The sequence below is a fragment of the Lampropedia hyalina DSM 16112 genome, assembly GCF_900129055.1.
GTDB lineage: Bacteria > Pseudomonadota > Gammaproteobacteria > Burkholderiales > Burkholderiaceae_C > Lampropedia > Lampropedia hyalina.
Genome location: NZ_FQUZ01000001.1, coordinates 115,343 through 171,332 on the forward strand (window position 1 = coordinate 115,343; position 55,990 = coordinate 171,332).

Genomic DNA, 55,990 nt, shown 5'->3' on the forward strand with positions numbered 1-55,990 from the left:
TTTGTGCTGGCGGTACTGGCTGTAGTTGCCGGGGTAGCTGCGCAAGATGCCGCGATCGAGTTCCACCACGCGGGTGGCAATGCTGTCGAGAAAGGCGCGGTCGTGGGTAATGACGACGATGCTGCCCGCAAACTCGCGCAGAATGCCTTCCAGCCAGGCAATCGAATCCAGGTCCAGATGGTTGGTGGGTTCGTCCAGCAGCAACAGGTCTGGCTGTGTCACCAGGGCCTGAGCCAGGGCCACGCGCTTCTTGTTGCCGCCCGACAGCGTGCCCACCGTGGCAGCGCGCTCCAGGTGCAGGCGTTGCAGGGTTTCTTCCACGCGCTGCTCCCAGTTCCAGCCGTCCACGGCCTCGATGCGGGTTTGCAGCGCGTCCAGATCGGTGCCTTCGTGCGCGTTCAGATAGGCTTCGCGCAGTTGCATGACTTCCTGCAAGCCCGCCGCCACCGCATCGAAGATGCTGGCATCGGGGTCGAGGTCTGGCTCCTGCGGCACATAGGCCATGCGCACGCCATTCTGGAGGTGCACGGTGCCATCGTCGGCGTATTGCAGCCCCGCCATGATTTTCAGCAGGGAACTCTTGCCCGCGCCGTTGCGGCCAATCAGGGCAATGCGTTCGTTGGCCTCGACGGAGAAATCCGCGTGGTCGAGCAGGGCAGCATCGCCAAAGGCAAGCTGCATATTGAGCAGGGTAATCAGAGCCATGCCCGCGATTATGCGCATTTGCCACTGCCATGCGGCTTTGGCGAGCAACCATCCATGGCGGTCATCCCCTGTTTTTTTGCAAAACCTATGGAAAACCCCTAGATAAAAACCCTAATGGTTTTCAGGCACTGCTGCTACCATTTCACCCGCACAAAAAAGTGAAACAGGGTGTTGCCTTGCCACCCGCTTCGGCGGTCGGCATGGATGCGTCCTGATTTCCCAGTATCCAAGGACGACAATCAAAAGGACGACTCCATGCCCACCTTCGACCGCATCCAGTACCCTGGCTTCCAGGACAAGATCATGACGGCAGAACAGGCCGCCGCACTCATCCCCGAACACGCCAACGTCGGCATGAGTGGCTTCACCGGCTCCGGCGCGCCCAAGGAAGTGCCGCTGGCACTGGCCAAACGCATCGAAGAGCTGCACGCACAGGGCAAGGAATTCAAGATCGGCCTGTGGACGGGCGCATCCACCGCCCCGGAAATCGATGGCGCGCTGGCCAAGGTCAATGGCATAAACATGCGCATGCCCTACCAGTCCGACCCGATTGCCCGCCAGCGCATCAACGAAGGCAGCATGCAGTATTGCGACATCCACCTGTCGCACGTCGCACAGTTCGTCTGGTTTGGCTTCTACGGCAAGCTGAACGTGGCCGTGGTGGAAGTGACCGGTGTCCTGCCCGATGGCCGCCTCATCCCCTCGACCTCGGTGGGCAACAACAAGACCTGGCTGGAGCAGGCCGACATGATTATTCTGGAAGTCAATGACCGCCAGAGCATGGGTCTGGCCGGCATGCACGACATCTACTACGGCACCGACCTGCCCCCCAGACGCAAACCCATCCCGATGGTCAAGCCCAGCGACCGCATCGGCGAACCCTACCTGCGCTGCGACCCGAACAAGGTGATTGCCGTCGTGCCCACGCACAAGTCCGACCGCAACTCCCCGTTCAAGCCAGCCGATGCCGAATTCGTGCAGATCGCCGGACACCTGATCGAATTCTTCGAGCACGAGGTGAAAAAAGGCCGCCTGCCCGCCAACCTGCTGCCGCTGCAATCGGGCGTGGGCAACATTGCCAACGCCGTGCTGGCCGGTCTGAACAAGGGGCCATTCGAGAACCTCACCGCCTACACCGAAGTGTTGCAGGACGGCATGCTGGAGATGCTGCGCACCGGCAAGCTGGCCAGCGCATCGGCCACCGCCTTCTCGCTCAGCCCCGAGGCGGAAAAGGAATTCACCGAAAACATCGACTTCTACCGCGACAAGGTCGTGCTGCGCCCGCAGGAAATCAGCAACCACCCGGAACTCATCCGCCGCCTGGGGCTGATCGCCATGAACGCCATGATCGAGGCCGACATCTACGGCAACGTCAATTCCACCCACGTCATGGGTTCGTCCATCATGAACGGCATCGGCGGCTCGGGTGACTTTGCGCGCAACGCCTACCTGTCGATCTTCATGGCCAAGTCCAGTGCCAAGAAAGGCGACATCTCCTGCATCGTGCCGATGGTCTCGCACACCGACCACACCGAACACGACGTGCAGATTCTGGTGACGGAACAGGGCCTGGCCGACCTGCGTGGCCTCTCGCCCAAGCAGCGCGCCAAGGTCGTCATCGAAAACTGCGCCCACCCCGACTACCGCCCCATGCTCAAGGACTACTACGAGCGCGCCCTGAAGACCGCTCCCGGCAAGCACACCCCGATGCTGCTGGACGAAGCCCTGTCGTGGCACCAACGCTTCAACGACACCGGCAGCATGAAGCCCTGAACGGGCGGCAAGATGCCTGCATCGCTTGATTGAGAAAAAGCCACCTGCGTTACCACAGGTGGCTTTTTTGCATCATCTCAAGACGATTCTGGCGATGCTTTCTTTTTCATCCTCACGATAGCCCCGGCTTCCCTGGGCAGGCATTTTCAGCGAAACAAAAAGCAAGTTGCCATCGGGACTGATGTCCAGGCTGTTGGGGATGCCACCGAGTGGAACCTCTTTTTTCAACGTGTAATCGTTTCCATCGAAAATGGACACCGTGCCGGATGATCGATTGCTGGTATAGATTTCATTGCGCAATGGGTTATAGGCCACATCCAGGGTATTCTTGCCGGAAGGCACGACTTTCAGCAACTGACCCGTTTCAGTGCTGAAGACCAGCAAATCGCCGTATTTGTAATCGGCGGCAAAAAGCCTTTGCCCCTTGCTGTCCACCGCCAGATTGATGAGGAATCGCTCGGACTTATCCTTGATATGGAATCGGTCGATCCATTTCCCTTTAGAGGCATCAATCACATTCCATGCACCGTTGCCACCCGTGTAGACGCGCTTCTTTTCTGCGTCGTACGCCAACCCGATGCTGTTGCGCACATGAATGACATCCCGAATGGCAAGTGTCTTGCCATCAATCGCCCAAACAATTCCGCTGGGCGACACCCCGCCGACATAAACAGTATTGGTGTCCTCTGCCACCACGATCTGCCTTGGACGCACCAGACCACCGCGCTCATCCTCACGCACCAGTTGCACGCTGCCCTGTATCTGACCCGTGTGCGTATCGAATGCGCTGATCATGTTATCCACCGTGTGGCCGATGTAAACGATGCCGGTTTTGCGGTTGATGGCCAGCCCAAAGGCCTGCTTGGGGGTGGCAATGGGCTGGGTCTGCTGCAACCGGATGGGATCTATCTCCAGAAGCTTGCCAGCGTCGTCGCGCTCCTTGCCTGCTGCACTGACGTAGATAGGGCCACGGTAGGTGGAGACGATTTCATACAGCCCGGCTTCCAGCACGGTTTCAATGACTGTGGGCAAAGCCTCGGTTGATTCAGGGCTTGCTGACGGCTGGGCATGGTGAAAATCGCCTGCACATCCGACCAGCCATGCCGACAGAATGCCAAAAGCCATAAAGTGTTTGATGGTGTTCATGATTTTTCCTTGATCTTGTATATTCAATGGAATACTCCACGCAGGGAGAACCGGACATTGCGCGGCTCGCCATAGACATTGCCGTAGCTGACGGAACCGACAGATGTGAAATACTGTTTGTCAAACAGGTTGTCGATGTTCAGTGCCGCAGTCCATTGCTTGTTGATGCGGTATTCGACGAATGAACTCCAGACGGCACGCCCGGGCTCCATGAACTGGTAAGGCACGGTCGGGCCATCGAAACCACCCTTGCCATCTTCCCCACCCGTGGGATTCCAGGTATTGACGGAACCACTGCGGTAGAAGCTGCTTTGCAGCCGGACACCACCGCCCAGCGTCCATCGGGACAGGGTGGATGGCAACTGGTATTTCGTCCACCCGGTCAGAATGTGACGTGGGGTGTAGCTGGAGAAAATCTCACCGTTGTCATCACCGAATTCAACCTGGTTGCTGTTGTAGGTGTAGCCCAGGTTGATGTGCCAATTGCGGGTCAGTTGGCCAGCCACATCGAATTCGACTCCCTTGGACTGGTACTTGCCCGATTCGTTGTAGCAGCATTCCTTGCCGGGCACATAGTAGCCCCAGTCGTATCCGGTTCTGACGGCATCGTTGTCGCGTGTCGTATGGAAGAAGGTGATATTGGTGTTGAGCCTCCTGTCCAGCCATTCGCCCTTGACCCCCAGCTCAAAACTCTGTCCCGTGCTGGGATCCAGCTCCCGGAAGCTCGACGACGCAACGTAGTTGCTCTGGTCCACATAGCTGTCGGCCATCGTGTAGTAGGCCGTCCAGCGGTCCGAAATGTCGTACATCAACGCCCAGTATGGCGTGAAGATGCTGCGGTTCCTGTTGGGGGTGATCGGGTCGCTCTGGTTTCGATTGGTGTAGCGGTTATCGCGTTCGGACTCGTAGCTGGCATACCGTCCCCCCAACGCAATCTTGAATGGGCCATAGACCTGGAACCGCCCGTAGGCGTACAGGCCATATTGAGTGGTAGAGCCATCGTAGATGAACCAAGGCTCATAAATTTGCGTCAGCGGATAATCGTCGGGGTTGAAGGCCCGCCAGTCCGTGATGTTGGGAGCGTTGCTGTCGGTCGCATAAACCTGCCCGTCATGCTCCGTCTTCAGGTAATCGGCTCCAGCGACGATGCGATGCTCCCTGTCCAACAAGCGGAAATTTCCCTGGAGATTGAGATCCAGCGCACTGGCCTGGATTTCCTGGTCAAAACCAGTGCCGGAATCCAGTGTGACGCGGGCTTCCTCCCAGGGCGTGGCCGCATAGCTCACATACCAAGGGTGAATGCCATGCGACTCGGACTCTGTCCTGGAAACGGAAAGTTTGGCCTTCCAGTCCACATCGAACTGGTGTTCGAGGGTCGAGAAATAGTTTTTCGATTGGTGGTTGTTGTAGGCATACGAAGGCAGGCCCATGCTGGTGGGAATGGGCAGCGGCGCGCCATTGAATTCGCGTGGGAAACCGGGTGCCCAGCCGGCACCGGCACCATTCGTCCAGTCGCGGCTGAAGCCCGCTGTCAGAAGGGTAGCTGGCCCAAGATTGGCATCAATCACGCCATACAGCATGGACTTTTTCTGATGCGCGTTATCCCAGAACTTCTCGGTATCGTTGCGCGATGCCACCAAACGCCCACGGATAGTCTGGCTCTGGTTGAGTGGAGTGCTGATATCCACCTCCGCCAGATGGTTGCTCCATGAACCTGTGGAAAGATTCGTCTTGAGCTGGAAGTCCTGCAACGGCTTCTTGCGCACCAGATTGACCGTACCGGAAGGTTCGCCACTGCCGGCAAACAGCCCATCCGGCCCCCTGAGAAGCTGGATATTGTCGTATTTCGACATACTGGTGTTGGTCGATTGGTCATACTGGTTCCGATCCTTGGCCAGATTGCCATCGACCAGAATATTGCTCAGCCGGTGCCCGCGCAAATAGTAAGAATCGGCCAATTCACTCTGCCCCGGCACACTGGTGATACCTGGGAGCATCAGCAGGGCATCGTTGAAATGCAATATCTGCTGGTCGTCGAGCTGTTGGCGGGTCAGCACGGAAATCGACCGGGCCACATCGCGCAAAGGCTGTTCGATCTTCGATCCAACCGAAACAGCCTGCACCGTGTAGCTGCCACTGTTCTCGGTTCGCGGGTTCGCGAGAGGGCTTGCCGTCACCCATACTTCCGGCAAGGCACTGGCCACAGCGGCGGCAGGGCTTGTCGGGCTGGCGATCACGCTCACTTCCGGCAACGCCTGCCGTCTGTGCAGCAGATAGCTGCCATCCAACTGCCGCACGGCTTCCAGCCCGGTGCCTGCCAGCGCAGCATCGAGTGCGCTGGCAATACTGTGGCGACCTTGCACACCCAGGCTCTGGGTATCTTGCGCTTCGGCGGATGCACCTGCCAGACGAATGCCCGTTTCCACCGACAGACGGGTCAGCACCGCACTCAACGGCCCGGCGGGTATCTGGTATAGACGGCGGCTCTGCACACTGCCGTCGCTGTGGGACGGCTCCGATATACCTTGTGCCGTGGCATGTGGCATCCAGGCAGTCATACCTGCAACGCCGGCCACGACAAGCATGTGCGAGACCGCGGCAAGATACCGCTTTCGGGCAGTGGCAGGAACAGCCGCACAGACCCTCTGGCGGGCCAAGGTCAGGGTGGGTGGATGAAGCGGCAGGCACTTCAGACGATGGAGAAATGGCATGGTCGGGATTCCTTCTGTGGCAATCAAAAGCAAACAAACCGGGGCCAGAAAACAGCCCCCTCACCATCAGAAACAGCCTGGCCATGCCAACCCGGCAATGGTTTTCTCAGAAAGATGCGGAAAATAGCTTAAAAATCATTTAAACCAATTGATTTTCAACATTAAAAATAAATGTAAAAAATACTTCTTCCAATGTTCAGCTTGGTTCCACACTGACACGCCAAGGCAAGCGGCGACGCAGGTGCAACTTCAGCACCTGGGCAATCATGGCAAGAGCGCGGTCGGTATCGTCCAATGGGAAACTGCCATAAACCCGCAATGTCTCCAACCCTGGGGCCAGCACGATCTGGCCGTGGCGATAGCGGCGCAGTTCGGCAATGACCTCGCCCAATGGCATATCGTGTGCCACCAGTACACCTTGCGTCCATGCCTGGGCACTGGCATCGGTGGTCTGCGTCGCCTCGATGCGTTCGGCGGTAAAGCGCGTGTACTGGCCTGCTCCCAGCATGGCCGTCTGGTGGCCAACCGTATGAATGGCCACGCGGCCATCCAACACGGTCAGTTCGGTGGCTCGCTCATGCAGATGCACACCAAAGCGGGTACCAACGGCCCGCAAGCGGCCATGCGGACTGTCAATCACAAAAGGACGGTTCTGTGCATCGGCAGCGGTTTCCACCAGAATTTCCCCCCGGTACAACACGATGCGCCGCAGCCCGGCACGGTAATCCACATCGATGGCAGTATCGGTGTTCAACCACAGAGTACCTCCGTCGGCAAGGGTAATGCTGCGTCGTTCGCCAATGCCCGTACGCTGCTCCGCCTGCCATGCCATGACGACGGCTGGCACGCGCTCATCCCCCCACACGACCCAGCCCACAGAGCCGACTCCCACCACCGTGGCCATGCCCAGCAACAGGCGGCGGCGCGTGATGGCACGGATACGCTGGCTGGTGGTCTCCAGTTGCTCGGCAGTGTTTTCGGCATTGGGCAGTTGGCGAATCGGCATGAAGCTGCCGGAAATGGCTTGCACCTGTTGCCACGCATGGCGGTGCTGGGGCTGGGCCTGCAACCACTCCTGCCAACGCTGCTGCTGCTGGGCACTGGCGCGGCCATCGCGCAGTTGCGCATACCAGTTTGCGGCCTCAGCCAGTACCGCATCAGTGGAAGCCTCTGCCGATGTGGCAGGGGGCGGAATCGTGCGCCGGGAGCGAATCATGCGAACCAACGCCCTTCAGGTCGGCATACGTGAGAGTTGCTGCACAGTATCGCGTGCTTGCAGCTTCAGGCATGCCAGCATGGCTTGCGCAACATAGTTGCGCACGGTGCGTTCCGAGATTTTCAACCGGGCCGCCACTTCCGCGTCGGTCATCTGGCTGACTTCAGCCAGCAGAAAAGCCTTGGCTACTCTGGGCGGCAAGGAGCGCAACATGGCAGCGACTTCTTCCAATGCCTGAAGGATGATGGCCTGCCGCTCCGCAGACGGGTAATGGTCTGGCGGCAGAGCAGCCAGCGTCTCCTGCCAGGAGCGTTCGACCTCCTGCCGCTGCCACAGATTGATGCACAGACGGCTGGCCGTGGTGCGCAAATAGGCCCGAGCCTCGCCGGTGCTGTGAAAAACCGGCATCGTGTGCACTTTGAGCAGGCGCAGAAAAGTATCATGTGCGAGGTCGGCAGCATCGCACTCATTGTCCAGCCGCCGCAGCAACCACGCATGGAGCCAACGATGGTGGTCACGGTACAGACTGGCAATCGGAGCGTGGGCAGCAGTGGTCATGAAGAAGTGTGATTACGCACCACATCAAATACAAATAATTTTCATTTTATATAAAACCCTGCATACCGGCAGCAAAACACCGCCTCGGCCTCATCGCCAGCCCAGAGGCACACTGGCGCACACAGACTGTCCCAGATACCGCGCGAAAACCCTGACTGCATTGCGGCACAATGACTGCGTACCCGGTCGTTTCCGCATCCCTCGCCCACAATGACCGTTTTTCGCTTTCACCTGAACCAAGGACTGTCACCATGAGCAACGCCGCTATCGCCTCCCTGACCCGCCGCCGCACCCAGTATGCCCTGGGCAAGAACCTGCCGATTTCCGAAACCGAAGTGGAAAAACTGGTGCACGAAGCCGTGCGCCTGGCCCCTTCCTCTTTCAACTCGCAGACCTCCCGCGCCGTGATTCTGTTCGGTGCCGCCAGCGAGAAACTCTGGAACATCGCCCGCGAAACCCTGCGCGCCATCGTGCCCGCCGAGAGCTTCGCTTCCACCGATGCAAAAATGGATTCCTTTGCCGCCGGTGCCGGAACCGTGCTGTTCTTTGAAGACCAGCAGGCCGTGGCCGATCTGCAACAGCAATTCCCGCTGTACGCCGACAACTTCCCGATCTTCTCCGAACAATCGGGCGGCATGGCACAACTGGCTGTCTGGACGGTGCTGGCAGACGCTGGCATCGGTGCCAGTCTGCAACACTACAACCCGCTGATCGATGCAGAAGTCGCCAAGACCTGGGAACTGCCCGAAAGCTGGAAGCTGCGCGCACAACTGCCCTTCGGCTCCAACGAGCAGCCTTTCGGCGAGAAGACTTACATCGACGACGCTGTGCGCTTCAAGACCTTCCGTTGAAGCAAGCATTCGCTGTCACCTGCCTGAGCACCAATCGGGTGGCAGCTCCCACAAGGCACTGCCCCGCTCCATACATTCATGGAAGCGGGGCAGTGCTTTTTTGCACCTGCGGTTTCTCAGCCGGGCTATATTCACAGGCCCGGCTGGTCAGTCCATTTAAGAAAGTGTTTCCGATTTCAGGACAATACTGTTCAATACAGAAAATCCCCCGTCATTCCCGCGAAAGCGGGAATCCAGTAGCAAGGTATCCCATTGAGAAGCAAGGTGTTCTTTGGATACGTCGCCACTGGATTCCGGGTCAAGCCCGGAATGACGGTGCGGCTTGTACGGCATCGCCATAAAATCGTAAACACGTTCTAAGCCCATCCCCCAGTCACGCCCACTGCGTTTTGTTGCCATGAAACGTTTTCGATCGAGTCGAAAGAAAGCCAATGGAATGGCCCTTGATGGCCAGGCGATTGCCTTCCATAGCCATGTGTCGGGTTGGCTTCGATGGCTGGTTGCCGGGTGGTTCGGCCTCATCTCCGGGGTGTTTGTGACGGTGTTTATCGTGCAGTGGCAGCAAATCGATTGGACGAATCGACCCCATTTTCATGAGCTGCTGCTTGCTATCTTGTTCTTTCTCATTTTCCCGCTATCGATTGGGATGCTGGCTCTTTACTACGCGCTGTTTGCGAAGTCCATCGAGTTGCGGCTGGATCCAGGCACGGGAGAGGCCGTTCTGAAACGCAAGGGCCTCAATGGCGAGCAGACAACGCACTATCCACTGGGCGCGGTCGAGATTGCCACGATTCGATTGAAGGCGGAAAACCCTGCCTACGATGAACCGGAAGTCGCACTGCAAATGCCGGATGGCATCAAGGTGGAACTGATCTGTTTCGCAGACGATGGGCAGGCCAAGGCATGGATCGCCCGGATTCGCCGGGTCATCTCGGCACAGGCCGACAACCCGGACGGAAGTTCTCTATCCGCCCGAAGACCCCACCCCTGATTATTCCCCCTGCTGGCGCAGGCGGGCGTACTCCTGGTGTTCGAAGGCGATATAGGCTTCCATCATGCTGCGGTAGATGGCTTCGATGACATCGGGGTTGCCGCCTTCGGCCTGGGCGCGTTCGCGCACGCGGGCGACGATGAATTCGATGCGGTCTTCGTCGCGCACCTGGTGTTCGCTGTCCTTGATGCGGGCGGCCTGGGTCATGTAGCCGCCGCGCTCGACCAGCAGTGGCACGAGGATGTCGTCCAGCGCGTCGATGTGGCGGCGCACGTCTGCCATGCTGGCGCAGTGGGCGGTTTTTTCAATGGCGGGGCGTTGTTCGTTCGTTTGGCTCATTCCAGTCCCTCCTCGACCAGTTCGGCGGCACGCAGTACCGCGCGTGCCTTGTGTTCGGTTTCGCGCCATTCCATTTCCGGCACGGAATCGGCCACCACTCCGGCAGCGGCCTGCACATACAGGGTCTGGTTCTTGATGACCCCGGTGCGGATGGCAATGGCCACGTCCATGCCACCTGTATAGCTCAGGTAGCCACAGGCTCCACCGTAGATGCCGCGCTTGACCGGCTCCAGTTGGTCGATCAGTTCCATCGCATGCACCTTGGGCGCGCCCGTGAGCGTGCCCGCCGGAAAGGTGGCCTTGAGCACGTCCATGCTGCTCATGCCCGGCAGCAGCGTGCCTTCCACGTTGCTGACAATGTGCATGACGTGGCTGTAACGCTCCACCACGAAGGCTTCGGTGACTTTGACGCTGCCGATTTCGGCAATGCGGCCAATGTCGTTGCGCGCCAGGTCGATCAGCATGACGTGTTCGGCCCGTTCCTTGGGGTCATGAATCAGCTCCTGCTCGGCGGCCTGATCCTGCTCCGGTGTCTGACCACGCGGGCGTGTGCCGGCCAGTGGGCGGATGGTGATTTTCTCGCCCGCATCGGTCTGTTCCTGCCGCACCAGAATTTCCGGGCTGGAGCCGACGACGTGGAAGTCACTGCCCGCCTCGTCCGCACCGCTGAAGTTGTAGAAGTACATGTACGGGCTGGGGTTGAGCGAACGCAGGGCGCGGTACAGCGACAGCGGGCTGTGCGCAAACGGCTTCTGGATGCGCTGGCCCACCTGTACCTGCATGAAATCGCCCGCAAAAATCAGTTCCTGGGCACGCTCCACCGATTGCAGGTAGTCGGCCTTGGCAAAGGTGCGCACGGCGGGCTGCGGGGTGCTGGCCGATACGGCAGGCACTTGCACGGGCTGGCGCAGACGCTCGCGCAATGCTTGCAGGCGTTGCTGCGCGGCTGTGTAAGCCTGGGGCTGGGCCGGGTCGGCATAGACCATCAGGTGCAGTTTGCCGCTGAGGTTGTCGATGACGGCCAGTTCGTCGGTGTGCAGCAGCAGGATGTCGGGCAGGTGCAGGTCATCGGGCGGGCAGGTGTGCTCCAGCTTTTTCTCGATGTGGCGCACGGTGTCGTAGCCGAAGTATCCGGCCAGACCGCCTGCAAAGCGCGGCATGTCGGGGGCGGTGGCGACGCGGAAGCGTTGCCGGTAGGCGGCAATGAAGTCCAGCGGATTGCCGCTGGCGGTTTCCACCACTGTGCCATCGGTGACGACTTCGGTGCGTGCCTCGGATCCGAAGCCCCGTGCCCGCAGCCAGGTACGCGCGGGCAGGCCGATGAAGCTGTAGCGGCCAAAGCGTTCACCGCCCACCACCGATTCCAGCAGGAAGCTGTTGCGGCCACCGTGGTCGGCATGGGCGAGCTTGAGGTAGAGGGACAGCGGAGTTTCCAGATCGGCAAACGCCTGCGCGGTCAGGGGAATACGGTTGTAGCCTTCGGCGGCCAGGCGATCAAATTCCTGTTGGCTTGTCACGGGAATGTCTTTCTTGAGGGGCAAAACACCAGCAAGGGAGAGTGTGGGGGTTTGCAGTTTATCCGGCTGGGCCTGCCGCATCGGGCACGATGCCCACGGCAAGACCGCAAAGAGTGGGAGAACACATGTCAGCAGGCTGGCTTGCGCCAAAGCCAGGCTCCTTGACCGGCAACGCGGTCTGCGACGATGAATGCGCTTGGGATAAACATCCGCATAGTTTAGCAAAAACCTTTGTCGGCTCCTGCCACGGCGAAGCAAAAGGCCACCACGGCTTGTACGGGCAGCGTACCATGAGGGCCTGTGCAGGATGCGACAAAGGAGCGGTACATGGCAGATTTACCGATGGCACTGGACGAGCTGCTGCGACTGGCCATCGCGCTGGGCATTGGCCTGCTGGTCGGGGCGGAACGGGGCTGGCGCGAGCGCGAGGCCGAAGACCCGCGCCAGAGCGGCGGCATTCGCACCTTCGGGATTGCCGCGCTGCTGGGCGGGTTGGCCATGCTGATGGGGCAACACCTGGGCGCGCTGGCCTGGGCGGTGCTGTTGCTGGTGGTGGGTCTGTTCACGGTGGTAGCCTATGTGGTGCACTGGCGGCACACCGGCGATGCAGGCACAACCACCGAACTGGCCCTGCTGGTCACCTTCGTGCTGGGCAGTCTCTCGGTGGCGGGAATGCCACTGCTGGCGGCCGCCTGCGGCGTGGTGCTGGCACTGGTGCTGAGCCTGAAGGAACGTTTGCACAGGGCCCTGCAACGCATGAGCCGGGATGAGTTGTCGGGCACGTTCAAGCTGCTGTTCATCTCGCTGGTGGTGCTGCCGGTGCTGCCCAATCAGGGCTATGGGCCGTGGCAGGTGCTCAACCCCTACAGCATCTGGTGGATGGTGGTGCTGATTGCCGCTCTGGGCTTTGCCGCGTATGTGGCGATCCGGCTGACAGGCACGCGCTACGGGCTGCTGCTCACTGCGGTGCTGGGCAGCGTGGTCTCGTCCACCGCCGTCACCCTGACGCTGGCCAAGCTGGGCAAGGAACGCGCCCTGCACCCGCTGCTGGCCAGCGGCCTGCTGCTGGCCTCGGGCCTGATGTTCGTGCGGGTGCTGCTGGAAGTGGGCGTGCTCAACCCGACCCTGCTGACCACACTGCTTGGCCCCTTGCTGGTGTGCATGGGCGTGTACTTGGGCGGCGCGCTGTATTTCTGGTGGCGGGCACAACAGCAGGCAGAGGCCACCACCGCCACGGCCGCCACCCCGCTCTCCAACCCCTTCGAGCTGGGGCCTGCCCTGCGCTTTGCCGGGTTGCTGGCCCTGATTCTGCTGCTGGTGCAAGCCGGGCGCGTGTATCTGGGCGATGCCGGGGTGTATGTGGTGGCGGTGCTGGCGGGCCTGACCGATGTGGATGCCATCACCCTGTCGCTCTCGCGCAGTGCCCTGCACGAGCTGGATGCCCGCGTGGCCACGCACGGTATCTTCCTCGCAGTGGTCAGCAACAGCCTGGTCAAGCTGGCCCTGATCGGCATCGTCGGTGGCCGCCAATTGCTGCTGGCCACGCTGCCCGTGGGGCTGGCCGGACTGGGAGCCGGTCTGCTGTGGATGCTGCTGGGATAACTGCCTGGGCAAGCCCCACCCGTTTTGCACGAACATGGCAGAATGGCCGCTCCATCGGCAGGCCTGTAAGAACCTGTTCTAAGGAAGGTCTGCAAAACCCTTGCGGTAAGCACGCGCCCGCCAGTGGGATGCAGCGCAAGGCGGATTCTGCGGTCAATAGCGGGGCTATTGACCGCAGAATCCAACGCGGCGATGCGCCTAGTGGCGGGATGCGGGCGGCGCAACGGGTTTTGCAGACCTTCCCTAACACCCATACCCCATGAGCATCAGCCACTACATCAAGGAAATCGGGCGCGGCAGGGACGGTGCGCGTGCGCTTGATCGCCTGCACGCGGCCGACCTGTTCGGTCGGGTGCTCGACCGGCGCGTGAGCGATCTGGAAATCGGTGCCTTCTGCGTGGCCATGCGCATCAAGGGCGAAACCGCCGAAGAAATGGCCGGTTTCATCGATGCCACGCGCGAACGCATGACGCTGGTTCCCGCCGCTCCCACTGGCCGCCCCACCGTGGTACTGCCCAGCTACAACGGTGCGCGCAAGTTTCCGGTGCTGACCCCGTTGCTGGCGCAATGTCTGGTGAATGCCGGTTGCCGCGTCATCGTCCACGGCATGGGCACACAAGAGCCTGGCCGTGTCACCTCTGCCCAGGTGTTGCAGGCCATGCAAGTGCCGATGCTGGAGTCGGTGGCCGACGTGCAGGACGAGCACATCAATTACCTGCCCATCGCCATGCTCTCGCCCGCATTGCACCGCCTGCTGGAGGTGCGCTACACCGTGGGCCTGCGCAATTCGGCCCACAGTCTGGTCAAGATCATCAACCCCTGTGCCACACGCGCACTGGTGGTCGGCAGCTACACCCACGCCGAATACCTGCACGCCATGAATCTGATTTACCGCGAGATCGCCGCCGACGCACTGCTGCTGCGTGGCATCGAAGGCGAATCCGTGGCCGATGGCCGCCGCGTGCAGGCCATCGATGCCTACATCGGCGGCCTGCACCAGCGTTTGCAGGAGGCACAGACCGGGCGCATCACGCAAGTGCCCGACTGGCCCCAGGATGTCTCGGCCCCCAGCACCGCCCGCTACATTCAGGCCGTGCTGGCCGGAGATTCTCCCCTGCCCGACCCCATTCAACGGCAAGTCGTGCACATTCAGCACGCGCTGCGGTTGATGCAGGGTGTTTAGTGCCAGTCAGGGAATGGATTGGCAAAGGCCCGCTTCCAGCCCTGCGGCCCCTGGGCCATTTCTGCATCGGTCAGCAGGCAGGCATCCAGCTTCTGGCGCAGTGCCGCTTCGTCCATGTTCATGCCGATGAGCACAATTTCCTGCCGCGCATCGCCCACCGACGCATCCCACTTCTCCTCGATCAGACGCAATGCCTCAGCATCCTGCGGCCAGTGCTCGCGGGGAACTGCCACCCACCAGTAACCGGCCATGCCGTGCCGCGCCACCGCACCCGCCTGCGACCACGAGCCAACATGGTGCGGGTCGCTGGCCAGCCAGAAGAAGCCCTTGGAACGCACCACGCCCGGCCATTCCTGCTGCACCCAGTCGTAAAAACGCTGCGGATGGAAAGGCCGACGCGCCCGATAGACAAAACTGCCGATGCCATATTCCTCGGTTTCCGGCGTGTGCGTGCCGCGCAACTCCTGCAACCAGCCTGGTGCCTGGGCGGCAGCCTCGAAATCGAACAGGCCGGTGTCCAGCACCCACTCCAGCGGCACTTTCCCGAAGCGGGCATGTTCGATGCGGGCACGCGGGTTCAGCCCCCTCAAGATGCCTTCCAGCCGTTGCAGCTCCCCAGGGCCGACCAGATCGGTCTTGTTGAGCACGATCACATCACAGAATTCGACCTGCTCCACCAGCAGATCAACCACGGTGCGGGCATCCTCCTCGCCCAGCGACTCGCCGCGTGCCTGAAGGCTGTCGCGGGTGCTGTAGTCGCACAGAAAATTCAGCGCGTCCACCACCGTCACCATCGTGTCCAGACGCGCCACATCGCCCAGGCTGCGGCCGGTTTCGTCGGCGAAGGTGAAGGTCTCGGCCACCGGCAGGGGTTCGGAAATCCCCGTGGACTCGATCACCAGTTGATCGAAGCGGCCCTCCTGTGCCAGCCGGCTCACTTCCAGCAGCAGGTCTTCGCGCAGTGTGCAGCAGATGCAGCCATTGCTCATCTCCACCAGTTTTTCATCGGTGCGCGAGAGTTCCGCCCCGCCCTGGCGTACCAGATCGGCATCGATATTCACGTCCGACATGTCATTGACGATCACCGCAACGCGGCGACCCTCGCGGTTGTTCAGAATGTGATTGAGCAGCGTGGTCTTGCCCGCTCCCAGAAAGCCCGACAGTACCGTGACAGGCAGGCGGGCGGTGTGCAGATTCATCGTGTGTGGCATGGTCGTTTTGGCCTTCAAATGAGATCATGGTATCAAGAGTGTCAAGCCCCTCGATGGCCACTTTTTCATCTGCCCATGCCTGCGCCTGCACCGGCGCGCCTGAAAATCGCATTCAGCCCAGCGATTGCAGGGCCAGCCGGATGCCGTCGCTCACACCCGTGCCTTCCGGCAGCCCCTTGAGGGCAGCCGTGGCCTCCTTCTCCGAGTAGCCCAGGGCCATCAGGGCCTGCGCAATATCGTTGTGCGCCTGGCTCGCCACCGTGGCCACCGGCAGGGCATCGGCAATCTTGCCCTTGAGTTCCAGCAGCAGGCGTTCGGCGGTCTTCTTGCCGATGCCGGGCACCTTGATGAGGCGGCCACTTTCCTGCAAGGCCACCGCCGATGCCAGATCGTTCACATTCATGCCGCTGAGAATGCCCAGCGCGGTGCGCGGCCCCACGCCGGTAATCTTCACCAGCTCACGGAAAGCCGCACGCTCCTCCAGCGTGCCGAAGCCATAGAGCAGTTGCGCATCCTCGCGCACGATAAACTGCGTCCACAGGCTTGTTTTCTGGCCCTCCGGCGGCAAGTGATAGAAGGTGTTCATGGACACCTGCACCTCATAGCCCACACCGTGGCAGTCCAGCAGCACCTGGGGCGGGGCTTTCTCCAGCACAAGCCCTGTCAATTTGCCTATCATTGCCATTCTTCCCTTCTGAAAACCAGGTTTCCCGTGGGCACCCTGCCCACGCGCCACCGCAACCATCGGCGATTATCTGCGTGATTCTGCACCACACCTTCCAACCCCCGAACAACCAGCGTCTGGCCCATCTGTGCGGCCCGGCCGACCAGCACCTGCGCAGCATCGAAGTGGCCACGCAGACGCGCATCAGCCGTCGGCAGGAGCACTTCAAGGTCGAAGGCACCAGGGCCGGAGCCACCCGCGCCATGGAAGTGCTGCAAGCCCTCTACGAAATCGCCGGGCGCGACATCTCGGCCGAACACCTGCACCTGATGCTGGCCAGCAGCACCGCACTGGATGAAGAAGCCGACGGCAGCGCGCGCCTCTCCACCCGGCGCAGCGACCTGCGCGCACGCACGCCCAACCAGACCGTGTACCTGCAAAACATTGCCGAGCACGACATCACCTTCGGCATCGGCCCGGCGGGCACGGGCAAGACCTACCTGGCCGTGGCCTGCGCGGTCGATGCGCTGGAGCGCAACGCCGTGCAGCGCATCGTGCTCACCCGCCCCGCCGTCGAAGCGGGCGAACGGCTGGGCTTCCTGCCCGGCGACCTGACCCAGAAAGTCGATCCCTACCTGCGCCCGCTCTACGATGCCCTCTACGAACTGATGGGCTTCGACCGCGTGCAGAAAGCCTTCGAGCGCAACGCACTGGAGATCGCACCGCTGGCCTTCATGCGTGGGCGCACCCTCAACAACGCCTTCGTCATCCTGGACGAAGCGCAGAACACCACGCCGGAACAGATGAAAATGTTCCTCACCCGCATCGGCTTTGGCGCGAAGGCCGTGATTACCGGCGACACCAGCCAGATCGACCTGCCCAAAGGCACACGCAGCGGCCTGCTCGATGCCCGCCACATACTCAAGCGCGTCCAGGGCATTGCCTTCACCGAATTTCACAGCGGCGACGTGGTACGCCACCCGCTGGTGGCACGCATCGTCGATGCCTACGATGCCCACACCCCTCCGCATCCAGACCGCGCCGCATGAACGCGACCGCCTGCCCCACCCACCACTCACTCACACCACCCGAAAAGAACCCGTCATGGCCATGCCCGCTCTGAGCCTGTCGCTGCAATTCTCCACCCTGACCGATGCCGCCACGCACCGCGCCGCCCTGCCCCGGCACCAGGTGGCCCGCTGGATTCGCCACGCGCTGGAGCGCGATGCCGAAATCACCGTGCGCATCGTCGATACCGAAGAAGGCCACCAGCTCAACCACCAGTTCCGCCACAAGGACTACGCCACCAACGTGCTGACCTTCGACTACAGCACCGAACCCGTGGTCATGGCCGATCTGGTGCTGTGCGCCCCGGTGATTGCCCGCGAAGCGCAGGAACAGCACAAATCCCTGCAAGCCCACTACGCCCACATGCTGGTACACGGCACCCTGCACGCCCAGGGCTGGGACCACGAAACCAGCGAAGCCGACGCCCAGGAAATGGAAGCGCGGGAAATTCAGATTCTGGCGGGATTGGGGTTTGACAACCCCTATGAATGAGCGTTGGCGACCAGCAAATCCCCATTGATCTCGGCAATGTTCTTCACGCTGGTCAGCGTCATGGCCACGCGGATTTCCTTTTCCAGCAGTTCCAGCAGGTGGGTGACTCCGGCTTCTCCGGCGGCGGCGAGTGCGTAGATGTAGGCGCGGCCGATCATGGCGGCATCGGCTCCCAGTGCGATCATGCGCACCACGTCCAGGCCGCTGCGGATGCCGGAGTCGGCCAGAATCTTGATCTGCCCCTTCACGGCATCGGCAATGGCGGGCATGGCGCGTGCCGATGACAGCACGCCGTCGAGCTGGCGGCCACCGTGGTTGGAGACGATGATGCCATCGGCCCCGAAGCGCACGGCATCGCGCGCATCATCGGCATCGAGAATGCCTTTGATGAGCATCGGGCCTTGCCAGAAGTCCCGAATCCATTCCAGGTCTTTCCATGAGATGGATGGGTCGAAGTTCGCGCCCAGGTAGCCCATGTAGTCGGCCAGTCCGGTCGGTTTGCCCAGGTAGCGCGAGATGTTGCCCAGGTCGTGCGGTTTGCCACACAGGCCCACGTCCCAGGCCCATTGCGGGTGCGTCACGGCTTGCAGGTAGCGGCGCAGGGCGGCATGGGGGCCACTCATGCCGGAGTGGGCATCACGGTAGCGTGCGCCGGGCACGGGCATGTCCACGGTGAACACCAGCGTGGAGCAGCCTGCCGCCTGGGCGCGTTCCAGCGCGTTGCGCATGAAGCCACGATCCTTGAGCACATAGAGCTGGAACCACATGGGGCGTTGGATGCGCGGTGCAACTTCCTCAATGGGGCACACCGACACGCTGGACATGCAGAACGGGATGCCTTTGTGATCGGCGGCGCGGGCGGCCTGCACTTCGCCCCGGCGGGCATACATGCCGGTCAGCCCCACCGGCGACAGGGCCACCGGGATGGCAAGTTTTTCCCCGAACAGGTCGATGCTGGTGTCGAGCTGGCTCATGTCGCGCAGAACGCGCTGGCGCAGGGCAATGTCGGAGAGGTCATCCACATTGCGCCGCAGGGTGTGTTCGGCATACGCGCCGCCGTCGATGTAGTGGAACAGGAAGGGCGGCAGGCGTTTTTGGGCTGCGGCGCGGTAATCGGTTGAAGACGAAATAATCATGGGGAAGGGTCCTTGGAATGTTCCACGGATAAGAGAGAAGAAGATGCCGTGGCCGTGACCAGGCGGCGCGCGCGGTCTTGCCGTGCCGCATCCTCGTCGGCCTGGCGCAGTCGGCTGCGCACGTACAGCAAGTGGTCGCCTATGACTTCGCGCGCGCCTTCGGCATCGCCGTCCAGAATAGCCTGCATGATGGCGTGGTGCTGCTGGGTGAGCGGTTCGAGCGTCTGCGGGGATTCGTGCACGAACATGCTGCGGCGGTTCTGCGTCACGGTGTTGAGCATCAGATCGAACAGGCTTTGCATGACCTGCACCAGCACGAGGTTATGCGAGGCCTGCGCAATGGCCAGATGGAATTGCGCATCGGCGCGGGCGGATTTATCGGCATCGCGGCTTTGCTGGTGCTGCACCATGGTGTCGAAGCAGCGGCGAATCTGCTCCTTGTCGGCCAGCGTGGCGCGTTGCGCGGCGTACCAGGCGGTGCTGGATTCCAGGGCCTGGCGCGCCTCCAGCACGTCATAGCGGTACTGCGGGTCGGCCAGCATCAGGGCGGCCAGCGGATCGACTGCCTGCTGCGCCCACATGCCTGCATGGGCTTGCAGATAGGTGCCCGCGCCTGCCCGACTGACCAGCAGGCCCTGCGCCGAGAGCTTCTGGATCGCTGCCCGCAGGGATACCCGCGAAACCCCCAGTTCGCCCGAGAGCACCCGTTCGGCAGGCAGACGCTGCCCCGGTTGCAGGCCACGGGATTGAATCAGGCTCAGGAGCTTCTGGGCCACTTGGTCGGAAAGGCGCATGGCAATGTGTCGTCAAGAGTGGATGGGGCGTGTCATCACGGAATCATCCACGTAAACACATAGGCCTGCAAGGTGGTCATGATGCCAATGATGACGGCGAAGATCAGGCTGTGCTTGACGGTGAAGCGGAACAGGTCGGACTCGCGTCCCACCAGCCCGACGGCGGCACAGGCAATCGCAATCGACTGTGGCGAGATCATCTTGCCGGTCACGCCACCCGTGGTATTGGCAGCCACCATCAGCACTTCGGACAGGCCCAGTTGCTGCGCCGTGGTGGCCTGCAATGCGCCAAACAGCGCGTTGGCCGAGGTGTCGGAGCCGGTCAGGAACACGCCAATCCAGCCCAGGAATGGCGAGAAGAACGGAAATGCCACGCCGGTATGGGACAGGGCCAGAGCCAGTGTGGCCGACAGGCCGGAATAGTTGGCAATGAAGGCAAATGCCAGCACCATGCCAATCGAATAGATGGGCAGGGCCAGCTCCTTCATGGTCTCGCCGGCTGTTTCCACGGCCTTGGCCGGGCTGAGTTTGAGCAGCAGCATGGTCAGCACCGCCGCAATCACAATCGCCGTGCCGGTGGCAGAGAACCAGTTGAAGGCATACACCGCCGCATACGGCGTGGCATCGGCCACAATCGGCGGGGCTTTCTGTACCAGATTGTGCAGAAACGGCACGGGCAGGTTCAGCACCCAGCCCGCCAGCGCGCCATTGGCCGCAAACAGGGCCTTGAACGGCTTGATGCTCCAGATCGTCACCATGGCCGTGAGAATGATGAAGGGCGACCACGCCTTGAGCACCGTGCCCAGATTCAGCCGCACCGGCGCGCCCTGCGGCACAGCGGATGCCGCATTCGTGGCAGGCTCCTGGGATTCAAAGCGGAACACATGTTTGGGCTGCCAGACCTTGAGGAACAGCGTCAGAGCCACCAGCGACACAATCGCCGAGGTGATGTCCGGCAACTCCGGGCCGATGTAGTTGGCCGTCAGAAACTGCACGACTGCGAACGAGCCGCCCCCCACCAGCACGGCAGGCCAGGTCTCCTTGATGCCGCGCCAGCCATCCATGATGGCCATGATCCAGAACAGCACCAGAATGGTCATGAACGGCAACTGGCGACCGGCCATCTGCCCGATGGCAAACGGATCCAGTCCCGACACCTGCCCGGCCACGATGATCGGAATGCCCATGGCACCGAATGCCACCGGTGCGGTATTCGCAATCAGGCACAGACCGGCGGCATACAGCGGCTTGAACCCCAGGCCCACCAGCAAGGCGGCCGTGATCGCCACCGGCGCGCCAAAGCCTGCCGCACCCTCCAGAAACGCCCCGAAGCAGAAACCCACCAGAATCAGTTGCAGCCGCTGGTCGGGCGTGATCGAGAGAATCGAGGCGCGGATGATGTCGAACTGCCCGGTCTTGACCGACACCTTGTAGAGGAACACCGCTGCCACGATGATCCACGCAATCGGCCACAGCCCGTAGAAAAAACCATAGACCACCGAGGCCAGGGCCACCGTCACCGTGCCGGCCACATAGCCCTTCAGGCGCAGCTTGGTCAGGGCCAGAAAGAAAAAGACGATGGGAATCATCGCCACCGCCGCCGAAATCCAGATGTTGCCGGCCGGATCGTAATTTTGAAGCCAGACTTGTTCCATGCAATATGTCTCCTGCTGAATGAGGTGGGATGCTGAACAGGGGCTACAGCATCGTCCGCTCCTTCAAAAAGAAACTCTGATACGGACAATTGGTAATACCAAATATGAAAGCAGTTTGCTCAGCGCAAAGGATTTTATGGAAAAACCACTGGCTATTCTGATTGGTAATTACCCTTATTCATCGGTGGAATTCGTGCGAAGCAATAATAATCCATCAAAATATCTTGTAATTTCAGATAGATGCAAATCAACTCACAATTCAACATCAGGGCAAAGTCATTTTTATTATTGGTAATACCAATATAGCAACACCCAACCCTTTATCAGCCCCAAACTGTCGGTTCGCCCTTTCTGACGAACCAAACCCATCGCCCCAGAGACAACCTCAGCTCCCTGTCAGACAGACAGCCGTGCAGCCAGTCAATTCATATAATTAGATTATTAAAATATAATAATGATCTTTCATTAGAGGCAATCATCCCATGTTTCTGTTCCGCCCCCATGCCCTGGCAACGGCCTGCATCGCCCTGTGCCTCACCCCTCTGGCCTTCGGCAATGCAGATGCCAATGCCCCGGCAAGCCACAGCCTTCCTGAAGTCGAGGTCAAGGCCGACGTACCAGACGATGCCCCCGGCCAATACGCCCTGGACACCGAACGCCTGCAACGCACCCAGGCGATTGACCTGCAAGACATCTTTGCCACCGATGCCAGCGTGCAGGCAGGAGTCGGCAGCCGCAACGGCCAGAAAATGTTCCTGCGTGGCATCGAAGACCTGAACATGAACGTGCAGATCGACGGCGCGCGCCAAGGGGCCAACCTGTTTCACCACCAGGGGCGGCTGAGTGTCGATCCGCTGCTGCTCAAGGCCGTGCGGATACAGGCTGGCCCCGCCCCTGCCGATGTCGGCCCCGGTGCACTGGGCGGCAGCGTGCGCTTTGAAACCGTGGATGCACAAGACCTGCTGCGCCCCGGCCAGCACAGCGGCGCACGGCTGGGCTTGCAGTACGAGAGTGCCGACCGCACCCTGGGCGGCTCTACCTCCGCCTACGCGCTGGTCGGCGACCGGCTCGGACTGCTGGCCTACGCACGCCGCCTCAATAACGACCTGGTGCGCGTGGGTGGTGGCGACAAAAATCCAGCCAGTGACGGCCAGCGCGGCAGCTACCTGCTCAAGGCCAGCGTGCTGGCACAGGAAGGCCACAGCCTGTGGCTCAGTGCCGAGCGCAACACCAACGAAGGCGGCTACCTGCGCGCCAACTTCCCTTGGCAAACCAACAACGCCACCCAGGCACTGGATGCCCAGGAGTTCACCCGCGACACCCTCAGCCTGCGCCACCGCTACCAGTCACCGCACACTGCGCTGCTCGATCTGCACACCACGCTGTACGGCAACGAAAGCAGCATCGACCTGTATGGTGATTTCAACAACGCGGGCAATGACCGCGCCGAAAACTGGCTCACCCGCAGCACCGGGGGTGACCTGCACAACACCGCCCGCTTTACCACCGGCAGCGCACGCCACGAACTCAAGACCGGCGTGGATCATTTTCAGGACAAGGGCATCTTGCAAGACGACAACCTGGCCCTGCGCCTGAACGAAAAAGCCCGCAACACGGGCCTGTATGTGCAAGATCGCATCGTCTGGGGCAACTGGCTGATCTCGGGCGGCCTGCGCGTGGACCACTACCGCAGCGACTATGCCAACGGCTACCGCAGCCGTGGCACCGAAACCGCCCCCAACCTCAGCACCGAATGGCAGGCATGGAGCACCGCCCGGCACGACATCACCCTGTTTGCAGGCTATGGCGAATCCGTGCGCGGAGCCAAGCTCAACCAGGCGGGCTGGCTGAAAAAATACTTCCTCGGCCCCGACTTCACCCGGCCACGCCCTTTCACACTGGGCGACAACGGCCAGCTACAGGCCGAGCGCAGCATCCAGAAACAATGGGGCCTGCGCTGGCATGGCCGCGAACTCTGGCAAGCCGGTGACCATGCCGGTGTTGAGCTGACCGTCTTCAACACCCGCATCCGAGACTACCAGATCGTCCCCGGCGAAGGTTCTGCCGGGGTCACCGACCGCATCTACAACGCCCCGGACGACATCACCAGTCGAGGCTTTGAACTGCGCTCGCACTGGAGCCTGCCGACCTGGACACTCAGTGCCAGCTACAGCCACAGCACCCTGCGCAACTACAACGGCCAGCCCATGGACACCAGCGGCGAATCGGCACGCGTAGGCATCTCCACCGGCGACCACTTCGCATTCGACGCACTCTGGCAGGCGCATCCCGATTGGCAACTGGGCTACACCCTCACTGCCGTGCAACGCCTCAAGGACCTGCCCGCCAACCGCCCGGAAAAACCCGGCTACGCCACCCACAGTCTGCAAGCCATCTGGACCCCACCGCACTACCGGCAGCAGCTCCGCATCCGCCTGGGCATCGACAACCTGCTCGACAAACGCTACGCCCGGCACACCAGTGTGCGCACCTTGCAGACCAACACCACCGCCAACGCCCAGGCCGGTCAGGAGTACAGCAGCCTGGAGCCGGGCCGCAGTCTGCGCCTGGGAGTGGACTGGCAGTTCTGAAAACGTGTTTGCGATTTCAGAGCGATGCCGTACCAGTAGCACCGTCATTGCGGGCCTGACCCGCAATCCAGTGACGACGTATCCAAAGAACACCTTGCTTTTCCATGGGATACCTTGCTACTGGATTCCCGCTTTCGCGGGAATGACAGGTGCTTTTCTGGACTGAACACAGTATTGTTCTGAAATCGTGAACACGTTCCTACCGCCAGAGTTTTGCAGGCTTTCCAGCAACGGAGCTGCTGCCTGGGTTTGGTCACTGCGCAGCTGGGGCCGTGTCGTTGTGCTGATGGTGATCGTGCTCCGCTGCCGCGTCACCGGACTTGCGGGGGGCTTCGACCCAGACTTCCACGTCCACGGTTCCGGCTTTTTCAAACTGGAGGGTCAGCGGGAACTTGTCGCCCACACTCAGGGGTTGCTGCAAGCCAAACAGCATGATGTGCAGCTTGTTGCCGTCGCCGAGCTTGATGCTCTGGCCGGCGGGAATATCAATGCCTTCCACCTGGAACATGCGCATGATGTCGTTCTCGATCTTCATGTCGTGGATTTCCGTGCGGCTGGCAATGGCGGCTCTCGCGCTGATGAGGCGGTCGTCGGTTTTGCCCTGGTTCTGCACGCCAAACCATGCGGCGGTGTTGGGCACACCGGGCAGGGACGGCCGCGCATGGGGGTGGCTGATGGCGAGGTCGCCAACGTTGAAGCCGTGTGCCTGCACTGCGGCTGCGGCGGCCAGGAAGAAGCTGCCCAGCAGGGCGGTTTTCCAGCGTTGGAATGTGAACATGGTGTGGTTCCTTTCTTGGGTTGGTGAAATAAAAAAGAGGGCGGCCATCCATCAGATGGATCGGCTGATGAGGCGTTCGGGCTGCCAGCGCAGGCGAATGCCGTAAAAGTCGTTGTTCTGGCCGCTGTTGCGTTCCGTGCCCGCTTCCAGCGAGACGCTCCAGTCCCGCCACGGCTGCCAGGCGATGGCGGCGGTGCTGCGCCGGGCCGGGTGATTGGGCGACAGTCCGGCCTCGCGTGCCAGCAGGCTGGCCCCCGAGCCTTGCAGGTGGTGGCTGGCCTTGAGCCATTCGTGCCGCACGGCCAGGTTCCAGCGCGGTGCGGGCTGCCATTGCAGTTGCAGCCAGCCGCCCCGCGTGCGGCCCCGGTAGTCGGTGGTGCTGCTCTGGCCGTAGAGGCTGCCTTTCTCCTGCCGCCAGAGTGCTGCGGCCTGTACCTGCACCTGCGGCACGGGCGTGCGCCAGTCGAGGCTCAGGCCCAGCAGGTTCACGTCGCCATCGAAGCAGGTGACCTGTGCCAGCGAAACGCCACAATCAGGGGCGGTGTGGCTGTGGCCGACTTCGGGCCGCTGGATGTGGCTACCGCGCTCCTTGGCACGGATGCGGCTGGCAAAGCCGTCGAGCACCACGCGGGCACCGGCATGGGCGCGGATGCGCACGACCGGCGCGAGCGAGGCGTTGTCGGAGCCGGGAAAACGCCGCGCATTCCACAGCCCGAAATCAACGCGCTCGATCGGGCGCAGCCAGCCCTGGCGGTGCGGCTGCCAGTTCAGGCTGAGGCCATCTTCCACCCAGTCGCCTTCCAATACGGCCCGCTTGGCCAGCGGCATCTGGGCGAATACGTCGAAGTGCCCGCCCGCATCGATGACCTGCCCGACCGGAACGCGGTTGCGCCCCGCGCCGATGCTCCATTCGGCGGTGGCACGCGGTCGCCATTCCAGCCAGGCGTTTTCAACGTGCCAGGGGTCGTTGCCGTGTTTGCCCACGCCCAGGCTTGCACCCAGCATGGGATGCAGCCGTGCTCCGGCCGACAGCACGGCATGCTCCAGATAGCCATCGCGCTGGTCTTCCGGGGTGTTGCCCATATCGAGTACACCGGGCAGGCTGCGACCGGGCAAGGGGTCGTCGGCATGCAGGTAATGGGCGGCCACGGCGGCATTGAGCTGGAAGCCGCGCTGCACGGGAATGTGGTCGCTGGCTTCGTGGGCCTGCACCGATGCACAGGCTCCCGCCAGCAGGCAGGCTGCCAGCGAGAAGGCGCGACCATGCCGGTGCCGGGCAGTCGGGCGGGAGGTATCAGGGTTGCGCATCGGCAAGGCCCTCCGTGGTGAATGGGTTGGCGTAGGCCGGATTGGTGAGCAGTTCGTGGTCGGTCAGGCTTTTGAGAAAGGCGACGATGTCGGCCTGTTCCTGTGCGTTGAGGTCGATCTGGCCGATGAAGTCGTTTTTGAACGGATTGGCGCGGCCATCGCCCGCATACGGCCCTTCGGTGATGTTGCGCCCGCCTGCCGCGTAGGTGGCGACCACTTCTTCCAGCGTGGTGATGCTGCCATCGTGCATATAGGGCGCGGTGACTTCCACATTGCGCAGGCTGGGGGCACGGAACGCGCCCATGTGCTCGGCAATGAAGGTGATTTCATACGCGCCCAGGCTTTCCGGGTAGGTGCCCTTGCCGTCGATGTTGTACAGGCCGGTGTTATGAAATGGCGTATCCACCAGGCGGCTGTTGGCGTGGATGATCTGGTCGTTGAAGTTGAAGCTGCTGTGGCAGTGGAAGCATTCAGCCTTTTCGCCAAAGAACAGGTTCATGCCGCGCACCTGGGCGGGCGAGAGTTCGGCCTCGCCACGCAGGTAGCGGTCGTACAGGCTGTTGCCCGACAGGATGCTGCGCTGGAAGCTGGCAATCGCGGCAATCGCGTTTTCCCAGTTCAGCGGCGCGGCATGGTGCGGGTAGGCCTGGGCGAACATGCGCTGGTAGCGGGCATCGACCTGCAAGCGGCCCAGCACTTCGGCCTTGTTGTGGTCATTGACGCCCATTTCCACCGGATCGTCGCCGAACAGCGGCGTTTCCATCTGCTTCTCCAGAGTCACCAGCGCGGGGTTCGCCCAGGTGAGGGTGGGCAGATAGACGACGTTGGCCAGACTCTGGGCGTTGCGCGGATGCACCAGCCCGGTCGAGCCGATGGAGCGTGCCAGCCCGTCGGTAAATGCCTTGTCCTGATGATGGCAACTGGCGCAGGACTGCGTGCCATTGCCCGACAGGCGCGTGTCGTAGAACAGGTAGCGTCCCAGTTCCACCTTGGCTTCGGTCATGGGGTTGTCTTCGGGCACTTTGGGGGTGGGGAAGAAGGCGGGCAGTTGCCATGTCCAGCCACTGCCGCTGGAGCCTGCTTCGTCCACAACCGTGGTATCGCCTCCCCCGCCACAGGCGGTCAGCCACAGGGCCGTGGCCAGCAGCAGGGAAGGTCTGCCCCCGAAATAACGGCGGCGGCGCGGCATCATTTGCTCCGTGCGGCAAATGCGTACTGCACGCCCTGATCGCCCAGCGGAGTGCCTGCACTCAAATCCAGCCCGAACTGCGCAAAGATGGCCGCGCATTCGGGGTCGGACGCACCGGACATGCAGCCCACCGAGTTGCCCAGGTCCTGGCGAATGTCGGAATTGCGCAACAGCGCGGCAATGTCCAGCACCACTTTCTCGGTGGTCGGGTTGAAGTTGGCCAGTTGCACGGCAGCGCGGTTCGGACGGCTGCAACTGACGGTTTCGCCGGTCACGGGGTTGCCGGTGCAGCCCGTCGCGCCCAGGTGAATGTGGAAGGTGGTTCCAGCCGCTGCCGGTGCGGGTCGCTGCACGCCGCCTTCGGGTTTCAGTTCCAGTTGCAGGTACTTGCGCCCGGCCTGCCACGACCATGCCAGTGCGCCCACGTCCAGCGGCGCGGTGGCGGCGGCATAGTCGGTGTGGTTCCAGCGCGAGGGCACGCCCACGGTGAAGCGCAGTCCCCGGTAGTCTCCGGCAGGCACGGTGCCGACGATGCGGGCATTGGTGGTGGCAGTGCCCTTGCTGGCACAGGCATCTGCGGCATTTTCGAGGTCGATCAGGGCCAGGCTGTCGCCTTCCTGCTGAATCTGCCATTCGCTGGCATCCAGCGTCAGCGGCACGGCATTGCCCGCCGTGTCGATCAAGGCCGCATTGGCCACATAGAAGCGCAGATCGCTCAAGGCCGCGCGGGCCTGGGTGGTGCCCAGCCCGGTCAGGGTGGTATCGCAGGCCACGGGCGCAGTGCCCGCATAGGCCGCGAATTCGATGGCCACCGCCTGTGGCCCGACCGGGCCGGGAGTGCCGCCATCGCCGCCTCCACCACAGGCAGCCAGCAGGGTGGCGACAGCCGCGAAGCCGACAGGGTTCCGCAGGGAACGGGACAGAACGGAAGCAGAACGCAAAGAATGTTTCATGGGTGTGACTCCAGACGGCGGGCCATCCCACCGTCACCGATAAAGGGAACGCTGATTCATTCCGTCCGAGTCGCCGCGCGCCCTGTCGGGATGGGTTGCAAGGCGGTTTTTGGGGTCAATAGTGGTGCTATTGACCCCAAAAGCCAACGCAGCAGACCACCCGAGAGGGGAATGCGGCGGCCGGGAGGAATGATTCAGCGGTTCCTAAAGGGAAGGGCCATGCCCGAAGCACCCGCACGCCCTGTCGGAACAAGGTGCGCAGCGGCCATCGGGAACCATGCAGGCCCCAAAAAAGAATCCATCGGTCTGTTGGCCTGCACCCTGTCCTGTATGTGGGGAGGGAGCGCAGGCGAACAGCAAGATCACAAGGGCGGCGCACGCGCCAGTGGCAGGCGATAGTCGTCGCACGCGGTATTGGCCCAACGCTGCAACGGCACGGGGTGCGGGGCATCCGCCCGGTTCGGCTCCTGCCAGAATGCAGGCTCCTGTGGCGGCAAGGCAGGCCAGTGCCCCACATGGCGACACCACGGGCAGGGCGACCATGCCGAAGCAGGCTCGTCGTCATCGGCAGGCTGCAACTGCTCGACCAACCCCAGCACACCATCGGCCTGTTCCACCACCTCGACCCAGATCATGCCCTGGGCACTGCACAGCATGATGCGCTCGCCTGCGGGCTGCGCGGCATTGATGAGGGCCGGATGCAGCGCCGTCCACAGCAACACCGGCAACAGCAGCCACTGCACCAGCGCGCGGAGCTGGCGGCAGCGTTGCAGAAGGGTGGACGAGGCAGACATGGGCGGGCGGCGGGTCAAAAAATCAATGCAATACGATCAGAAAACATTCAGGGCTTCTTCAGGCCCAGAATCCACTGCGCCAGTTGCTCGGCTTCTTCGGGCTTGACGGTGCGGTTGGCGGGCATCGGAATCACGCCCCATTCGCCGCTGCTGCCTTTGAGAATCTTCTGCACCAGCACGGCCTGCGCATCGTCGCGCCCGGCGTACTTGCTGGAAATATCCTGGTAGGCCGGCCCCACCACCTTGCGCCCCACCTGGTGGCAGGCCAGGCAGGCTTTGGCCTTGGCCAGTTGTTCAGAGGCATACGAGGGAGGAGCCACCACCGTGGTGGCCAACAGCATCAGGACGAGGACAAATCGGGTCATGGCAAGGCAAAAGGCATTGCGCCACGGCGGACGCGGATGCAGGCAGGAATCGGGCAAACCGCCAGAAACGAGGAACGTGAAGGAGGCGAAACCCCAGGGCAAGCGGCACAAGCCTCTGGCGGCATGCGCCAGACCAGAGCGGGTTCTGTGGGGGCGTGAAACCCGCGCTTCAGGCCAGCGGCTGTGGCGGTGCGCGCGGTTGCAGTGGGCGATGGTTCCCAGCCAGCGGGAGCGGCAGTGTCGGGGCGAACGCCGCCATGCGTGTGGCTTCGCCCTGCCACGGCAGGAATGCCATCAAGACCAGCCAGATGGCCTGTACATCGAGGGCCAGTTCCTCATCGTGCAGCAGACAGTAGAGGCAATGCCCGCCTGCCATGTCAGAGGCGGGTGCAGCGGGTGTGGCGGCCGGAGCCTGCGCACTGCCATCGGCCAAGTCCATCCAGACCATGCCGGTGCTGGTGCAGATCGACACCCATTCCGGCATCGATGAAGCAGACGCAGTGCCCGGCTGGGCGTTTTCGACCCTGTCGGCAGAAGGCTGGCCGATGCCCAGAAAACGCGACATCCCCGCATGGCCCAGCAGAGGCAGGGTCAGCCCCAGCAGCAACACCCACAGGGCGAACCATGTGGTCAGGTGCTGGTGCAGGCGCAAATGCTTCATGACTGGGAGAAATGGGAATGCTGTTCAAAATAACGCAATGGTCGCCAGTGTAGCAAGTTTCCGCCCGCTACTGCCCGCATGTCCCACTGCCGCACGGTCTATGGGCAACAGGCCGTGCCACTCTGCCAGACTTCATCATAAAAATTTCACATATAAAAATGATTAATTAATATTCCCAATTTTTATAATCAAGCGGTACGCTACGCACTCTTTCGACTGTTGCGAGGCTTCCGATGCACGTTTTCCGATTCCGGCTTCATTGCCTGCCGTGGCCTGTCCGTCAGGATGTCCATGTCGGCTGACGCAGGCCAGGCACGCGCCGCAAGCCGCCAGCCACGACGCGCCCTGCGGCAGGCCGAATGGCTGGCCATTTCCTGGGCCGTGCCGGTGTTGGTGGTGCTGGTCTGGGAGTTGCTGTCGCGCATCGGCACCATCCGCCCACAGATTCTGCCCGCGCCCAGCAGCGTGGCCTGGACGGGCTGGGAGTTGCTGCGCGATGGCACGCTGCTGGTGCATCTGGGGCACAGTCTGGCGCGGGCGGCCGTGGGTTTTGCCATCGGCGGCGGCATCGGCTTTGCACTGGGGGTGCTGGTGGGATTCTCGCGGCTGGCCGAGGCCATTCTCGACCGCTCGGTGCAGATGATCCGGGCCATTCCGTTTCTCGCGCTGCTGCCGCTGGTCATCATCTGGTTCGGGGTGGACGAGAGCGGCAAGATTTTCCTGGTCGCGCTGGCAGTGCTGTTTCCGGTGTACATCAACACGGTGCTGGGCATACGGCAGGTCGATCCCAAGCTGCTGGAAGTGGGCAAGGTGACGGGGCTGGGCGTGCGCGAGCAGGTCATGCGCATCATCCTGCCCGGAGCCATGCCCTCGATTCTCACCGGCGTGCGCTACGCGCTGGCGGTGGCATGGCTGGCCCTGGTGATTGCCGAGACGATTGCCACCACCAAGGGCATCGGCTTTCTGGCAATGGATGCGCGGGAGTTTCTGCAAACCAACGTCATCGTGCTGACCATTCTGATCTATGCCGGCATCGGCGTGCTGGCCGACAGCCTGGCACGGCTGCTGGAGCGTCGCCTGCTGGCATGGCATCCCAATTACGACCAGGAGCAGGGACGATGAGCCAGTCACCCGCCACCCCGTCCGCTCCACCCCGACTGGCCGTGCGCGTGCGCGGCCTGCGCCGCCAGTATGGCGAGCGCGTGGTGGTGGACGATCTCGATCTGGACATCGCCCCCGGCGAATTCGTTGCATTGCAGGGCGAGAGCGGCTGCGGCAAGACCACGCTGCTGCGCGCACTGGCCGGGCTGGATGCCATCGATGCGGGCCAGGTCGATGGCCCGGCACAGCCCGCCGTGGTGTTTCAGGAACACCGGCTGCTGCCCTGGGCACCGCTGTGGCGCAATGTGGCCCTGGGCATCGACGATACGCGGGGCCGGCCACTGGCAGAAGCCGCCTTGCAGGAAGTGGGGCTGGCGGGCCGCGAGAACGACTGGCCGCGCCGCCTCTCGGGCGGACAGGCGCAGCGCGTGGCCCTGGCGCGTGCGCTGGTGCGCGAACCCCGCCTGCTGTTGCTGGACGAGCCGTTTGCCGCCCTCGACGCACTCACGCGCATCAAGATGCACCTGCTCATCAAGGAGCTGGTGGCACGCCACCAGCCCGGCGTGCTGCTGGTCACGCACGACGTGGACGAAGCCATCGCCATCTCCGACCGCATTCTCATCATGCGTCATGGCCGCATTGCCGCCGCCTACCCGGTGACTGCGCAGGCCCAAGCGCAACGCCTGCGGCTGCGCCAGCAACTGCTGCAAGAGCTGGGCGTGGATTCGCGCCCGCTGGCCAGCACCACCCAGGCCGTGGCCTGAATACCGCCACCCCTCGTTCCTTTTCTGTTCCCCCGCAACCCTTCCCGGAGAGCCACCCATGAGCCAGAAACCCGATTTTTTCGCCAGCCGCCGCCGCATGCTTCAAGGGGCCGGACTGGCCGCTGCCTCGTTTGGCGCAGCCGCCAGCGGCCTGCTCCTGCCACGCCATGTGCTGGCGCAGGGCACGCGCAACACCGATACCGTGCGCGTGGGCTTCGGGCGCGGCGGCCTGCCGCTGATTGCGCGCGAGCGCGGCGAGTTCGAGAAAACCCTGGCCGCCCAGGACATCAAGGTGGAATGGGTCGGGCCGTTCCCCAATCATGCGCCTTCATTGCAGGCCGTCGTCGGCGGCAGTGCCGACTTCGGCTTCTGGGGCAGCACCACGCCCGCACTGGCCGCCATCATTGCCGGCTCGCCGCTGGTGTTCACCCACTTCAACATCTACAGCCCGCGCAGCACCGCCATCATCGTCAGGAAGGATTCCGACATCGACTCGGTGAAAGACCTGGCAGGCAAGAAAGTGGCGGTGAACCGCTCCGGCCTGGGCGAATTCCTGCTGGTGGCCGCACTGGAAAAGCACGGCGTGGATCGCCAGTCGGTGGAGTTCGTCTACCTCAACCCGCCCGATGCCGCCCCCGCCTTCGGGCAGGGCCGGGTTCATGCCTGGTCGATGTGGTCGCCCGGCGTGGACATTGCCCGCGACCAGTACGACGCCAAGGACATCTTCTTTGAAGGCACCGACCTGGACTTCCTGATCGACTATTCCTCGCTGGTGTCGCTGCGCCGCTTTGCCGTGGACAACAGCGCGCTGGTGCGTGCCGTCATCAATGCCTGGCAGGCCGAAGGCCGCTGGGTCAGCGAACACCCGCGCGAATCCGAGCTGCTGGCGCAGAAGGAAGGCAAGTACAGCGATGCCGTGCGCGACCACCTCATCGGCTACCAACGCCAGCACCAGTTCTACGAGGCCGACGATCCGCAGTTCCTACGCGAATTCCAGCGCGCTGCCGACTGGCTGGCCGAGCGCGCCATCCTGCCGAAAAAAGTCACCGTGTCCGAGCATGTGGTGCGCGTCTGATCATTTGATTCCTTGTTCTTCCGAAGTCTGAAACCATGTCCACTACCCAACCCGTTCGCCTGGGTGTCAATGTCCTCGCCTCCGGCCGCCACGATGCCGCCTGGAAAACCTTGCCCCAACCGGCCACCCTGCCCACCGACATCGATGCCTTCGTGCACATTGCCCAACTGGCCGAGCGCGGCAAGATCGACGCGCTGTTCCTCGCCGACGGGCCGGGCGGGCTGGTGCCCGAAGCCTACCACCGCCCCTGGCGCGCGCTGGATCCGCTGGCCCTGCATGCCGCGCTGAGCCAGGCCACCGGGCACATTGGGCTGGTCGTCACCACCACCAGCCTGTTCGGCCACCCCTACACCGTGGCACGGCAGCTTGCCTCACTCGACCATATCAGCAAGGGGCGCGCCGCCTGGAACATCATCACCAGCCAGGTTCCGGCTGCACTGGCCGCCTACGGCCTGGAACAGGGCTTCGACCAGCAGGAGCGTTACCAGCGGGCAGGCGAATTCGCGCAAATCGTCACCGGACTGTGGGACTCCCTGCCCCACGAAGCCATCGTGGCCGATGCCCAGAACCATGTGTTCGTCGATCCGGCCCGGCTGCGGCCCATCAATGTGCAGGGCCAGCACTTCCGCTCCGCCGGTGCGCTGTCGGCCCCCGTCAGCCCCCAGGGACGGCCCGTGATCTTTCAGGCCGGGCAGTCCGAGGACAGCAAGGCCTTCGGTGCGCGCTGGGCCGACGCGCTGTTCACCGGCCAGCGCGTCCATGCCAACGCCCAGAAGTTCTATGCCGACGTGAAAGCCCTCGCACAAGGCCACGGGCGCAACCCCGACCACCTGCTGGTCATGCCCGGACTGTTCCCGATTCTGGGCAGCACCGAAGCCGAGGCGCAGAGGCGCAAGGACGAACTGGACGAATTGCTGGACCACGAATTCCTGCGCCGCGAACTGGCCCACCATCTGGCCCTGGAGCCGGACGACCTGCCCTACGACCAGCCCCTGCCCTACGAAGCCATCGAACAAGTGGAAAGCCGGGTGCCGCTGGCCTCGCGCTGGCACCGCCGGGAAATTCTCAACGATGCTCGCCAGCACGGCTGGACGGTGCGCCAGACACTGCGCGCCAACCTGATCGGCGGGCACCGGCTGATCGTCGGCACACCCGAACAGGTGGCCGCCGACATCCTGCACTGGCTGGACAGCAAGGCTGCCGATGGCTTCAACCTCAACATCGACGTGCAGACCAGCGGGCTGGAAGACGTGGTGAACCAGCTCATCCCCGTCTTGCAGAAAGCCGGGCGGTTCCGCACCGAATACACCGGCTCCACGCTGCGCGACCACCTGGGCCTGCCCGCCTTCCACGCCACCCTCTGACTCCCAAGCACCCTATCCATGCCCGCATCCACCCCATCGTCTGGCACGAAACCACCCAACGCCTGGGCTATGCCGAACTGTTCCAGCAGTTTGCCGACACCGCCGCCGAGCGCGACACCAGCCACCGCCTGATTCACGCCGAAGTCGCCGCGCTGAAGCAACGCGGCTTTGGCGCGCTGCGCCTCCCCAGAGAACAGGGCGGACAGGCCGTGTCCCTGCCGGAACTGTTCTGGCTGGCCCGCGACCTGGCCACGGCCGATCCGAACATCGCCCACATCTTCCGCAACCACTTCTTTGCCGTCGAGCAGCACCTGCGCACGCCCGAACAACCCTTTTCGCGCCACCTGCTGGAGCAGATCGGGGCAGGCAAAACCCTGGGCGTGGCCTTCAACGAACAAACCGGGGAACCCGCTGGCTCGGTGGGCCGGGTGCCTGCCACGCAACTGCAATGGTCTCAAGCGCGGCAGGGCTGGCAGATTTCCGGCAGAAAAATCTACTCCACCGGCAACATCTACGCCGACTACCTGCTGGCCACCGCCAGCGACCCGTCCAGCGGCCAGGTTCGGCAATTCTTCGTCGCCACCGATGCGCCGGGCGTGCACCTGGACGACGACTGGGACAGCTTTGGCCAGAAGCTCACCGGCTCCGGCAGCACCGTCTTCGATGGGGTGCTGGTGCAGGGCCATGACCTGTTCGACCTGCCACCCCGCGCCACGGCAGACGGCCACACGCTCTACGGCTTCACGTTCCATCAGGTATACCTGACCACCGCCGTCAGCGGCATTGCCAACCGCGTGCTGGCCGATGCCATCGCGCTGGTGCGCCGCCGCCAGCGCAACTTCTACCACGGACTGGCCGACACCCCCGCGCAGGAGCCGGAAATCCAGGCCACCGTGGGGCGCATCGCCGCCCACCGCAGTGCCGTGCTGGCTGTGGTGGACCGCGCCATCCAGGCACTGGAACAATCCTGGCACCCCAGCGACGACCCCGCCGAAACCCACGCACGTTCGCTGGCCGCCACCCTCGCCGCCTCCGAAGCCAAGATCGTCACCGACGAAGCCACTGCCCAGCTAGCCAGCCTGCTGATCGACGTGGGCAGCGGCAGTGGCGTATCGGCCACCGCCGCGCTGGATCGGCACTGGCGCAACGCCAGGGTCATCGCCTCGCACAACCCGCGCACCTACAAGGAACGCATCATCGGCGACCACTACCTCAACGGCACCCTGCCGCCCACCGGGGCATTTTTCTGAAAACCAGCGCATCGATGTACCTCAAGACCAGACATTCATGACCCTGCTGATCCAGATCGCCCATGCCGAAACGGCAACTCTGTTGGCCCGCACTTTTGCAGACCTGCTGCCCGATTTGCCGGTGGCCACCGATGCGGCCTGTGTGGCCGCGTCCAATGTGCGTTACCTGCTCACCTGGAATGTGCCGGAAGATCTGGCGCGCTATTCCGGGCTGGAGATTCTGTTCTCCAGCGGTGCGGGGGTGGATCAGTTCACTGCCATCGGCCTGCCCGCTTCGGTGCAACTGGTGCGTATGGTGAATGAAGACATTGCCCGCATGATGCAGGAATACGTCAGCCTTGCGGTGCTGGCCCTGCATCGCAAGCTGCCGCAGTATCTGCACCAGCAACGGCAGGGAATATGGAGCGTATTGCCCGCCGTGCAGGCCACACAGCAGCGCGTGGGCGTACTCGGGCTGGGGGTGCTGGGCACGGCCGTGCTGGAACGCCTGCGTGACTTTGGCTTTGCCCTCTCCGGCTGGAGCCGCAGTCCCCGGCAGATGGAGGGGATGCACTGCTACCACGGGGCAGAGCAACTGGGGGCGTTTCTGGCACAGACCGACATTCTGGTGTGCCTGCTGCCCCTGACACCACAAACCGAAGGATTCCTGAACGCTGCCCTGTTCGCACAACTGCCGCCGGGGGCGGCACTGGTGCAAGCGGGGCGGAGCCGCCAGCTCGACCAGACGGCCCTGCTCCAGGCACTGGACAGCGGCCAGCTCTCGGCTGCCGTGCTGGATGTCGTGGAGCCGGAACCGCTGCCACCGGAACACCCGCTCTGGCACCACCCCAAAGTCATCCTCACTCCGCATATTGCCACCCGCATGCAGCCGGTGGCCGCTGCCCAGGCCGTGGCCGCCAACATCCAACGCCACGAAAGCGGCCTGCCGCCCGTGGGGCTGGTGGATCGGCAACGGGGATATTGATGCCCGGCATGGCTGCTGGAGGCTCTCTTATATAAAAGCAACAATATAAAAATAACAAATGTAAAAATATTTGTTTATAAAATAATTGGCAATTTTCTGACCACGAACACATTCTTATTGATGGAGCCCAACAGATGCAGCGTCGTTCTTTGTTGAAATGGAGCCAAGCCTGGGTGTTGGCCGGTGCTGGCTGGAGTCTGGCACTGGGTGCGGCACAGGCCCAGACGGTCGGCAGCCAGCCGGTGCAGGGTGGCGTGCTGAATGTGGCCATCGCGCCCGAGCCTACCCAGCTCAGTTCCGCCAACCTGACCACCATGAATGTGGGCATGGTGTCGTCGAAGATTCTGGAAGGGCTGGTCAGTTACGACCTGAACCTGCAACCCCAGCCTGCGCTGGCCACCTCGTGGGAAACGGCGGCCGATGGCAAGACGCTGACCTTCCACCTGCGCGAGGGCGTGAAATGGCACGATGGCAAGGACTTCAGCTCTGCCGACGTGGCCTGGACGCTGGAAGAAGTCTGGAAAAAGCTACACCCGTTCGGACGTGCGGCCTTTGCCAACGTGGAGAAGGTGGAAACCCCCAATGCGCACCAGGTGGTGATTCACCTCTCCTCCCCCGCGCCCTACATCCTGAATTACATCAATACCTACGGCGCGCAGATTCTGCCCCGGCACATTTACGAGGGCAAGGACGTGCTGACCCACCCGGCCAACAATGCCCCGATTGGCACAGGCCCGTTCGTGTTCAAGGAATGGGTCAAGGGCAGCCATATCCGGCTCGAACGCAACCCCCATTACTGGGGCAAGGGTGCGGATGGCAGCCCACAGCCGTATCTGGATGGCCTGCTGTTTCGCTTCATCCCCGATGCCGCCGCGCGCACCGTGGCGATTGAGGCAGGGGAAATCGACGTGGCACTGGGTTCCATCGTGCCGCTGACCAACCTCAACCGCTTCAAGGACGAAAAGAAGTTCACCATCAACCTGACCGATGGCAACTACCTGTCTACCATCTTCCTGTTGCAGTTCAACGTGCGCAAGCCGCACTTCCAGGATGTGCGCGTGCGCCAGGCTTTTGCCCATGCCATCGACAAGCAGGCCCTGCTGCGCATTGTGTTCCAGAACTACGGCAAGGTGGCGACCGGGCCGGTGCCCTCGTCGGTGGTGAATTACTACAGCAACGAGGTGCGCTCATATCCGCTGGACCTTCAGCGGGCCGCCGCCCTGCTGGACGAGGCTGGCTTCAGGAAAGGCGCGGATGGCAAGCGTCTGAAGGTGACGCTGGATGTAGATGGCTTCGGGGGCGTGATCGGGCCGCGTTCGGGCGAATTCATCAAGCAGTCGCTGGCCAAGGTGGATGTGGACGTGGAATTGCGCACCAACGACACCGCTGCCTATCTCAAGCGCATCTTCACCGATGCCGACTATGACCTGATGACCTCCAGCCTGCACCGCCTGCCAGACCCGACCCTGGGGGTGCAACGCCTGTACTGGACGCAGAACATCCGCCCCGGTGTGCCCTGGACGAATGGCTCCGGCTACTCGAACCCCGCGCTGGACAAGGTGATGGAAGCCGCGGGCGTGGAGCCGGACGATGCCAAGCGCAAGGCCCTCATCAAGGAATGGCAGCAGATCGTGCAGGAAGAGGTGCCGCTGATCGAGCTGATCGAACAGACCTGGGTGACGGTATCCACCGCCCGCCTGAAGAAGCTGGCCCTGCAAGGCGATGGCCTGTTCGACAGCTACGCCGATGCGTGGCTGGAACCGGCGAAATGACACGGCATTGCATCGCCTGAAGCAAGCCCCCTGCCCCGATGACGACCGCGCCACTGCTGCGTTTCCTGCGCCACCGCCTGCTGTATGTGCTGCCGGTGGTGCTGGGCATTGCCATGCTGAACTTCCTCATCCTTCAGCTCGCCCCCGGCGACGTGGTGGACGTGCTGGCGGGTGAAGCGGGTGCGGCCACCCCGGAAACCATGGCCCAGTTGCGGGCGCAGTTCGGGCTGGATCAGCCGGTGCATGTGCAGTTTCTGCACTACATGGGCAATGTACTGACGCTGGATCTGGGCTACTCGCACCGGCAGAACATGCCGGTTCTGGAACTGATTCTGCAACGGATGCCCGCCACCCTGCTGCTGATGCTGGCCGCCATCCTGATCGCGCTGGCCCTGGGCGTGGTGCTGGGTGTGCTGTCGGCCCTGAAGGTGCACGGCTGGGTGGACACGCTGATTTCCATCGTGCTGCTGGTCAGCTACGCGATTCCCACCTTCTGGCTGGGGCTGATGGCGATTGTGCTGTTTTCCGCCAAGCTGGGCTGGCTGCCCTCGGGCGGCATGGTGGACTTGCGGGCCGCGCATACCGGGCTGGCCTGGGGCTGGGACGTGGCGCGGCATCTGGTGCTGCCCGCCCTCACGCTGTCCACCTTCTATCTGGCGGTGTACGCCAAGCTGGTGCGCAGTGCCATGCTGGAGCTGCACGGCGCAGACTTCATCCGCACCGCACGCGCCAAGGGCCTGGGCGAGCTGCGCGTGACCCTGCACCACGCGCTGCGCAACGCCCTGTTGCCGCTGGTGACCATGCTGGGCTATCAGGTGGCCTCGTTGCTCAGCGGCGCGGTGCTGGTCGAGTCGGTTTTCAACTGGCCGGGACTGGGCCGACTGGCCTTCGAGGCCGTCAATGCCCGCGACCTCAACCTGCTGATGGGCATTCTGCTGATGAGTTCGATTCTGGTCACCGTCATCAACATCGTGGTGGATCTGGTGTACTCATGGCTGGACCCACGGGTGCAGGCCAGCGCATGAACGTGAGCATGAACAAGGCAGCACACTGGTGAACACCTCCCTCCCCTCCCACAGCCAAGCCGCCACCCGCGTGCCTGCGGCCTCCCGGCATGGAGCCTTCTGGCAACGGAGCCGGGCCTTTCTGGGGCTGCTGCTGCGCAATCCGGCGGCCTGGGTGGGGCTGGTGATACTGGCGTTCATCCTGCTGCTGGCCACCGTGGGGCACTGGGTGTTTCCGGGCGACCCGTGGGACATGGTGGCCGCACCCATGCTCTGGCCCGGCGAGGATGCCAGCCACCCGCTGGGGTCGGACTCGATGGGCCGCGACCTGGCCACCGGGCTGGTCTCGGGGGCCAGCGTCTCGCTGCTGGTGGGGCTGGTCAGCACCTTGATCTCCACCATCGTCGGCATTGGCGTGGGCATGTTGGCAGGTTACTTCCGGGGCCGCACCGATGCCATTTTGCTGCGCGTCATCGAGGTGTTCCAGACCGTGCCGAACTTCGTGCTGGCGGTGGTGCTGGTGGCGGTGTTCCGGCCTTCCGTGGCCACCGTGGTCTGGTCAATCGGCATCGTCTCGTGGCCACCGACCGCGCGGCTGGTGCGTTCCGAATTCCTGCAACTGCGCGAACGCGAATTCGTGCAGGCCGCCCGCGCCACCGGCATGGGGCACTGGCGCATCATCTTCCGCGAAATCCTGCCCAACGCCCTGCCGCCCGTGGTGGTGGTGGCCACGCTGTCCATTGCCTATGCCATCCAGACCGAAGCCGCGCTGGCATTCCTGGGGCTGGGCGACCCAAACGTCATGAGCTGGGGCACCATCATCGGCAGTGGCCGTGAACAGGTGGTGGATGCCTGGTACATCTGCGGCCTGCCGGGCATTCTGATCGTGCTGACGGTGCTGGCCTTCAACCTGCTGGGCGAAGGCATCAATGATGCGTTCAACCCGTATCTGCGGCAAAAATAGCCGGTTCAGGATCGGGATTCACCGCCCGCCATCACCTGTCGGGCCACCGCTTCGCCAAAGGCCTGCACCGGTGCGTCCAGCCGCCCCAGCGGTTTGCCGGTCACCAGCCACAGATCGATCATCGGCTTGAAATCCGGCAGGGCAATGGTTTGCAGCCGCTCTCGCCACGGGCTGGATTCCAGCATGGGCAACGGCGACAGGCCCAGCCCCAGGCCTTCGGCCACGCTCTGGAACTGCAAGTCCCGTCCGTAGCAGTCCAGATTGACCCGCAGGGGCAGGTGCTTGGCCGCCAGTGCCCGCTGAAGCCCGGCGCGGAAGCCACAGCCATCCGGGTTGAGCACCCAGCCGCGTTCGTTGCATTCCACCAGCGCATGGCGTTTGCCGGGCCAGTCGCCCTTGCGGCCCACCACCACCAGTTCCGACTCCAACAGGCGCGTGCCATGCAGGTTTCTGGGCAACAACGCGCCACGCGGCAGAAACAGCACCGCCGCATCCAGTTCGTCGCGCTCCACACGCTCCAGCAGCACACCGGCCCCGGAACCCGTGGCCATCAGCGGGGCCAGTTCCGGCCATGCCTGCCGCAGGAGTCGATGCGCGTGCAGGGCCACCACTTCGCCAATGCCCTGGGTCAGCCCCAGGCGGATGCTGCCGGTGGGCGGCAAGTCGGCCGCCGCCAGTTCGCGCAGTGCATTGAGCTCGCGCAGCACCGCCTGGCATTGGTTGTGTACGCGCCAGCCCTGTTCGGTGGGTTTGGGCGGTTTGGTATGCCGATCGAGCAATGCAATGCCCAGGCTTTCTTCCAGGTTCTGCAAACGCCGCGTGATGGCGGGCTGGGTCAGGCCCAGTTGCTGGGCGGCCAGACTGATGGACTGGCAGCGCACCGTGGTCACGAAAGCCTCAATGTCGTCAATTTTCATGCAGCAGGGGGAATGTATGCGGGGTGTGCGGGTTGCAAATCAGGAATGCCATGCGTGAGGCACCATGCGGTCACGGCAACTGTTCGAGTGCCTGCAAATAGGCCGGGTGCAGCATCAGCTCGTCCCAGCCCAGCGCGGCGGTGGTGGGCAACAGGGCGAGGCGGCGGCGTTCGGCTTCAACCGATGGCTGCCACTGCTGCTGCTCCAGTGCCTGCGCCATGCCGTCGATCCATTCGTCCAGCACCTTGCCGCCGTTCAGGCTCTGGTTGCACAGCAGCAGAATGTCGCAACCCGCCTGCAAGGCGGCCACGCCCGCTTCGGTAACGCTGACGGCACGGCCATCGAGGCTGCGCCCGCCTTCCATGCTCAGGTCATCGCTGAACACCGCGCCATCGAAGCCCAGTTCCTCGCGCAACACCGCTTGCAGCCAGGTGGGCGAGTACCCGGCGGGCCGGGCATCCACCTTGCGATAGACCACATGCGCCACCATCACGGCCTGCAAGCTGGCACGCAGCCACGCATAGGGCGCGGCATCCTGCTTCAGGATGGCCTTCAGGCTGCGTGTATCCAGCGGAATGTCCACATGCGAATCGGCCTTGACGTAGCCATGCCCCGGAAAATGCTTGCCGCAGTGTGCCATGCCCGCCAGCAGCAGCCCGTGCATCAGGCTTTGCGCCAGAGCCGATACCACGGCGGGGTCGCTGTGGAAGGCGCGGTCGCCAATCACGGCACTGCCGCCCCAGTCCAGGTCCAGCACCGGCGCGAAACTCAAATCCACGCCACAACTGCGCAGTTCGCTGGCCAGCACATAGCCGGTGGCCGTGGCGGCATTCATGGCCTGCATGGGTTTCTTGCCGAATGCCGCACCCTTGCGGCTCTGGCCCTTCTTTGCACCACGGCCCCACATCTGCCCAAACGCGCGCATGGGCGGCAGCACCGTGAAGCCATCGGTGCGAAAGCGTTGCACCCGCCCGCCCTCCTGATCCACGCAGATCAGCAGATCGGGGCGAATGGCCTTGATGCTGGCGCACAGCTCCAGCAACTGCTGGCGGTTCTGCCAGTTGCGGGCGAACAGCGTCAGCCCGCCCACCAGCGGATGCGCCAGACGGCGTTGATCGTCGGCATCGAGGGTGGTGGAGGCAATGTCAATGAACAGGGGGGCGTGGGCGAACATGGGGCGGATTTCAGGTCAATGGAGAGAGAAGGCAGAACCCCGCATTATTCCCGCACCGGCGGCACGATCTGCGCAATGCAGAACGCCACCGCATAATCTTTTTCATCTGACAGGCTCACCTGGAATTGCAGATGGCGTTGCCCGCACCACTCGCGCAATGCCCCGTGGGTGATGATGCAGGGTTGCCCCGAAGGTGCGTGCCCGACCTCGCACAGCCGCCAGCCCATCGGACTGCGCATACCCAGCCCGATGGCCTTGCTGAACGCCTCTTTCATCGCAAAGCGCGTCGCCAGAAAACTGTGCCCCCGCGCAGGCCAGCGCGCACTGCGCTGCCGCCAGGTAAGCAACTCACCATCGGCCAGCACCCGCTGGGCAAACCGCTCGCCATGCTGCGCCACCGATGCAGCAATGCGGCGAATATCGCAAATATCGGTTCCGATTCCGTAGATCATGGCGTGCTCCCGCAGTGATTCGGCAAAACGACGATTGTGCGCCAAAGCTACAGTGGCAGTTGCCATGTCTGCTTGACCTTCTGCATGGGAATTTCGGTCTTGACGCTTTGCAGTCCCTTGATGCAGTTCAAGTGCCGAATCTGGAACTGGCGGTAGGCATCGAGATCGGCCACGACCACGCGCAGCAGAAAATCGCAATCCCCCGCCATGAGATGGCACTCCGTGACCTGGGGCAGTGCCTGGATGGCACGAATGAAATGATTGACGGTTTCCTCGTCCTGCCCCGTGAGCCAGACACGGGCAAAAACGGTGAAGCCCACGCCCACCTTGGCGGGGTTGAGCATGGCCACATAGCGTTCGATCACGCCCGCTTCTTCCAGTTGCCGCACCCGCCGCAGGCAGGGCGAGGGAGACAGGCCAATCTGGCTGGCCAGCTCCACGTTCTGGATGCGGCCATTCTGTTGCAGGGTCATGAGGATGCGGCGATCCATCTTGTCAAGCATGGCTGGCATGAAATGCCTTTCAATGGGATAAATGCAGCATCCTATGCCAATATCCTGGCCATATTGGGCAATAACGCAAGCCCATGCCCAAGCCACATGACCATAATCGACCGCCTGCCCTCCCACTCTTGCCTGGCCTGTGTCGTGAACCCGCTTGACTCCCTCCCTTCCCATGCCCCGCCTTCCAACAAAGGGGGCAGAGAATTTGCCCGGGGCCTCCAGAAGGCCATACCGGTGATGCTGGGTTTCATCCCATTCGCGCTGGTGCTGGGCGCACAGGCCGCGCAAAAAGGGCTGGGCGTGGTTGCAGTGCCGCTGCTCACCGGTCTCAACTTTGGCGGCGGCTCCGAATTTGCGGTGATTGCGCTGTGGTCATCCCCGCCCCATGTGCTGTTGATCGTCGCCATCACGCTGCTGGTCAATAGCCGCCACTTGCTGATGGGCGCAGTGCTGGCCCCCTTGCTGAGCCATCTGCCCCGTCGGCGTGCGCTGTTCGCGCTGTTTTTCATGTGCGACGAGAGCTGGGCCATGGCCTTGGCCGATGCACGCAAACAGCAGCCAGACGGCAGAAAGCCCGCTTTGAACCTGCACTACTATCTGGGCGTTTCGCTGGGGCTGTACCTGACCTGGGTCGTCTTTACCACCGTTGGAGCGGCGGCAGGCCCCAGCCTGGGGGACTTGCGCCCCTGGGGATTTCACATGGCGTTTCCGGCGGTGTTTCTGGTGCTGCTGCGCGGCATGTGGCCGGGCTGGCGTGGCGCACTGCCCTGGCTGTGCAGTCTGGTGACGGCCGGTGCAGCCCACGGGTTGCTGCCGGGAGCCTGGTATGTGGCGGTGGGAGCCATCGCAGGGCTGGCCACCGCGTATGTGCTGTCGGAGCGTTCCTGATGGATGGCCTGACCGTACTCACCATCGTGCTGATGGCGGCCGTGACCTACCTCACCCGTGTGCTGGGCTTTTTGCTGCTGCACGGGCGCACGCTGGGCCAACGCGCCAATGCCGTCATGGCTGCGGCACCGGGCTGCGTGCTGATTTCCGTTATCGCGCCCTACTTCGTATCCGGCAACCGCGCCGATCTGATCGCACTGGCCGCCACCGTGCTGGCGGCCACGCGCTTCCCGATGTTGCCCACGGTGCTGATCGGCATCGGTGTGGCAGCACTTTCCCACCACTTGATTGCCTGACGCCATGCAGCCTACCACCCCCTCCATCCCCCAAGAAACCCTCTGGATTCCGACACCACATGGCAGGCTGTATGCCGAACGCTGGCATCCCTCTGGCGCACCGGCGGCACAGGCAGGCGGCAGTCCTTTTGTGCTGTTCCACGATTCGCTGGGCAGTGTGGCCCTGTGGCGCGACTTCCCCCAGCAACTGGCCACCGCCACCGGGCGGGATGTGATTGCCTACGACCGCCTGGGCTTCGGACAGTCCGACGCGTACCCCGACAGGCTGTCGGGCAATTTCGTGCGGGCAGAAACCCGCGCAGGTTTGCAGCCCTTGCGCGAGGCTCTGGGGCTGACACGCTTCATCGCACTTGGCCACAGCGTGGGTGGCGGCATGGCCGTGTGTGCGGCCGCCCAGCACCCGGAGGATTGCCGGGGGCTGGTGACGATTGCCGCGCAGGCCTTCGTGGACGATGGCATTCTGGCGGGCATTCGCGAGGTGGAACAGGCATTCGCGCAACCCGGCCAGTTGGAGCGGCTACAGAAATACCACGGCGACAAGGCCGCATGGGTACTGCGGGCCTGGGTGGATTCCTGGTGCGCACCGTGGTTCGCCGACTGGACGCTGGACGAGGAACTGCCGCGCGTGCAGTGCCCGCTGCTGGTCATCCACGGCGAGAAGGATGAATACGGTTGCAGCACGCATCCCCGGCGCATTGCCGAGCACAGCCGGGGGCCTGCCACGCTGTGCCTGCTGGAAGGGGTCGGGCATGTGCCGCACCGCGAACGCCCGAAGGACGTGCTGCAACAGATTCAACAATGGCTGCAAACACACGCGGTGGAATGACCCACCGCTCTGAACGGGGGGTCACAACATGCGCACGCCGCGCATGAGCCGCTGGGTCTGGAGATCGCCGCCGAGGTAGTGCGCGAGGGCGGCGCGAATCTGGTGTTTCAGGTCGGTGGCGTGGCTTCCCAGCACCTCCATGCAGCCTGCCAGTGCCGCATCGCTTTGCAGGGCCTGTTGCAGTTGCAGCCATTGTGTGCCGCGCAGGGCATGGCCGTGGGCAGGGGCCAGATGCAGGCCAACTTCGGGTAGCAGCGCGTAACGGGCACGCGGGTCGAGGGCCTGGGCCGACAGGGTTTGCACCGAGAGGTCGGGCAGCAGCCCCAGTTCGCGCAGCAGCACCAGTTCAAAGGCGCGCAGAAGCGGCTCCAGCATGGCATCGGGCTGGCTGGCGAGCACGCGCACAGTGGCAGCGAAGGCCCCAAACAGGCGCGTGTGCTTCTCGCCCCGCACCAGCAGGCGCATCAGCAGTTCATTAAGGTACATGCCGGCCAGCAGCGCGTCCTGCCGGGGCATGGCGTACCCTCCCGCCCACTCCACCCCGCGAATCGTGCAGATGGGGGATTCAGCCTCGTCGGGCTGGCTGTAATCGATGCGCAGGTATTGCAGCGGCAGCAGCACGGCGCGGAAGCTGGAGGTAGGACGCTTCGCGCCCTTGGCCACGGCAGAGATGCGGCCAAAGTCCTGGGTGAACAACTCCAGCATGGCACTGGACTCACTCCAGGCGTACTGGTGCAACAGGAAGGCCGGCTGCTGGCTGATGCGGCGCACCCGGCTGGGGCGGCCCGCACGGCTGGGGCGGCGCGGGGTGTCAGGGCGTGTCATTCATAGCCGAAGCTGCGCAGACGGTTGGCATCGTCGGCCCAGCCGGAGCGCACCTTGACCCAGATTTCCAGGAACACCTTGGCATCCATGAGTTTTTCGAGTTCCTGGCGCGCTTCGGTACCGATGCGCTTGAGGCGTTCACCACTCTTGCCAATCACCATGGCCTTGTGGCCGTCGCGCTCGACGACGATGGTGGCGGCAATGCGCACCATGCGCTTGACGGTCTTGCCCTTTTCTTCCTTGAAGGAGTCGATGACGACCGTGGAGCTGTAGGGCAGTTCGTCACCGGTGAGGCGAAAGAGTTTTTCGCGGATCGTTTCGGAGGCAAGGAATTTCTCGCTGCGGTCGGTGAGTTCGTCGGGGGCGTACCACCAGTCCTGCTGCGGCAGGTAGCCCCGGCAGACTTGCAGCAAACGGGCCACGTCCTTGGGGTTCTTGGCGGACATGGGCACGAATTCGGCAAAGTCGTGGCGTTCCTGCATACCCTTGAGCCACGGGGCCAGTTCGGAACGCCGGTGGACGGTATCGAGCTTGTTGGCCACCAGCAGCGCAGGGATGCCGGGCTTGAACAGGGCCAGCACCTTGGCATCGGAGAGGGTGAAATTGCCTGCCTCGACGACGAACAGAATCAGGTCCACGTCGCCAATGGTACCGGTGACGGCCTTGTTGAGGGACTTGTTCAGCGCGGAGTTGTGGCGGGTCTGGAAGCCGGGCGTATCGACGAACACGAACTGGGTGTCGCCTTCGGTGCGGATGCCGGTGATGCGGTGGCGCGTGGTCTGTGCCTTGCGCGAGGTGATGCTGATCTTCTGGCCCACGAGGGCATTCATCAGCGTGGATTTGCCCACGTTGGGCTTGCCGACGATGGCAATGAGGCCACAGCGGGTCTCACCCCCTTCGGCGGTTTGCGGCTCGGGTTCCGCCTCGGGGGAGGCGGATTCGGAATGGGGTTCACTCATGTGCGTCTTTCTGCAATGGGGTGTTTCTGCAATTGCTGCACCATCTGGCGGGCAGCGGCCTGTTCGGCGGTGCGGCGGGACTGGCCCTGGCCTTCGGTGCGCAGTTGCAGGGAATCCACCCGGCACTCGACGACGAAGACCTGGGCATGCTCCGCCCCCTGAATGTCTGTGACGGTGTACACGGGCAGGGGCATTTTGCGGCCCTGGAGGAATTCCTGCAATGCGGTCTTGCCATCCTTGGAGGCCACCCGGTCCGCCGAAGCGGATAGGTTCATGCTGGCAAAGAAACGCTCCACCAGTGCCTGGGCGGCAGGAAACCCCGCATCCAGATAAACCGCACCAATAAGGGCCTCAATGGCATCGGCCAGGATGGAAGGCCGCTGGCGGCCACCGGAGCGGGCCTCGCCCTCGCCCAGTTGCAGGAAGGCGGGCAGCTCCAGCGCGAGGGCAATGCGGTGCAGCGAGTCCTCGCAGACGAGGTTGGCACGCATGCGCGAGAGTTCGCCTTCGGTGGCCTGTGGAAACTGGCGAAACAGCCGCTCGGAGATGGAAATGTTCAGCACGGAATCGCCCAGGAACTCCAGGCGTTCATTGTGCGTGGCGGAGAAGCTGCGGTGCGTCAGGGCCTGCTGGAGCAGGCGTGTGTTCTGGAAGCGGTGGTGCAGCCGCTCCTGCAATGCGGAAAGGGAGGAGGTCAAAACAGCGAAAGGATTATTCAGAAGATACGTTCAGGCGATACACGAGGTAAGCAGGGCCGAACAGGGGGATTTCCCGGTCGTATTCCACGCTGACGACAACACGATCATTGACCTTGGTGATGGCCAGATCGGTACTGCGGATGGGATCGGTGTAATTGCCCAGCGATTCGATGGAAGCAACGCGGTCGTAAGTGGCACGCACCTCGGAGACGGTGTTTTGCTGGGCTGCCTGCTTGAGGGTCTTCTTGAGGCTCATGTACTCGGAGGCGACAGGAATGCTCTTGACCGCCACATAGCCCACGAACACGATCAACACCACCAGGATACAGAGGCTGACGAACGAAAGGCCACGCTGACGGGCGCGCCCGGATGTCATGGCAATCATGCGGCGGGAAGCTGGGAACATGGAAGGCTCCTGTCTGGTGATCAATGTGAAGCGGGTAAACACTGGCTACAGTCAAATAATGTTACTGGATTTTGCCAATGCGCTGAAGGTTGGAGAAATTCATCCAGACGAAAACAGCCTTGCCGACGATGTTTTCATCGGGCACGAATCCCCAGCTGCGCGAATCCAGCGAGTTGTCGCGGTTGTCGCCCATGACAAAGTAATGTCCCGGTGGCACGGTGCAGCTCACCCCTTCGACCGTGTAATTGCACAGATTCTTCTGGGAATGCGAAGTCACACCCAGCACATAGGCGGGCATTTCGGGGTTGTTGAGCACTTCGTAGCTGCGGCCATCCAGAGCCTCCTGATACCGCTTGGCGTGGCGCATGGAGTCTTCGTCAAAATAGTCGGGCAAGTCCTGGGAGGGCACCGGCTGGCCATTGATGCTGAGCTTCTTGTTCACATAGGTGATCTGGTCGCCGGGCAGGCCGATGATGCGCTTGATGTAGTCCATCTGCGGCTGGGGTGGATAGCGGAACACCATCACATCGCCCCGCGCCGGGGCCGCGCCTTCGGTGATCTTGAAGTTCCACACCGGCATGCGCAGGCCGTAGCTGAATTTGTTCACCAGAATCAGGTCGCCCACCAGCAGGGTGGGAATCATGGAACCCGACGGAATGCGAAACGGCTCGAATGCGAACGAGCGCAGCACGAACACCACGGCAATGACGGGAAACAGCCCGGCCGTCCAGTCCAGCCACCAGGGCTGGCGCAGCAGGTAGTTTTTCTGGCGTTGCACGTCCACTTCGTCGGGCACGATGCCTTGGGCGCGCATGGCGTTCTGGCGTTCCCGCACGGATTCTTCCAGTGCGAGGGCGACGCGCTGGCGGCGCGGGCGGAAATACAGTTGCTCGGCCAGCCAGTACAGGCCGGTCACGCCGGTGGCCACCAGCAGCAGCAGCGGGAAGTTGCCCTGCACCTGGCCCGTGAGCCACAGCAGCAGGTAAGCGGCCACAGCGGCCAGCAGCACTCCGGTAAAGGTGGCAATGGCTTTCACGGTGTTCAGTCCTCTACTTGCAAGATGGCGAGGAAGGCCTCTTGCGGCACTTCCACGGATCCGATTTGTTTCATGCGCTTCTTGCCGGCCTTCTGTTTCTCCAGCAGTTTGCGCTTGCGGGTGATGTCACCGCCGTAGCACTTGGCCAGCACGTTCTTGCGCAACGCCTTGACGGTTTCGCGCGCAATGATGTTGCCACCAATGGCGGCCTGGATGGCCACATCGAACATTTGGCGGCTGATGACTTCGCGCATCTTCGCCACCACCGCCCGCCCCCGGAACTGGGACTGGCTGCGGTGCACGATGATGGACAGGGCATCGACGCGCTCGCCGTTGAGCAAAATATCGACCTTGACCACGTCCGAGGGGCGATTTTCCTTGAACGCATAGTCCATCGAGGCGTAGCCCCGGCTGACGGACTTGAGCTTGTCGAAGAAATCCAGCACGATCTCGCCCAGCGGCAGATCGTAGGTCAGCACCACCTGCCGCCCGTGGTAGGCCATGTTGAGCTGGATGCCGCGCTTCTGGTTGCACAGCGTCATGACCGGCCCCACATAGTCCTGCGGCATGAACAGATTCACGGTGACGATGGGTTCGCGCACTTCCTGAATCTTGGCAGTCTCGGGCATCTTGGAAGGGTTTTCCACCTTGATGATCTCGCCATCGGCCTTGACCACTTCATAGACCACGCTGGGAGCGGTGGTAATCAGGTCCTGATCGAACTCGCGCTCCAGCCGCTCCTGCACGATCTCCATGTGCAGCAGCCCCAGAAAGCCGCAGCGGAACCCGAAGCCCAGTGCCTGCGAGACTTCCGGCTCGAAATGCAGCGCGGCATCGTTGAGCTGGAGTTTTTCCATCGCATCGCGCAGGGCATCGTATTCGCTGGCTTCGGTGGGATAGAGGCCCGCAAAAACCTGGGGCTGGATTTCCTTGAAGCCCGGCAATGCCTGGGTGGCTGGCCCCGCGTTGTTGGGCAGCTTTTTTTCCAGCGTGACGGTATCGCCCACCTTGGCAGCCTTCAGCTCCTTGATGCCGGCAATGATGAAGCCCACTTCACCTGCATGGAGCGCGTCACGCGGCTGGGAGTGCGGGGTGAACACACCAATCTGGCCGGCCTCGTACACCGCGCTGGTGGCCATGAGCTTGATGCGCTCGTTCTTGCGCAACCGCCCATCGACCACCCGCACCAGCATGACCACGCCAACGTAGGCATCGAACCAGCTGTCGATAATCATGGCCCGCAACGGGCCATCGGGGTCGCCCTCGGGCGGTGGAACCTTGTTCACCACCAGCTCCAGCACCTCCTCGATGCCCATGCCGGTCTTGGCGGAAATGGGGATGGCCTCGGATGCGTCGATGCCGATCACGTCCTCGATTTCCTCCTTGGCCGCATCGGGGTCGGCCTGGGGCAAATCCATCTTGTTGAGCACGGGCAGCACTTCCACGCCCAAATCCAGCGCGGTGTAGCAGTTGGCCACGGTCTGCGCTTCCACGCCCTGGGAGGCATCCACCACCAGCAGCGCGCCTTCGCAGGCCGAAAGAGAGCGCGAAACCTCGTAGGAAAAATCGACGTGGCCGGGCGTGTCGATCAGGTTCAGGTTGTACACCTTGCCATCGCGGGCCTTGTATTGCAGGGCCGCCGTCTGGGCCTTGATGGTGATGCCACGCTCTTTTTCGATGTCCATCGAATCCAGCACCTGGGCGGACATCTCGCGTTTGCTCAAGCCACCGCTGTATTCGATCAGGCGGTCGGCCAGGGTGGATTTGCCGTGGTCGATGTGGGCAATAATGGAGAAGTTACGGATATGGTTCATCGCAAAAAGAACGAAATAAGGGAGCCATCGGGGGGTGTCGCCAGCATGCCATCCCAGCGTGGCAACCGCATCCTGCCCAAGGAGATTGTCATCAGGAATCCTGACCGGGCAAGACCTTGCATGGCAGATGGCAGCCACGCATTGTAACTGGCGCAAGACACTGCACGGCGGCGGGCCGTTTGGCGCACCGCAGCCGGGCCACTGTACCCGGCAGATGAGTGGAAAGGAAGCGAAATGCGATCTCAGAAATCCTGCTGGCCCCATTCGCGCTCGGCCCGCAGCACCACGCGGCTCTTGCGCAGATTGCGCAACAGGGCATCAATGTGCGCGGCATCGTTCACCGACACCAGGCAGCGCACTTCCACAGTTTCGCGCCCCTCCTCTTCAAACATGTTGATGCGCAGGATATTCACCTCGGACTGGGCGATCACGGCAGAGGCATCGGCCAGCGCGCCCTTGCTGTTGCGCAGATAAACGCGCAAGTCGGCCTGGAAGTCGCCCGCCGTGTCGTCGGCCCATTCCACTTCAACGTGGCTGGCCGGGTCTTTGTGAAACAACCGGTCTGCCAGGGGGCAATGCTCACGGTGAATCTCCAGACCCTTGCCACGCAGCAGCACGCCGGTGACGACATCGCCCGGTACGGGGCGACAGCAACTGGCATAGCGCACCGGCGCGCTGTCGCGCCCGCCCACTGCCAGCACCGACGTGCCGTGGGTGGGTTGCAGGCTGGTGAGGCGTTCGCGCGTGAGCAGCAGCGCATCGGGCTTGAAGACCATCTGGGCCAGAATGTTGGCGATCTGCTCGACCACTTCGCGGGCAATCAGTTTGCCCATGCCGATGTCGGAGAGCAGTTGATCGGCAGTCTTGCTCTGGTAAAGGCCGGACAAATCCTGCCAGATGCCCTCCAGCACCGCCGGATCGGTGGGCAAGCCCCCGTAGCCAGCGGCACGCAGTGCCTGGGCCAGCAGGCGTTCGCCCAAATCACGCGACTCGGAACTGTCGGCCTGCTTGAAATAACTGCGAATCTTGGAGCGCGCCCGCCCGGTCTTGACGAACTCCAGCCATGCCAGACTGGGCTTGGCCTCGGGGGAGGTGAGAATCTCCACCATGTCGTTGTTCTTGAGCACTGCACGCAGCGACGATGCCTCGCCATTGACCAGCGCGGAAGCAATGTGGTCGCCCACGTTGCTGTGAATGGCATAGGCGAAATCGACCACCGTGGCCCCCACCGGCAGGGTCAGGATGTGGTTCTTCGGGGTGAACACATAGATCGAGTCGGGGAACAGATCGACCTTCACGTTGTCGAGGAATTCGGCGGAATCCTGGGTTTCGTTCTCGATCTCCAACAGCGACTTGAGCCAGCGGCCATTGAGGCCGTTGGACACGAGGGTGTCCAGGTTCTTGGCCTGGTAAAGCCAGTGGGCGGCAATGCCGCTCTCGGCAACCATGTTCATGACCTCGGTGCGCAATTCCGCTTCCACGTCCACGCCGGATGGCCCCAGCAGCGTGGTGTGCAGCGACTGATAGCCGTTCGACTTGGCACTGGCAATGTAGTCCTTGAAGCTGCCCGGCACGGGTTTGTAGAGCTGGTGCAGCACGCCGATGCCGGTGTAGCAGTCGGCCACCTTGTCAAAAATGATGCGCAACCCGAAGATGTCGTTCACCCGTGCAAAGCTCAGGCGTTTGGTCTGCATCTGCTGGTAAATCTTGTACAGGCTCAGTTCACGCTCCAGCAGGCGCACCGGCATGTGGGCAGAATTGAATGCCTGCTCCACTTCATGAGCGATCTTGTCGGCCAGTCCCCGGCGGCGGGTCTTGGCCTTGGCCACTGCCTTTTCCAGCGTGGTGTAACGCCAGGGGAACAGATGCCGGAACGACAGCTCCTGCAACTCACGGTAAGTGGCATTCAGGCCCAGCCGGTCGGCAATCGGTACATAGATGTCCAGCGTCTCGCGCGAGATGCGCCCCCACTTGCTGCGGGGCGAGGCATCGAGGGTGCGCATATTGTGGGTGCGGTCGGCCAGCTTGATGAGAATGACGCGCACATCCTTGGCCATCGCCAGCAGCATCTTGCGGAAGGACTCGGCCTGGTTTTCCTCGCGCGTGAGGAATTGCAGCTTCTCCAGCTTGGTCAGGCCATCGACCAACTCCGCGACATCGGCACCGAACCGCTGCACGATGTCCTGCTTGGTGATGCCGCAATCTTCCATGGCATCGTGCATCAGGGCCGCCATCAGGGCGGGGGCATCCAGTCGCCACTGGGCGCATTGCGCCGCCACGGCAATCGGGTGGGTGATGTACGGCTCCCCGCTGTTGCGACGCTGTCCTTCATGGGCGTTGCAGGCAAAAACAAAGGCTTCTTCGACCCGCTGCATATCGGCAGCAGGCAGGTAATCGACTTGCCGCAGAAACTCCTGATAGACCTGATGAACCAAGACCTCTGCGGCCTCTTCAGGAGAAAGAGGCACAGCAGCCGGGGCATCATCAACAGTGGAGAGCATGTCAGTGGGCAGATTTTCCGGGGAATTCGTGGGCATATCTTAAATGTAGCAAGATGACTTCGTTCTCGCAAAGCTGTTGCCTAAAAACAAAAAACACCCACAAGGGGTGCTTTGTTTCTGTGGTTTTTGCTTTACTTCACCAGAAAAGCACTTTATTGACCGTGCAGGAAATCACCGGCCCAAGCCTGTTTCAGCATGCGGGCCGTACGGAAACAGCGATCAGACCGGAACCTTGCGCAGCATCTCCAAGCCGACATGGCCGTCGGCCACTTCGCGCAGGGCCGTCACGGCAGGCTTGTTGGTGGAGTCGATTTTCGGGCTATGGCCCTGGTTCAACATGCGCGCACGGTATGTGGCGGCCAGCACCAGCTGGAAGCGATTGGGGATTTGTTTCAGGCTGTCTTCAACCGTAATGCGGGCCATCTGGAGTACCTATCGAGAAAGAATCGAGGGAAAGAGGAAAGGAAACTGCTGTGCCGCTGCCCTTCAGGCGCAGTGGCCATCGGTGGTCTGTGGCCCTGGCGCGGCAGGGATGCGCAATGCCGAGAATGTCTCGTGGCGGGTGCGCCGCTGCGCCTTGCAACGCAGCCGTTGCGCGTGGACGATGCTTTTGAGGTCAAAAACAGCGGTTTCAAACAATTCGTTGATTATAACGTAATCAAATTGATCGACCTGTGCCATCTCCACCAGGGCATTGCGCATGCGCAGTTCGATGACGTCGGGACGGTCTTCGCCGCGCCGCTCCAGCCGCGAGCGCAGTTCTTCCAGACTGGGCGGGAGAATGAAGATCAGCACGGCATTGGCAAAGACCTTCTTGATCTGCATGGCCCCCTGGAAGTCGATTTCCAGCACCACGTCCGAACCCTGGGAGATGCGGTCGGCCACGGCTTTCTTGGAGGTGCCATAGAAGTTGCCATGCACGCTGGCCCATTCGATGAAGGCATGGCTGTCGATCATGCCATCGAAGGTTTCCTGCGCCACGAAGAAGTATTCACGCCCGTGCTTTTCCTGGCCACGCGGCTGGCGGGTGGTGTGGGAGACGGAGGGGAACACGCGCGTGTCCAGCTCCAGCAATGCCTTGACCAGGCTGGATTTGCCCGCACCGCTGGGCGCGGCCACCACAAAGAGATTGCCGGGATACTCGCCATCGGGTTGCAGGCCAGTCTGGGATTCGGATGCCGGGGGGGTGCTTGGGTGGTTCATGGGTCAATTTGCGTGTCGGCGGGGTGCGAACAAGACAACACCATGTCTGGAATACGAAACTTGCTCCCACTCGCAAGAGCCGCTTGCGTGCATCAGTGGCGGGCACATTCCCACATTCCTGATGCCGTAGCGGAACGAAACACCATTTCGCAAGGGTTTTGCCGCTTGCCAATGGCAGGGGCGGCAATTTTAGCAGCCATACATTCCCCTGCCCCTGCAAAAAGCATCCGGGCAGGGCGATGGCCGCCGTCAGTCCGATCAGTCCTGCTTGACGGCTTCGATCTGGATGAGGATCTTCACATCCTTGGCCGCGCCCCATTGCACGCCGTAGTCGGAACCCCATTGGGTGCGGTCGATCTTGAGCTCGAAGTCACCGCCGCAGACTTCACGGCCTTGCAGCATGCGGTTTTCGTAGCAGTTGAACTTCTCGGCTTCCAGCTTGACCGGCAGGGTCTTGCCCAGCAGGGTCAGTTGGCCGTGCACGGCTTCGACCTTGCCGTCGTCGAATTCAAACTTGTCGCTGACGAAGCGGGCGGTGGGGAATTTCTCGACATTGAAGATTTCTCCGGTTTGCAGGTGCTTGTCAAAGCCTGCGGTGCCGGTATTCACGGAAGCGATCTGCACACTGATGTCGGCCTTGCCGGTCTTGGCGGCACGGTCGAATTCGATGGTGCCTTCCACCTTGTCGAAGCGGCCCCGGTTGGTCGAAGTGCCGTTGTGGTCGATCTCGAAGGTCACAAAAGTGTGGGTGGGATCGATGGTGTACTGTGCAGCCAGCGCAGGCATGGCAGCCAGACCGGAAGCCAGGGCGATACCGGCAGCAACGAGCGATTTTTTCATGGAGAACTCCTCAAAGGATGGTGTAGAAAAACAGAAAGGGAACGGAAACGGAAACTCATACAGCTCCCACGCCGCTGAGCGTGAGCTTGAACTGCACCTGCACTTCGTTGGCGACCATGCTGGTGTCGGACCACTCGCCATCG

Annotated in this window: 56 protein-coding genes (2 of these 56 cut by a window edge); 21 read left to right on the forward strand and 35 right to left on the reverse strand. The window is 62.6% G+C overall.

Annotated features, from left to right (window positions below; all coding sequences use genetic code 11):
* Positions 1-705, reverse strand: partial view of an ATP-binding cassette domain-containing protein gene (locus BUE21_RS00455; protein ID WP_073353523.1) — the 5' portion only. It extends 1,194 nt beyond the left edge of the window; the window shows 705 of its 1,899 coding nt (coding positions 1-705); it begins with the start codon at positions 703-705; the stop codon falls past the left edge of the window.
* A gap of 255 nt (positions 706-960) precedes the next feature.
* Here BUE21_RS00455 and BUE21_RS00460 point away from each other — a divergent pair, with 255 nt between their 5' ends.
* The gene (locus tag BUE21_RS00460) at positions 961-2,478 is read left to right on the forward strand and encodes an acetyl-CoA hydrolase/transferase family protein (RefSeq protein WP_073353525.1); all 1,518 of its coding nucleotides are present in this window, start codon (positions 961-963) and stop codon (positions 2,476-2,478) included.
* 72 nt (positions 2,479-2,550) lie between these two features.
* Here BUE21_RS00460 and BUE21_RS00465 read toward each other — a convergent pair whose 3' ends face one another.
* Together BUE21_RS00465 and BUE21_RS00470 are read right to left on the reverse strand one after the other, a co-directional pair.
* Positions 2,551-3,624, reverse strand: coding sequence for a YncE family protein (locus BUE21_RS00465; RefSeq protein ID WP_073353310.1), 1,074 nt, complete (start codon positions 3,622-3,624; stop codon positions 2,551-2,553).
* Positions 3,625-3,647: 23 nt separating this feature from the next.
* Positions 3,648-6,182: a TonB-dependent siderophore receptor gene (locus BUE21_RS00470; RefSeq protein ID WP_073353312.1), complete on the reverse strand. Its 2,535-nt coding sequence runs from the start codon at positions 6,180-6,182 to the stop codon at positions 3,648-3,650.
* A gap of 110 nt (positions 6,183-6,292) precedes the next feature.
* Between BUE21_RS00470 and BUE21_RS14630 the strand changes: the two genes are divergently transcribed.
* On the forward strand, positions 6,293-6,478 hold the full coding sequence (locus BUE21_RS14630; RefSeq protein ID WP_159435776.1) for a hypothetical protein: 186 nt from the start codon (positions 6,293-6,295) through the stop codon (positions 6,476-6,478).
* Positions 6,479-6,531: 53 nt separating this feature from the next.
* Here BUE21_RS14630 and BUE21_RS00475 read toward each other — a convergent pair whose 3' ends face one another.
* Together BUE21_RS00475 and BUE21_RS00480 are read right to left on the reverse strand one after the other, a co-directional pair.
* Complete coding sequence (locus BUE21_RS00475; protein WP_073353313.1) at positions 6,532-7,551, reverse strand: FecR domain-containing protein; 1,020 nt, start codon at positions 7,549-7,551, stop codon at positions 6,532-6,534.
* Between the two features lie 15 nt (positions 7,552-7,566).
* Positions 7,567-8,109: a sigma-70 family RNA polymerase sigma factor gene (locus tag BUE21_RS00480; RefSeq protein WP_073353315.1), complete on the reverse strand. Its 543-nt coding sequence runs from the start codon at positions 8,107-8,109 to the stop codon at positions 7,567-7,569.
* Positions 8,110-8,360: 251 nt separating this feature from the next.
* On the opposite strand from BUE21_RS00480, the gene BUE21_RS00485 reads away from it, so the two are divergent.
* A complete protein-coding gene (locus BUE21_RS00485) occupies positions 8,361-8,960 on the forward strand; it encodes a nitroreductase family protein (RefSeq protein WP_073353317.1) in 600 nt (199 codons plus the stop codon).
* A gap of 156 nt (positions 8,961-9,116) precedes the next feature.
* Here BUE21_RS00485 and BUE21_RS14300 read toward each other — a convergent pair whose 3' ends face one another.
* Positions 9,117-9,359 carry a hypothetical protein gene (locus BUE21_RS14300; protein ID WP_143164348.1) on the reverse strand — a complete coding sequence of 81 codons (243 nt, stop codon included), beginning with the start codon at positions 9,357-9,359 and terminating at the stop codon, positions 9,117-9,119.
* Between BUE21_RS14300 and BUE21_RS00490 the strand changes: the two genes are divergently transcribed.
* Complete coding sequence (locus BUE21_RS00490; protein ID WP_143164349.1) at positions 9,358-9,951, forward strand: hypothetical protein; 594 nt, start codon at positions 9,358-9,360, stop codon at positions 9,949-9,951. The two genes, BUE21_RS14300 and BUE21_RS00490, sit on opposite strands and share 2 nt — an antisense overlap.
* Here BUE21_RS00490 and BUE21_RS00495 read toward each other — a convergent pair whose 3' ends face one another.
* Together BUE21_RS00495 and trpE are read right to left on the reverse strand one after the other, a co-directional pair.
* Positions 9,952-10,290: a chorismate mutase gene (locus BUE21_RS00495; RefSeq protein WP_073353322.1), complete on the reverse strand. Its 339-nt coding sequence runs from the start codon at positions 10,288-10,290 to the stop codon at positions 9,952-9,954.
* Positions 10,287-11,807, reverse strand: a complete 1,521-nt coding sequence (gene trpE / locus BUE21_RS00500; protein ID WP_073353528.1) for an anthranilate synthase component I — start codon at positions 11,805-11,807, stop codon at positions 10,287-10,289. The genes BUE21_RS00495 and trpE overlap by 4 nt, the downstream gene beginning before the upstream one ends.
* A 327-nt stretch (positions 11,808-12,134) precedes the next feature.
* Between trpE and BUE21_RS00505 the strand changes: the two genes are divergently transcribed.
* A complete protein-coding gene (locus BUE21_RS00505; protein ID WP_200796665.1) occupies positions 12,135-13,409 on the forward strand; it encodes an MgtC/SapB family protein in 1,275 nt (424 codons plus the stop codon).
* A 259-nt stretch (positions 13,410-13,668) separates the two neighbouring features.
* Positions 13,669-14,592 carry a DNA-binding protein YbiB gene (gene ybiB, locus BUE21_RS00510; protein ID WP_073353326.1) on the forward strand — a complete coding sequence of 308 codons (924 nt, stop codon included), beginning with the start codon at positions 13,669-13,671 and terminating at the stop codon, positions 14,590-14,592.
* Here ybiB and zigA read toward each other — a convergent pair.
* The gene (gene zigA / locus BUE21_RS00515) at positions 14,589-15,791 is read right to left on the reverse strand and encodes a zinc metallochaperone GTPase ZigA (RefSeq protein WP_084522586.1); all 1,203 of its coding nucleotides are present in this window, start codon (positions 15,789-15,791) and stop codon (positions 14,589-14,591) included. The two genes, ybiB and zigA, sit on opposite strands and share 4 nt — an antisense overlap.
* Before the next feature lie 124 nt (positions 15,792-15,915).
* Positions 15,916-16,482: a Holliday junction branch migration protein RuvA gene (ruvA, locus tag BUE21_RS00520; RefSeq protein ID WP_073353331.1), complete on the reverse strand. Its 567-nt coding sequence runs from the start codon at positions 16,480-16,482 to the stop codon at positions 15,916-15,918.
* 80 nt (positions 16,483-16,562) lie between these two features.
* Between ruvA and BUE21_RS00525 the strand changes: the two genes are divergently transcribed.
* Together BUE21_RS00525 and ybeY are read left to right on the forward strand one after the other, a co-directional pair.
* Complete coding sequence (locus BUE21_RS00525) at positions 16,563-17,516, forward strand: PhoH family protein (RefSeq protein WP_073353530.1); 954 nt, start codon at positions 16,563-16,565, stop codon at positions 17,514-17,516.
* Positions 17,517-17,571: 55 nt separating this feature from the next.
* The gene (gene ybeY, locus BUE21_RS00530) at positions 17,572-18,027 is read left to right on the forward strand and encodes an rRNA maturation RNase YbeY (RefSeq protein ID WP_073353533.1); all 456 of its coding nucleotides are present in this window, start codon (positions 17,572-17,574) and stop codon (positions 18,025-18,027) included.
* Here ybeY and lldD read toward each other — a convergent pair.
* Genes lldD through lldP form a run of 3 tightly spaced genes read right to left on the reverse strand, consistent with a single transcriptional unit; the run spans position 18,018 to position 21,612 of the window.
* Complete coding sequence (gene lldD, locus BUE21_RS00535; protein WP_073353333.1) at positions 18,018-19,163, reverse strand: FMN-dependent L-lactate dehydrogenase LldD; 1,146 nt, start codon at positions 19,161-19,163, stop codon at positions 18,018-18,020. The two genes, ybeY and lldD, sit on opposite strands and share 10 nt — an antisense overlap.
* Complete coding sequence (gene lldR, locus BUE21_RS00540; RefSeq protein WP_073353335.1) at positions 19,160-19,957, reverse strand: transcriptional regulator LldR; 798 nt, start codon at positions 19,955-19,957, stop codon at positions 19,160-19,162. Before lldR ends, lldD begins: the two co-directional genes overlap by 4 nt.
* A 35-nt stretch (positions 19,958-19,992) precedes the next feature.
* The gene (lldP, locus tag BUE21_RS00545) at positions 19,993-21,612 is read right to left on the reverse strand and encodes an L-lactate permease (protein WP_073353336.1); all 1,620 of its coding nucleotides are present in this window, start codon (positions 21,610-21,612) and stop codon (positions 19,993-19,995) included.
* A 482-nt stretch (positions 21,613-22,094) separates the two neighbouring features.
* Here lldP and BUE21_RS00550 point away from each other — a divergent pair, with 482 nt between their 5' ends.
* Positions 22,095-24,203 carry a TonB-dependent receptor plug domain-containing protein gene (locus BUE21_RS00550; RefSeq protein WP_073353337.1) on the forward strand — a complete coding sequence of 703 codons (2,109 nt, stop codon included), beginning with the start codon at positions 22,095-22,097 and terminating at the stop codon, positions 24,201-24,203.
* Between the two features lie 253 nt (positions 24,204-24,456).
* Here BUE21_RS00550 and BUE21_RS00555 read toward each other — a convergent pair whose 3' ends face one another.
* The 7 genes from BUE21_RS00555 to BUE21_RS00585 form a co-directional block, all read right to left on the reverse strand.
* A complete protein-coding gene (locus BUE21_RS00555) occupies positions 24,457-24,981 on the reverse strand; it encodes a copper chaperone PCu(A)C (protein WP_073353338.1) in 525 nt (174 codons plus the stop codon).
* Positions 24,982-25,032: 51 nt separating this feature from the next.
* Complete coding sequence (locus tag BUE21_RS00560; RefSeq protein ID WP_073353340.1) at positions 25,033-26,289, reverse strand: TonB-dependent receptor; 1,257 nt, start codon at positions 26,287-26,289, stop codon at positions 25,033-25,035.
* Positions 26,276-27,478, reverse strand: a complete 1,203-nt coding sequence (locus tag BUE21_RS00565; protein WP_200796666.1) for a methanobactin export MATE transporter MbnM — start codon at positions 27,476-27,478, stop codon at positions 26,276-26,278. Before BUE21_RS00565 ends, BUE21_RS00560 begins: the two co-directional genes overlap by 14 nt.
* Positions 27,478-28,431, reverse strand: a complete 954-nt coding sequence (locus BUE21_RS00570) for an MbnP family copper-binding protein (protein WP_073353342.1) — start codon at positions 28,429-28,431, stop codon at positions 27,478-27,480. The genes BUE21_RS00565 and BUE21_RS00570 overlap by 1 nt, the downstream gene beginning before the upstream one ends.
* A gap of 362 nt (positions 28,432-28,793) precedes the next feature.
* Positions 28,794-29,225, reverse strand: a complete 432-nt coding sequence (locus BUE21_RS00575; RefSeq protein ID WP_073353344.1) for a DUF2946 family protein — start codon at positions 29,223-29,225, stop codon at positions 28,794-28,796.
* A 47-nt stretch (positions 29,226-29,272) separates the two neighbouring features.
* Complete coding sequence (locus BUE21_RS00580; protein WP_073353346.1) at positions 29,273-29,590, reverse strand: c-type cytochrome; 318 nt, start codon at positions 29,588-29,590, stop codon at positions 29,273-29,275.
* A 169-nt stretch (positions 29,591-29,759) separates the two neighbouring features.
* A complete protein-coding gene (locus tag BUE21_RS00585) occupies positions 29,760-30,251 on the reverse strand; it encodes a DUF2946 family protein (RefSeq protein WP_073353348.1) in 492 nt (163 codons plus the stop codon).
* Between the two features lie 291 nt (positions 30,252-30,542).
* Here BUE21_RS00585 and BUE21_RS00590 point away from each other — a divergent pair, with 291 nt between their 5' ends.
* The 9 genes from BUE21_RS00590 (at position 30,543) to BUE21_RS00630 (ending at position 40,509) form a co-directional block, all read left to right on the forward strand.
* Positions 30,543-31,373: an ABC transporter permease subunit gene (locus tag BUE21_RS00590; RefSeq protein WP_234971001.1), complete on the forward strand. Its 831-nt coding sequence runs from the start codon at positions 30,543-30,545 to the stop codon at positions 31,371-31,373.
* A complete protein-coding gene (locus tag BUE21_RS00595) occupies positions 31,370-32,116 on the forward strand; it encodes an ABC transporter ATP-binding protein (protein WP_073353351.1) in 747 nt (248 codons plus the stop codon). Before BUE21_RS00590 ends, BUE21_RS00595 begins: the two co-directional genes overlap by 4 nt.
* Positions 32,117-32,174: 58 nt before the next feature.
* Positions 32,175-33,191, forward strand: coding sequence for an NrtA/SsuA/CpmA family ABC transporter substrate-binding protein (locus BUE21_RS00600; RefSeq protein ID WP_073353353.1), 1,017 nt, complete (start codon positions 32,175-32,177; stop codon positions 33,189-33,191).
* Positions 33,192-33,226: 35 nt separating this feature from the next.
* On the forward strand, positions 33,227-34,555 hold the full coding sequence (locus BUE21_RS00605) for an NtaA/DmoA family FMN-dependent monooxygenase (RefSeq protein WP_073353356.1): 1,329 nt from the start codon (positions 33,227-33,229) through the stop codon (positions 34,553-34,555).
* 209 nt (positions 34,556-34,764) lie between these two features.
* The gene (locus BUE21_RS00610; RefSeq protein ID WP_234971002.1) at positions 34,765-35,805 is read left to right on the forward strand and encodes an acyl-CoA dehydrogenase family protein; all 1,041 of its coding nucleotides are present in this window, start codon (positions 34,765-34,767) and stop codon (positions 35,803-35,805) included.
* A gap of 37 nt (positions 35,806-35,842) precedes the next feature.
* Positions 35,843-36,769, forward strand: a complete 927-nt coding sequence (locus tag BUE21_RS00615) for a 2-hydroxyacid dehydrogenase (protein ID WP_073353359.1) — start codon at positions 35,843-35,845, stop codon at positions 36,767-36,769.
* Positions 36,770-36,903: 134 nt separating this feature from the next.
* The gene (locus tag BUE21_RS00620) at positions 36,904-38,541 is read left to right on the forward strand and encodes an ABC transporter substrate-binding protein (protein ID WP_073353362.1); all 1,638 of its coding nucleotides are present in this window, start codon (positions 36,904-36,906) and stop codon (positions 38,539-38,541) included.
* A 38-nt stretch (positions 38,542-38,579) separates the two neighbouring features.
* Positions 38,580-39,566: an ABC transporter permease gene (locus tag BUE21_RS00625; protein ID WP_073353363.1), complete on the forward strand. Its 987-nt coding sequence runs from the start codon at positions 38,580-38,582 to the stop codon at positions 39,564-39,566.
* Positions 39,567-39,594: 28 nt separating this feature from the next.
* Positions 39,595-40,509: an ABC transporter permease gene (locus BUE21_RS00630; RefSeq protein WP_234971003.1), complete on the forward strand. Its 915-nt coding sequence runs from the start codon at positions 39,595-39,597 to the stop codon at positions 40,507-40,509.
* Between the two features lie 5 nt (positions 40,510-40,514).
* Here BUE21_RS00630 and BUE21_RS00635 read toward each other — a convergent pair whose 3' ends face one another.
* From BUE21_RS00635 to BUE21_RS00650, 4 genes are all read right to left on the reverse strand, one after another.
* Positions 40,515-41,426, reverse strand: coding sequence for a LysR family transcriptional regulator (locus BUE21_RS00635; protein WP_073353365.1), 912 nt, complete (start codon positions 41,424-41,426; stop codon positions 40,515-40,517).
* 70 nt (positions 41,427-41,496) lie between these two features.
* Positions 41,497-42,600, reverse strand: a complete 1,104-nt coding sequence (gene nagZ / locus BUE21_RS00640; protein ID WP_073353368.1) for a beta-N-acetylhexosaminidase — start codon at positions 42,598-42,600, stop codon at positions 41,497-41,499.
* A gap of 44 nt (positions 42,601-42,644) precedes the next feature.
* The gene (gene acpS / locus BUE21_RS00645) at positions 42,645-43,052 is read right to left on the reverse strand and encodes a holo-ACP synthase (RefSeq protein WP_073353371.1); all 408 of its coding nucleotides are present in this window, start codon (positions 43,050-43,052) and stop codon (positions 42,645-42,647) included.
* A 47-nt stretch (positions 43,053-43,099) separates the two neighbouring features.
* Complete coding sequence (locus BUE21_RS00650; RefSeq protein WP_073353374.1) at positions 43,100-43,564, reverse strand: Lrp/AsnC family transcriptional regulator; 465 nt, start codon at positions 43,562-43,564, stop codon at positions 43,100-43,102.
* 87 nt (positions 43,565-43,651) lie between these two features.
* Between BUE21_RS00650 and BUE21_RS00655 the strand changes: the two genes are divergently transcribed.
* The 3 genes from BUE21_RS00655 to BUE21_RS00665 are packed head-to-tail and all read left to right on the forward strand — an operon-like array spanning position 43,652 to position 45,565.
* Entirely contained in the window at positions 43,652-44,443 is a 792-nt protein-coding gene (locus BUE21_RS00655; RefSeq protein ID WP_084522590.1) for an AzlC family ABC transporter permease, read from the forward strand.
* Positions 44,443-44,739: an AzlD family protein gene (locus BUE21_RS00660; RefSeq protein ID WP_200796667.1), complete on the forward strand. Its 297-nt coding sequence runs from the start codon at positions 44,443-44,445 to the stop codon at positions 44,737-44,739. The genes BUE21_RS00655 and BUE21_RS00660 overlap by 1 nt, the downstream gene beginning before the upstream one ends.
* Positions 44,740-44,743: 4 nt before the next feature.
* The gene (locus tag BUE21_RS00665) at positions 44,744-45,565 is read left to right on the forward strand and encodes an alpha/beta fold hydrolase (RefSeq protein WP_073353375.1); all 822 of its coding nucleotides are present in this window, start codon (positions 44,744-44,746) and stop codon (positions 45,563-45,565) included.
* Between the two features lie 21 nt (positions 45,566-45,586).
* On the opposite strand, the gene recO is transcribed toward BUE21_RS00665, so the two are convergent.
* From recO to BUE21_RS00720, 11 genes are all read right to left on the reverse strand, one after another.
* Positions 45,587-46,390 carry a DNA repair protein RecO gene (gene recO / locus BUE21_RS00670; protein ID WP_073353379.1) on the reverse strand — a complete coding sequence of 268 codons (804 nt, stop codon included), beginning with the start codon at positions 46,388-46,390 and terminating at the stop codon, positions 45,587-45,589.
* A complete protein-coding gene (era, locus tag BUE21_RS00675; RefSeq protein ID WP_084522592.1) occupies positions 46,387-47,349 on the reverse strand; it encodes a GTPase Era in 963 nt (320 codons plus the stop codon). The genes recO and era overlap by 4 nt, the downstream gene beginning before the upstream one ends.
* Positions 47,346-48,047 carry a ribonuclease III gene (gene rnc, locus BUE21_RS00680; RefSeq protein ID WP_073353382.1) on the reverse strand — a complete coding sequence of 234 codons (702 nt, stop codon included), beginning with the start codon at positions 48,045-48,047 and terminating at the stop codon, positions 47,346-47,348. Before rnc ends, era begins: the two co-directional genes overlap by 4 nt.
* 13 nt (positions 48,048-48,060) lie before the next feature.
* The gene (locus BUE21_RS00685) at positions 48,061-48,453 is read right to left on the reverse strand and encodes a DUF4845 domain-containing protein (protein WP_234971005.1); all 393 of its coding nucleotides are present in this window, start codon (positions 48,451-48,453) and stop codon (positions 48,061-48,063) included.
* A gap of 61 nt (positions 48,454-48,514) precedes the next feature.
* A complete protein-coding gene (gene lepB / locus BUE21_RS00690; protein WP_073353386.1) occupies positions 48,515-49,489 on the reverse strand; it encodes a signal peptidase I in 975 nt (324 codons plus the stop codon).
* Positions 49,490-49,494: 5 nt separating this feature from the next.
* Positions 49,495-51,303: a translation elongation factor 4 gene (gene lepA / locus BUE21_RS00695; RefSeq protein WP_073353389.1), complete on the reverse strand. Its 1,809-nt coding sequence runs from the start codon at positions 51,301-51,303 to the stop codon at positions 49,495-49,497.
* A gap of 242 nt (positions 51,304-51,545) precedes the next feature.
* A complete protein-coding gene (locus BUE21_RS00700) occupies positions 51,546-53,804 on the reverse strand; it encodes a RelA/SpoT family protein (protein ID WP_159435777.1) in 2,259 nt (752 codons plus the stop codon).
* A gap of 219 nt (positions 53,805-54,023) precedes the next feature.
* Complete coding sequence (rpoZ, locus tag BUE21_RS00705; RefSeq protein WP_073353395.1) at positions 54,024-54,227, reverse strand: DNA-directed RNA polymerase subunit omega; 204 nt, start codon at positions 54,225-54,227, stop codon at positions 54,024-54,026.
* A gap of 63 nt (positions 54,228-54,290) precedes the next feature.
* Positions 54,291-55,007, reverse strand: a complete 717-nt coding sequence (gmk, locus tag BUE21_RS00710; RefSeq protein WP_073353398.1) for a guanylate kinase — start codon at positions 55,005-55,007, stop codon at positions 54,291-54,293.
* A 258-nt stretch (positions 55,008-55,265) separates the two neighbouring features.
* Positions 55,266-55,847, reverse strand: coding sequence for a YceI family protein (locus BUE21_RS00715; RefSeq protein ID WP_073353401.1), 582 nt, complete (start codon positions 55,845-55,847; stop codon positions 55,266-55,268).
* 55 nt (positions 55,848-55,902) lie between these two features.
* Positions 55,903-55,990, reverse strand: the 3' end of a protein-coding gene (locus BUE21_RS00720; protein WP_073353404.1) for a YceI family protein. It continues 506 nt past the right edge of the window; the window shows 88 of its 594 coding nt (coding positions 507-594); its start codon lies off the right edge, out of view — the gene reads right to left on this strand; the stop codon is at positions 55,903-55,905.

Excerpts from the sequence above, each read along its gene's own strand:
- BUE21_RS00460 (WP_073353525.1), top strand. The coding sequence starts at position 961 with ATGCCCACCTTCGACCGCATCCAGTACCCTGGCTTCCAGGACAAGATC.
- BUE21_RS00465 (WP_073353310.1), bottom strand. The coding sequence starts at position 3,624 with ATGAACACCATCAAACACTTTATGGCTTTTGGCATTCTGTCGGCATGG.
- BUE21_RS00470 (WP_073353312.1), bottom strand. The coding sequence starts at position 6,182 with ATGACTGCCTGGATGCCACATGCCACGGCACAAGGTATATCGGAGCCG.
- BUE21_RS00475 (WP_073353313.1), bottom strand. The coding sequence starts at position 7,551 with ATGATTCGCTCCCGGCGCACGATTCCGCCCCCTGCCACATCGGCAGAG.
- BUE21_RS00480 (WP_073353315.1), bottom strand. The coding sequence starts at position 8,109 with ATGACCACTGCTGCCCACGCTCCGATTGCCAGTCTGTACCGTGACCAC.
- BUE21_RS00485 (WP_073353317.1), top strand. The coding sequence starts at position 8,361 with ATGAGCAACGCCGCTATCGCCTCCCTGACCCGCCGCCGCACCCAGTAT.
- BUE21_RS00490 (WP_143164349.1), top strand. The coding sequence starts at position 9,358 with ATGAAACGTTTTCGATCGAGTCGAAAGAAAGCCAATGGAATGGCCCTT.
- BUE21_RS14300 (WP_143164348.1), bottom strand. The coding sequence starts at position 9,359 with ATGGCAACAAAACGCAGTGGGCGTGACTGGGGGATGGGCTTAGAACGT.
- BUE21_RS00495 (WP_073353322.1), bottom strand. The coding sequence starts at position 10,290 with ATGAGCCAAACGAACGAACAACGCCCCGCCATTGAAAAAACCGCCCAC.
- BUE21_RS00505 (WP_200796665.1), top strand. The coding sequence starts at position 12,135 with ATGGCAGATTTACCGATGGCACTGGACGAGCTGCTGCGACTGGCCATC.
- ybiB (WP_073353326.1), top strand. The coding sequence starts at position 13,669 with ATGAGCATCAGCCACTACATCAAGGAAATCGGGCGCGGCAGGGACGGT.
- zigA (WP_084522586.1), bottom strand. The coding sequence starts at position 15,791 with ATGAATCTGCACACCGCCCGCCTGCCTGTCACGGTACTGTCGGGCTTT.
- ruvA (WP_073353331.1), bottom strand. The coding sequence starts at position 16,482 with ATGATAGGCAAATTGACAGGGCTTGTGCTGGAGAAAGCCCCGCCCCAG.
- ybeY (WP_073353533.1), top strand. The coding sequence starts at position 17,572 with ATGGCCATGCCCGCTCTGAGCCTGTCGCTGCAATTCTCCACCCTGACC.
- lldD (WP_073353333.1), bottom strand. The coding sequence starts at position 19,163 with ATGATTATTTCGTCTTCAACCGATTACCGCGCCGCAGCCCAAAAACGC.
- lldR (WP_073353335.1), bottom strand. The coding sequence starts at position 19,957 with ATGCGCCTTTCCGACCAAGTGGCCCAGAAGCTCCTGAGCCTGATTCAA.
- lldP (WP_073353336.1), bottom strand. The coding sequence starts at position 21,612 with ATGGAACAAGTCTGGCTTCAAAATTACGATCCGGCCGGCAACATCTGG.
- BUE21_RS00550 (WP_073353337.1), top strand. The coding sequence starts at position 22,095 with ATGTTTCTGTTCCGCCCCCATGCCCTGGCAACGGCCTGCATCGCCCTG.
- BUE21_RS00555 (WP_073353338.1), bottom strand. The coding sequence starts at position 24,981 with ATGTTCACATTCCAACGCTGGAAAACCGCCCTGCTGGGCAGCTTCTTC.
- BUE21_RS00560 (WP_073353340.1), bottom strand. The coding sequence starts at position 26,289 with ATGCGCAACCCTGATACCTCCCGCCCGACTGCCCGGCACCGGCATGGT.
- BUE21_RS00565 (WP_200796666.1), bottom strand. The coding sequence starts at position 27,478 with ATGCCGCGCCGCCGCCGTTATTTCGGGGGCAGACCTTCCCTGCTGCTG.
- BUE21_RS00570 (WP_073353342.1), bottom strand. The coding sequence starts at position 28,431 with ATGAAACATTCTTTGCGTTCTGCTTCCGTTCTGTCCCGTTCCCTGCGG.
- BUE21_RS00575 (WP_073353344.1), bottom strand. The coding sequence starts at position 29,225 with ATGTCTGCCTCGTCCACCCTTCTGCAACGCTGCCGCCAGCTCCGCGCG.
- BUE21_RS00580 (WP_073353346.1), bottom strand. The coding sequence starts at position 29,590 with ATGACCCGATTTGTCCTCGTCCTGATGCTGTTGGCCACCACGGTGGTG.
- BUE21_RS00585 (WP_073353348.1), bottom strand. The coding sequence starts at position 30,251 with ATGAAGCATTTGCGCCTGCACCAGCACCTGACCACATGGTTCGCCCTG.
- BUE21_RS00590 (WP_234971001.1), top strand. The coding sequence starts at position 30,543 with ATGTCGGCTGACGCAGGCCAGGCACGCGCCGCAAGCCGCCAGCCACGA.
- BUE21_RS00595 (WP_073353351.1), top strand. The coding sequence starts at position 31,370 with ATGAGCCAGTCACCCGCCACCCCGTCCGCTCCACCCCGACTGGCCGTG.
- BUE21_RS00600 (WP_073353353.1), top strand. The coding sequence starts at position 32,175 with ATGAGCCAGAAACCCGATTTTTTCGCCAGCCGCCGCCGCATGCTTCAA.
- BUE21_RS00605 (WP_073353356.1), top strand. The coding sequence starts at position 33,227 with ATGTCCACTACCCAACCCGTTCGCCTGGGTGTCAATGTCCTCGCCTCC.
- BUE21_RS00615 (WP_073353359.1), top strand. The coding sequence starts at position 35,843 with ATGACCCTGCTGATCCAGATCGCCCATGCCGAAACGGCAACTCTGTTG.
- BUE21_RS00620 (WP_073353362.1), top strand. The coding sequence starts at position 36,904 with ATGCAGCGTCGTTCTTTGTTGAAATGGAGCCAAGCCTGGGTGTTGGCC.
- BUE21_RS00625 (WP_073353363.1), top strand. The coding sequence starts at position 38,580 with ATGACGACCGCGCCACTGCTGCGTTTCCTGCGCCACCGCCTGCTGTAT.
- BUE21_RS00635 (WP_073353365.1), bottom strand. The coding sequence starts at position 41,426 with ATGAAAATTGACGACATTGAGGCTTTCGTGACCACGGTGCGCTGCCAG.
- nagZ (WP_073353368.1), bottom strand. The coding sequence starts at position 42,600 with ATGTTCGCCCACGCCCCCCTGTTCATTGACATTGCCTCCACCACCCTC.
- acpS (WP_073353371.1), bottom strand. The coding sequence starts at position 43,052 with ATGATCTACGGAATCGGAACCGATATTTGCGATATTCGCCGCATTGCT.
- BUE21_RS00650 (WP_073353374.1), bottom strand. The coding sequence starts at position 43,564 with ATGCCAGCCATGCTTGACAAGATGGATCGCCGCATCCTCATGACCCTG.
- BUE21_RS00655 (WP_084522590.1), top strand. The coding sequence starts at position 43,652 with ATGACCATAATCGACCGCCTGCCCTCCCACTCTTGCCTGGCCTGTGTC.
- BUE21_RS00660 (WP_200796667.1), top strand. The coding sequence starts at position 44,443 with ATGGATGGCCTGACCGTACTCACCATCGTGCTGATGGCGGCCGTGACC.
- BUE21_RS00665 (WP_073353375.1), top strand. The coding sequence starts at position 44,744 with ATGCAGCCTACCACCCCCTCCATCCCCCAAGAAACCCTCTGGATTCCG.
- recO (WP_073353379.1), bottom strand. The coding sequence starts at position 46,390 with ATGACACGCCCTGACACCCCGCGCCGCCCCAGCCGTGCGGGCCGCCCC.
- era (WP_084522592.1), bottom strand. The coding sequence starts at position 47,349 with ATGAGTGAACCCCATTCCGAATCCGCCTCCCCCGAGGCGGAACCCGAG.
- BUE21_RS00685 (WP_234971005.1), bottom strand. The coding sequence starts at position 48,453 with ATGTTCCCAGCTTCCCGCCGCATGATTGCCATGACATCCGGGCGCGCC.
- lepA (WP_073353389.1), bottom strand. The coding sequence starts at position 51,303 with ATGAACCATATCCGTAACTTCTCCATTATTGCCCACATCGACCACGGC.
- BUE21_RS00700 (WP_159435777.1), bottom strand. The coding sequence starts at position 53,804 with ATGCTCTCCACTGTTGATGATGCCCCGGCTGCTGTGCCTCTTTCTCCT.
- rpoZ (WP_073353395.1), bottom strand. The coding sequence starts at position 54,227 with ATGGCCCGCATTACGGTTGAAGACAGCCTGAAACAAATCCCCAATCGC.
- gmk (WP_073353398.1), bottom strand. The coding sequence starts at position 55,007 with ATGAACCACCCAAGCACCCCCCCGGCATCCGAATCCCAGACTGGCCTG.
- BUE21_RS00715 (WP_073353401.1), bottom strand. The coding sequence starts at position 55,847 with ATGAAAAAATCGCTCGTTGCTGCCGGTATCGCCCTGGCTTCCGGTCTG.